Annotated in this window: 47 protein-coding genes and 2 pseudogenes (2 of these 49 cut by a window edge); 23 read left to right on the top strand and 26 right to left on the bottom strand. The window is 56.1% G+C overall.

Translation table 11 applies throughout. The features are described from left to right. Positions 1-490, top strand: the final stretch of a protein-coding gene (locus ABLV11_RS23845) for a PRD domain-containing protein (protein ID WP_032728793.1). Its footprint begins 1421 nt before the window's first position; only the last 490 of its 1911 coding nucleotides appear in the window; the start codon falls outside the window, past its left edge; the stop codon is at positions 488-490. Beyond that, positions 472-743 (top strand): annotated as a pseudogene (locus tag ABLV11_RS23840) (type II toxin-antitoxin system RelE/ParE family toxin); the annotation flags it as partial. The gene ABLV11_RS23845 and the pseudogene ABLV11_RS23840, both read left to right, overlap by 19 nt. A 10-nt stretch (positions 744-753) precedes the next feature. On the opposite strand, the gene nrdG reads toward ABLV11_RS23840, so the two are convergent. From nrdG to ABLV11_RS23825, 3 genes are all read right to left on the bottom strand, one after another. Next, the gene (gene nrdG, locus ABLV11_RS23835; RefSeq protein ID WP_163529536.1) at positions 754-1218 is read right to left on the bottom strand and encodes an anaerobic ribonucleoside-triphosphate reductase-activating protein; all 465 of its coding nucleotides are present in this window, start codon (positions 1216-1218) and stop codon (positions 754-756) included. Positions 1219-1548: 330 nt separating this feature from the next. Further along, the gene (gene nrdD, locus ABLV11_RS23830) at positions 1549-3687 is read right to left on the bottom strand and encodes an anaerobic ribonucleoside-triphosphate reductase (RefSeq protein WP_163529535.1); all 2139 of its coding nucleotides are present in this window, start codon (positions 3685-3687) and stop codon (positions 1549-1551) included. A gap of 370 nt (positions 3688-4057) precedes the next feature. After that, a complete protein-coding gene (locus ABLV11_RS23825) occupies positions 4058-4801 on the bottom strand; it encodes a MurR/RpiR family transcriptional regulator (protein ID WP_004108963.1) in 744 nt (247 codons plus the stop codon). A 258-nt stretch (positions 4802-5059) separates the two neighbouring features. Here ABLV11_RS23825 and ABLV11_RS23820 point away from each other — a divergent pair, with 258 nt between their 5' ends. From ABLV11_RS23820 to celB, 3 genes are all read left to right on the top strand, one after another. Continuing rightward, complete coding sequence (locus ABLV11_RS23820) at positions 5060-5368, top strand: PTS sugar transporter subunit IIB (RefSeq protein WP_016809334.1); 309 nt, start codon at positions 5060-5062, stop codon at positions 5366-5368. A 79-nt stretch (positions 5369-5447) separates the two neighbouring features. Next, positions 5448-6755 carry a 6-phospho-beta-glucosidase gene (locus tag ABLV11_RS23815; protein WP_348855894.1) on the top strand — a complete coding sequence of 436 codons (1308 nt, stop codon included), beginning with the start codon at positions 5448-5450 and terminating at the stop codon, positions 6753-6755. A 26-nt stretch (positions 6756-6781) separates the two neighbouring features. Beyond that, positions 6782-8137: a PTS cellobiose transporter subunit IIC gene (celB, locus tag ABLV11_RS23810; RefSeq protein WP_004108952.1), complete on the top strand. Its 1356-nt coding sequence runs from the start codon at positions 6782-6784 to the stop codon at positions 8135-8137. A gap of 105 nt (positions 8138-8242) precedes the next feature. Here celB and treC read toward each other — a convergent pair whose 3' ends face one another. From treC to treR, 3 genes are all read right to left on the bottom strand, one after another. Further along, positions 8243-9898 carry an alpha,alpha-phosphotrehalase gene (gene treC, locus ABLV11_RS23805; protein ID WP_224329675.1) on the bottom strand — a complete coding sequence of 552 codons (1656 nt, stop codon included), beginning with the start codon at positions 9896-9898 and terminating at the stop codon, positions 8243-8245. 54 nt (positions 9899-9952) lie between these two features. Continuing rightward, entirely contained in the window at positions 9953-11371 is a 1419-nt protein-coding gene (treB, locus tag ABLV11_RS23800; protein ID WP_004108948.1) for a PTS trehalose transporter subunit IIBC, read from the bottom strand. Between the two features lie 128 nt (positions 11372-11499). Continuing rightward, a complete protein-coding gene (treR, locus tag ABLV11_RS23795; protein WP_105889552.1) occupies positions 11500-12447 on the bottom strand; it encodes a trehalose operon repressor TreR in 948 nt (315 codons plus the stop codon). 379 nt (positions 12448-12826) lie between these two features. Here treR and mgtA point away from each other — a divergent pair, with 379 nt between their 5' ends. After that, a complete protein-coding gene (mgtA, locus tag ABLV11_RS23790; protein ID WP_134883226.1) occupies positions 12827-15535 on the top strand; it encodes a magnesium-translocating P-type ATPase in 2709 nt (902 codons plus the stop codon). 67 nt (positions 15536-15602) lie between these two features. On the opposite strand, the gene ridA is transcribed toward mgtA, so the two are convergent. From ridA to pyrL, 5 genes and pseudogenes are all read right to left on the bottom strand, one after another. Next, entirely contained in the window at positions 15603-15989 is a 387-nt protein-coding gene (ridA, locus tag ABLV11_RS23785; protein ID WP_126488256.1) for a 2-iminobutanoate/2-iminopropanoate deaminase, read from the bottom strand. 152 nt (positions 15990-16141) lie between these two features. Further along, entirely contained in the window at positions 16142-17596 is a 1455-nt protein-coding gene (gbpA, locus tag ABLV11_RS23780) for an N-acetylglucosamine-binding protein GbpA (RefSeq protein ID WP_126488258.1), read from the bottom strand. A 270-nt stretch (positions 17597-17866) separates the two neighbouring features. Next, positions 17867-18328: an aspartate carbamoyltransferase regulatory subunit gene (pyrI, locus tag ABLV11_RS23775; RefSeq protein WP_004098115.1), complete on the bottom strand. Its 462-nt coding sequence runs from the start codon at positions 18326-18328 to the stop codon at positions 17867-17869. Between the two features lie 12 nt (positions 18329-18340). Further along, entirely contained in the window at positions 18341-19276 is a 936-nt protein-coding gene (pyrB, locus tag ABLV11_RS23770) for an aspartate carbamoyltransferase (protein ID WP_126488260.1), read from the bottom strand. 50 nt (positions 19277-19326) lie between these two features. Further along, positions 19327-19417, bottom strand: a pseudogene (pyrL, locus tag ABLV11_RS23765) (pyr operon leader peptide). Between the two features lie 193 nt (positions 19418-19610). On the opposite strand from pyrL, the gene ABLV11_RS23760 reads away from it, so the two are divergent. From ABLV11_RS23760 to ABLV11_RS23735, 6 genes are all read left to right on the top strand, one after another. Then, entirely contained in the window at positions 19611-20063 is a 453-nt protein-coding gene (locus ABLV11_RS23760; protein ID WP_024273633.1) for a YhcH/YjgK/YiaL family protein, read from the top strand. Positions 20064-20307: 244 nt separating this feature from the next. Next, the gene (locus ABLV11_RS23755; RefSeq protein WP_004108909.1) at positions 20308-21282 is read left to right on the top strand and encodes an SIS domain-containing protein; all 975 of its coding nucleotides are present in this window, start codon (positions 20308-20310) and stop codon (positions 21280-21282) included. 11 nt (positions 21283-21293) lie between these two features. Then, on the top strand, positions 21294-22124 hold the full coding sequence (locus ABLV11_RS23750; protein ID WP_126489676.1) for a PfkB family carbohydrate kinase: 831 nt from the start codon (positions 21294-21296) through the stop codon (positions 22122-22124). 94 nt (positions 22125-22218) lie between these two features. After that, positions 22219-23784, top strand: coding sequence for an amidohydrolase family protein (locus ABLV11_RS23745; RefSeq protein ID WP_126488262.1), 1566 nt, complete (start codon positions 22219-22221; stop codon positions 23782-23784). Positions 23785-23840: 56 nt separating this feature from the next. Continuing rightward, positions 23841-25259, top strand: coding sequence for a YfcC family protein (locus ABLV11_RS23740; protein WP_126488263.1), 1419 nt, complete (start codon positions 23841-23843; stop codon positions 25257-25259). Positions 25260-25343: 84 nt separating this feature from the next. Then, positions 25344-26069 (top strand): GntR family transcriptional regulator, encoded by a 726-nt coding sequence (locus ABLV11_RS23735; RefSeq protein WP_001727696.1) that lies wholly within the window; start codon positions 25344-25346, stop codon positions 26067-26069. A gap of 2 nt (positions 26070-26071) precedes the next feature. Here ABLV11_RS23735 and argF read toward each other — a convergent pair whose 3' ends face one another. Continuing rightward, positions 26072-27076 carry an ornithine carbamoyltransferase gene (gene argF / locus ABLV11_RS23730; RefSeq protein WP_004108896.1) on the bottom strand — a complete coding sequence of 335 codons (1005 nt, stop codon included), beginning with the start codon at positions 27074-27076 and terminating at the stop codon, positions 26072-26074. Between the two features lie 164 nt (positions 27077-27240). On the opposite strand from argF, the gene rraB reads away from it, so the two are divergent. Both rraB and miaE read left to right on the top strand, forming a co-directional pair. Further along, the gene (gene rraB / locus ABLV11_RS23725) at positions 27241-27660 is read left to right on the top strand and encodes a ribonuclease E inhibitor RraB (protein ID WP_126488265.1); all 420 of its coding nucleotides are present in this window, start codon (positions 27241-27243) and stop codon (positions 27658-27660) included. Between the two features lie 52 nt (positions 27661-27712). After that, a complete protein-coding gene (gene miaE, locus ABLV11_RS23720) occupies positions 27713-28471 on the top strand; it encodes a tRNA isopentenyl-2-thiomethyl-A-37 hydroxylase MiaE (protein WP_126488267.1) in 759 nt (252 codons plus the stop codon). A 40-nt stretch (positions 28472-28511) separates the two neighbouring features. On the opposite strand, the gene ABLV11_RS23715 is transcribed toward miaE, so the two are convergent. The 5 genes from ABLV11_RS23715 to pepA form a co-directional block, all read right to left on the bottom strand. Beyond that, positions 28512-29534, bottom strand: a complete 1023-nt coding sequence (locus ABLV11_RS23715; RefSeq protein ID WP_126488269.1) for an alpha/beta hydrolase — start codon at positions 29532-29534, stop codon at positions 28512-28514. 152 nt (positions 29535-29686) lie between these two features. Then, on the bottom strand, positions 29687-30190 hold the full coding sequence (locus ABLV11_RS23710; RefSeq protein WP_070556564.1) for a GNAT family N-acetyltransferase: 504 nt from the start codon (positions 30188-30190) through the stop codon (positions 29687-29689). Between the two features lie 122 nt (positions 30191-30312). Then, positions 30313-33168 carry a valine--tRNA ligase gene (locus ABLV11_RS23705; protein WP_023320230.1) on the bottom strand — a complete coding sequence of 952 codons (2856 nt, stop codon included), beginning with the start codon at positions 33166-33168 and terminating at the stop codon, positions 30313-30315. Continuing rightward, the gene (holC, locus tag ABLV11_RS23700) at positions 33168-33611 is read right to left on the bottom strand and encodes a DNA polymerase III subunit chi (RefSeq protein ID WP_004098129.1); all 444 of its coding nucleotides are present in this window, start codon (positions 33609-33611) and stop codon (positions 33168-33170) included. The genes ABLV11_RS23705 and holC overlap by 1 nt, the downstream gene beginning before the upstream one ends. Positions 33612-33733: 122 nt before the next feature. Beyond that, on the bottom strand, positions 33734-35245 hold the full coding sequence (pepA, locus tag ABLV11_RS23695) for a leucyl aminopeptidase (protein ID WP_004108865.1): 1512 nt from the start codon (positions 35243-35245) through the stop codon (positions 33734-33736). Positions 35246-35512: 267 nt separating this feature from the next. On the opposite strand from pepA, the gene lptF reads away from it, so the two are divergent. Together lptF and lptG are read left to right on the top strand one after the other, a co-directional pair. Then, positions 35513-36610, top strand: coding sequence for an LPS export ABC transporter permease LptF (gene lptF, locus ABLV11_RS23690; RefSeq protein ID WP_123830102.1), 1098 nt, complete (start codon positions 35513-35515; stop codon positions 36608-36610). Then, positions 36610-37692: an LPS export ABC transporter permease LptG gene (gene lptG / locus ABLV11_RS23685; RefSeq protein WP_004108859.1), complete on the top strand. Its 1083-nt coding sequence runs from the start codon at positions 36610-36612 to the stop codon at positions 37690-37692. Before lptF ends, lptG begins: the two co-directional genes overlap by 1 nt. Positions 37693-37733: 41 nt before the next feature. Here the strand turns inward: lptG and ABLV11_RS23680 are convergent, their stop codons facing one another. Beyond that, complete coding sequence (locus tag ABLV11_RS23680) at positions 37734-39236, bottom strand: helicase HerA-like C-terminal domain-containing protein (protein WP_126488271.1); 1503 nt, start codon at positions 39234-39236, stop codon at positions 37734-37736. 86 nt (positions 39237-39322) lie between these two features. Beyond that, positions 39323-40144 (bottom strand): TIM barrel protein, encoded by an 822-nt coding sequence (locus tag ABLV11_RS23675; protein WP_004108853.1) that lies wholly within the window; start codon positions 40142-40144, stop codon positions 39323-39325. A gap of 360 nt (positions 40145-40504) precedes the next feature. Here ABLV11_RS23675 and ABLV11_RS23670 point away from each other — a divergent pair, with 360 nt between their 5' ends. Both ABLV11_RS23670 and iolB read left to right on the top strand, forming a co-directional pair. Then, on the top strand, positions 40505-42010 hold the full coding sequence (locus ABLV11_RS23670) for a CoA-acylating methylmalonate-semialdehyde dehydrogenase (RefSeq protein ID WP_004108850.1): 1506 nt from the start codon (positions 40505-40507) through the stop codon (positions 42008-42010). Positions 42011-42028: 18 nt separating this feature from the next. Continuing rightward, entirely contained in the window at positions 42029-42838 is an 810-nt protein-coding gene (gene iolB / locus ABLV11_RS23665) for a 5-deoxy-glucuronate isomerase (RefSeq protein ID WP_004108848.1), read from the top strand. Between the two features lie 196 nt (positions 42839-43034). Here iolB and ABLV11_RS23660 read toward each other — a convergent pair whose 3' ends face one another. Next, positions 43035-43892 carry a MurR/RpiR family transcriptional regulator gene (locus tag ABLV11_RS23660; RefSeq protein WP_004108846.1) on the bottom strand — a complete coding sequence of 286 codons (858 nt, stop codon included), beginning with the start codon at positions 43890-43892 and terminating at the stop codon, positions 43035-43037. 151 nt (positions 43893-44043) lie between these two features. Then, positions 44044-45957, bottom strand: coding sequence for a 5-dehydro-2-deoxygluconokinase (iolC, locus tag ABLV11_RS23655; RefSeq protein ID WP_049128372.1), 1914 nt, complete (start codon positions 45955-45957; stop codon positions 44044-44046). A 526-nt stretch (positions 45958-46483) separates the two neighbouring features. On the opposite strand from iolC, the gene iolD reads away from it, so the two are divergent. The 5 genes from iolD to ABLV11_RS23630 all read left to right on the top strand — a co-directional run bounded on the left by iolD (position 46484) and on the right by ABLV11_RS23630 (position 53004). Further along, positions 46484-48424 (top strand): 3D-(3,5/4)-trihydroxycyclohexane-1,2-dione acylhydrolase (decyclizing), encoded by a 1941-nt coding sequence (gene iolD / locus ABLV11_RS23650; protein ID WP_105889559.1) that lies wholly within the window; start codon positions 46484-46486, stop codon positions 48422-48424. A 48-nt stretch (positions 48425-48472) separates the two neighbouring features. Then, positions 48473-49486: a Gfo/Idh/MocA family oxidoreductase gene (locus tag ABLV11_RS23645; RefSeq protein ID WP_004108840.1), complete on the top strand. Its 1014-nt coding sequence runs from the start codon at positions 48473-48475 to the stop codon at positions 49484-49486. A 41-nt stretch (positions 49487-49527) separates the two neighbouring features. Next, on the top strand, positions 49528-50412 hold the full coding sequence (locus ABLV11_RS23640) for a sugar phosphate isomerase/epimerase (protein ID WP_004108839.1): 885 nt from the start codon (positions 49528-49530) through the stop codon (positions 50410-50412). A 24-nt stretch (positions 50413-50436) separates the two neighbouring features. After that, positions 50437-51336 carry a myo-inosose-2 dehydratase gene (iolE, locus tag ABLV11_RS23635; RefSeq protein WP_004108838.1) on the top strand — a complete coding sequence of 300 codons (900 nt, stop codon included), beginning with the start codon at positions 50437-50439 and terminating at the stop codon, positions 51334-51336. 168 nt (positions 51337-51504) lie between these two features. Continuing rightward, positions 51505-53004: a sugar porter family MFS transporter gene (locus tag ABLV11_RS23630; RefSeq protein WP_004108837.1), complete on the top strand. Its 1500-nt coding sequence runs from the start codon at positions 51505-51507 to the stop codon at positions 53002-53004. 172 nt (positions 53005-53176) lie between these two features. Here ABLV11_RS23630 and ABLV11_RS23625 read toward each other — a convergent pair whose 3' ends face one another. From ABLV11_RS23625 to ABLV11_RS23605, 5 genes are all read right to left on the bottom strand, one after another. Further along, the gene (locus ABLV11_RS23625) at positions 53177-54487 is read right to left on the bottom strand and encodes an ABC transporter substrate-binding protein (protein ID WP_004108836.1); all 1311 of its coding nucleotides are present in this window, start codon (positions 54485-54487) and stop codon (positions 53177-53179) included. Positions 54488-54686: 199 nt separating this feature from the next. Further along, on the bottom strand, positions 54687-55757 hold the full coding sequence (locus ABLV11_RS23620; RefSeq protein ID WP_126488273.1) for an ABC transporter ATP-binding protein: 1071 nt from the start codon (positions 55755-55757) through the stop codon (positions 54687-54689). A 5-nt stretch (positions 55758-55762) separates the two neighbouring features. After that, positions 55763-56587 (bottom strand): phosphodiesterase, encoded by an 825-nt coding sequence (locus tag ABLV11_RS23615; RefSeq protein ID WP_126488275.1) that lies wholly within the window; start codon positions 56585-56587, stop codon positions 55763-55765. Between the two features lie 10 nt (positions 56588-56597). Beyond that, positions 56598-57485, bottom strand: coding sequence for a carbohydrate ABC transporter permease (locus ABLV11_RS23610; protein ID WP_004108826.1), 888 nt, complete (start codon positions 57483-57485; stop codon positions 56598-56600). Further along, on the bottom strand, positions 57475-57671 hold the 3' portion of the coding sequence (locus tag ABLV11_RS23605; RefSeq protein ID WP_023320237.1) for a sugar ABC transporter permease. The gene runs 676 nt beyond the window's last position; the window shows 197 of its 873 coding nt (coding positions 677-873); its start codon lies beyond the right edge, outside the window; its stop codon occupies positions 57475-57477. The genes ABLV11_RS23610 and ABLV11_RS23605 overlap by 11 nt, the downstream gene beginning before the upstream one ends.

Raw genomic sequence — 57671 nt, 5'->3', positions numbered from 1 at the left:
GCTCGACCAAATCGGCAAGCTGGTGCTGGTGGACCGCACCCGTCCCTGGATGCTGAATAAGTATTTTGATGAGACCCACTTTCAGGTGATAGATACCCCGATGGATCAGCAGGCGCTGTTTGCTACGCTGTGCCAGCAGCTGCAGCAGGAGGGGTTTGTCGGGGCGGAGTTCCATGATTCGGTCGCGGAGCGTGAGGCTATCGTCAGTACCATGCTCGGCGACGGGATCGCGTTACCTCACGCCCTCGGGCTGCTGGCAAAAAAGACCGTGGTTTATACCGTAATTGCGCCGCACGGCATCGCCTGGGGCGATGAAACCGCGCATATCATCTTCCTGCTCGCCATCAGTAAAAGCGAGTATGAAGAGGCGATGGCGATCTACGATATTTTCGTCACCTTCCTGCGCGAGCGCGCAATGACCCGCCTTGCCGCCACCCGCAGCTTTGCTGAGTTTAAAGCGGTGGCCATGGAGTGCGTCAGCCGGTTTTGAGATGCGCTGCCAGAGAATGGTATAAGCTGGGTGAAACCGTAAAAGAGCAGTTCAAAAGTCAGCTGGCGGTCGTGCTGGAGAACCTTCATATTGAATCTTCGCGGCTGACCCGACTGCTATAAAATTCAGCTGAAATCAGCGGGATACCGACTGGTGTATCAGGTTCGGGATGAGGTGATGATTGATGGTTTATGTTATTGCGATGAGAAAACGAGAAAAACTAGCCGTCTATCGGAACGTCTATAAACGGCTGTCGCGAGAGGCTATCTCAGGTGATGCACCACCTGATTGCTGCTGCCGCGCCAGATTAGCGCCGGGTCTTTGAGATCCTGCACAAATTTGCCATCAACCAGCACGTTGATGAGATCCACCACCTGCATCTGCGCGTCGTTAAGTTCGCCCAGCTTGTAGCCGGTCCATACCCAGATATCTTTGCCGGGGCACTCGGCGCGAACGCGCTGCACCAGCTTAAGGATCTCCGGCACGTTCTGCGGGTGCAGCGGGTCGCCGCCGGAAAGCGTGATCCCCTGGCGCCTGATGCGCGTATCGTTGAGGTCAGCAATGATGCGGTCGGCGATCTCGGCGGTAAACGGCATGCCGGAGTTCAGCCGCCATGTGCTTTTGTTGTAGCAGCCGGGGCACTCGTGAACGCAGCCGGAAACGAACAGGGTGCAGCGGGTGCCCGGACCGTTAACAATATCTACCGGGTAGTACTGATGGTAATTCATTTTTCGCTTCTCAATTAACGCCATAGCCGTGTTGGCTGCGCTCGCTCACCCCATTCACGTACTTAATGTACGCTCCCGGGGATTCCCTCGTTTACCGCCTTGCTCTGACGCTAATTGCTTTGCGAAAACGGAGGGGCTGTGCATTTGTAAAGGGAACAGCTCCCGGCGTCGCTGCGCTCGGCCGGGCTACGAAAAGCCGCATACGCGGTTGTAGCCCGGATAAGGCGCTTTGCGCCGCGATCCGGGAACGGCTCCTTAGTGGCCAAACGGCTACGGGGCCCCTTCCCCTCTCCCCGTTGGGGAGAGGGGAAGGGGCTAAACCACCTGGAATTAACCGATCTGCCCGTTGCCCAGATGCTTCACGCGGCGCTTCACTTCTTCCTGCTTGCCGGCGTTGAACGGGCGGGCGTCCGGGCTTCCGAGATAACCGCATACCCGGCGGGTTACCGACACGCGAGAGGCATCGTGGTTGCCGCATTTCGGGCAGGTGAAGCCTTTGCTGGTACACTCGAACTCACCGGTAAAACTGCACTCGTAGCACTCATCGATAGGCGTATTGGTCCCGTAATAGGGCACGTGCTGATAGCTATAATCCCACACGTCTTCCAGCGCCCGCAGGTTGTGCTGAATATTCGGGTACTCGCCGTAGCAAATAAAGCCCCCGTTAGCCAGTGGCGGGTAAGGCGCTTCAAAATCGATTTTATCGTACGGGTTCACCTTCTTCTCCACATCGAGGTGGAAGCTGTTGGTGTAATACCCTTTGTCGGTGACGCCTTCGATCACGCCGAACTCAGCGGTGTCCAGACGGCAGAAGCGGTCGCAGAGATTTTCGCTCGGCGTGCTGTACAGGCTAAAGCCGTAGCCGGTCTCGTCTTTCCACTGGTCTACCGCTTCGCGCAGACGCTGAACGATGGCGACGCCTTTTTCACGCAGCGCTTCGCTATCGTACATAGGCTTATTGCCGAACAGCGCGTTGATGGTTTCATGGATACCGATATAGCCAAGAGAAATCGACGCGCGGCCGTTTTTGAAAATCTCCGAAACGTCGTCATCCGCTTTCAGGCGCACGCCGCAGGCCCCTTCCATATACAGAATCGGCGCAACGCGAGCCTTCACTCCTTCCAGACGGGCGATGCGGGTCATCAGCGCTTTACGCGCCAGCTGCAGACGCTCATCCAGAAGTTTCCAGAACACAGCTTCGTCGCCGCGGGCTTCCAGGGCGATGCGCGGCAGGTTGAGGCTGATAACGCCGAGGTTGTTGCGGCCATCGTGCACCTGTTCGCCGTCCTCGTTTTCCCACACGCCGAGGAAGCTGCGGCAGCCCATCGGGGTTTTGAACGAGCCGGTCACCTTCACGACCTGATCGTAGTTGAGGATATCCGGATACATGCGCTTGCTCGCGCACTCCAGCGCCAGCTGTTTAATGTCGTAGTTCGCGTCGCCAAACTTATGGTTCAGGCCGTCGCGAATGGCGAAGACCAGCTTGGGGAACACCGCCGTTTTGCGATTTTTACCGAGTCCCGCGATGCGATTGCGCAGAATGGACTGCTGAATCAGGCGCGATTCCCAGCTGGTACCGAGGCCGAAACCGAAGGTGACGAACGGCGTCTGACCGTTGGCGGTATGCAGGGTGTTCACTTCATATTCCAGCGACTGGAAGGCGTCGTAGCACTCTTTCTCGGTACGGGAACGGGCATAACCTTCGGCGTCGGGGATTTGCCACTCTTCGGCAATTTTACGGTGCTTATTGAAGCTTTCGGTAACAAACGGCGCCAGCACTTCATCGATGCGGTTGATGGTCGTGCCGCCATAAATATGGCTGGCGACCTGCGCGATAATCTGCGCCGTTACCGCGGTGGCGGTAGAGATGGACTTCGGCGGCTCAATCTCGGCGTTGCCCATTTTAAAACCCTGCGTCAGCATGCCTTTAAGATCGATCAGCATGCAGTTGAACATCGGGAAGAATGGCGAATAGTCGAGATCGTGATAGTGGATCAGGCCGCGCTCGTGCGCCATCACTACGTCATGCGGCAGCAGGTGCTGACGCGCATAGTGTTTAGCCACGATACCCGCCAGCAGATCGCGCTGGGTAGGAATGACTTTACTGTCTTTGTTGGCGTTCTCGTTGAGTAACGCCGAGTTGGTCTGCTCAACCAGGCCGCGAATTTCCTGGTTCAGACGACCGCGTTTTTCACGTTGGCTATCGCGGTCGTGGCGATATTCAATGTAGGCACGCGCCAGCTGCTTGTAAGGGCCGGACATCAGCTGATTCTCAACGGCGGTCTGGATCTCGTTGATATCAACCTGGGTACGGCCCTGCATTTGCTGGCTAACGACTTCTGCGACGGTGGCGCAATAGTCTGCGTCATCGACTCCCGCTGCTTTAGCTGCACGTAGAATTGCTTCATTAATGCGCTCTGACTTGAACGGCACTTTACAGCCATCGCGTTTCATCACATGCGGTGTCATGATCACTCCATACTTTTTATAGAACAGGTTATCCACAGAGGCGGAAGGTTAACCGAAGTCCCGGGGCGCTATAGCTGCCGCCGTTTCCCTCCGATCCCGGCCCTTTTTATCCACATCCCATCACCGCCCGGGTACGATGGGTTGTGGTGACATAATAGACTATTAATACAATATGTGGGGCCGGGGCGCATTTTAAGTTCTATATGTAGTGCTTTGCATCAAAGATGTTTGCAATTTTATTGATGCAGAACAAAGTAAAAAGAGGAGAGCAGGAATGATGGGCGCTTGCGCTTAATGTAAATTTATCCGCTTATAAAATAAGCAAAAATGGGGCCTGAACGCAGGAAATTCAGGCCCGATAGGGATAACGTCAGGCGAGCAGCGCGTCGTTAAGCAGGTCGACCAGCAGCAGCAGGGCGTAGCGGGCGGCTTGTGCATTCTCGGGCAGGGGCAGCAGCGCGGAGGCCATATTGCTTAATGAATGGTCGGCGGGAGTGAGGGCGAAAATTGTCGCTTCTTGTACCCGGGCCAGCAGGGTCGCGCCCTGCAAAATCGCATCGGCCTCGCCGGTTGCCAGCACCAGCAGAAGATGATCGTCACTAAGGGTACTGGCTATCATGCGCATCAGGGCGCTGTCCTGGCAGAGATTCATCACGATCCCGATGGAGAGCAACTGGTGCTGGAGCAGCGTGGCCAGCGCAATATCCTGTGCGCCAAGGGCGAAACAGTGTACGGCGCGGGCATTTTGCAGACGCGTGCGCAGCTTTTGCAGCGTAGATTCGGGGGTGCTTACCAGCTGTTGTTCCAGACTTGTGCTAATCAGGCTTAATTTGTCGCGCCACGCGGCGGGCAGCGCGGCGCTCTCTTCGTTTAGCCAACCGGTGCGCCGTTCGCAAGCCTGCGCCAGCTGCTTACGCAAATCACGAATATCCTCGCAGCCTACGGAGCGGGCAAAGCGGGTAATCGTGGCTGCGCTCACGCCAGCGCGCGCCGCCAGTTCATCAATCGAGGCGCTGGCGGTAAAACTTAAATTCTGCAGAATAAATGCCGCGACCTTCGATTCCTGAGCGCTTAAGCGAGTCATGCCTTCCTGTAACTGTCCTACGATATCCATGCTTTCAGCCTCTCTCTGCCACCGCCAGATTGAAAATATTTTTCAAATAATGATGGCTTTTTATACCACTTAATCACGCGTAATGCCTGGGATTATTGCTGATTCTGCTTTTTATGGGCAATTATAAGGGTGAAAAATAACGCCTCGATCACGTACATGAAAAAAAATTTCATATAGCCTTCTTCTGTACCCGCACCTCGCCCTATAGTCGATGGTGCCTGTTTAGCACTCGCTCAAGCAAAACCCATGGGAGGAATTATGCCACGTATTGTCCTGTGCTGCGCCGCCGGAATGTCCACCAGCATGCTGGTTAACAAAATGAAAGCCGAGGCGCAACAGCGCGCGCTGGCGCTGGAGATTTACGCTGTACCCGTCGCCGAGTTTGAGCGCGAGTTGCCCAATGCCGACGTGATTTTGCTGGGGCCGCAGGTGAAATATGAAGCGGCCCGGTTGACGGAGCTTGCTGCCCCGCACGGAAAAGCCGTGGCGGTGATCGACATGGCGGATTACGGCATGATGCGCGGGGCCGCCGTACTGGATAAAGCGCTCGCTCTGCTGAACCACTAACGCTTTCCCATCAACGCGTTCATTTCGCAAAGCCACTGCGGCCTTGCTCGGGGATCTGTACGCCAAAAATGAGGCCACTATGCAAGCATTGAAAATAGCTGTAATCGGCGGCGGCAGCAGCTATACGCCGGAACTTATCGAAGGCATCATCCTTCGCCATCAGCAGATTCCGGTCACGGAGCTGGCGCTGGTCGATGTTGACGCCGGGCGCGAGAAAGTGGCGATTATCGCCGCGCTGACCCAGCGTATGTTTAAGCGCCATGGCCTCGAACAGGTTAAGGTCAGCGTGCATTTCAGCCTGGATGAGGCCATTCGCGGCGCTAAATTTGTGCTGACTCAGCTGCGGGTTGGTCAGCTGGCGGCGCGGGCGGCGGATGAGCGTCTGGGGCTGAAGTATCAGCTGCTGGGCCAGGAAACTACCGGCGTCGGCGGATTTGCCAAAGCGCTGCGCACTATTCCGGTGATTTTACAGGTTGCCCGCAAGGTGGAAGCGCTGGCGCCCGATGCCTTTATCCTCAATTTTACCAATCCGGCCGGGATTGTGACGGAAGCGGTGAGTCGCTACAGCAGCGCCAAAATTATCGGCCTGTGCAACGTGCCCATCAATATGCAGCATATGATTGCCGGAATGCTGGACGCAAAAGAAGAGGAGGTTCGGCTGAGCTTCGCCGGGCTGAATCATATGGTCTGGGTACACAAGGTGATGCAGGGGCGGGAAGAGGTGACCAGCAAGGTCATCGACATGCTGTGTGACGGTCAATCGCTCTCGATGAACAATATTCAATCGCTGCCGTGGCCGGCGGAGTTTCTGCGGGCCCTGAAGGCGATCCCCTGTCCCTATCATCGCTATTACTGGCTGACGCCGGTGATGCTGGCGGAAGAGATTGAAGCGGCAAAAACCAAAGGCACCCGCGCAGAGCAGGTGATGAAGGTGGAACAGGAGCTATTTGATATCTATGCCCGGCCCGATCTGGATGAAAAGCCCGAACAGCTGAGCTTCCGCGGCGGTGCGTACTACTCCGAAGTGGCGGTGGAGCTGATTAACGCCATCTACAACAATCTTGGCAAGGAGATGGTCGTCAACACCCGCAACAACGGCGCGATTCACGGCTTCGATGATGATGCGGTGGTGGAAATTAACAGCATTATTGACGCGCAGGGCGCACGACCGCTGGCCTTTGGCGCGCTGCCGCCGATCATGAACGGACTGACGCAACAGGTGAAAGCCTTCGAGCGCTTGACGATTGAGGCCGCGGTCCACGGCTGCCGGGATAGCGCGCTGCTGGCGCTGGTGAGTAACCCGCTGGTCGGGAATGTGACCGATGCCCGGGCGCTGCTTGATGAGGTGTTAACCATCAACCGCCCCTGGTTAACGCAGTTTAACTAAACTTTTCCGCCTTCGGGGATACCATTATGTCTCGTACTTCATTTATTGAACGCTATGTCATGCCCGCCGCGCTGAAAATCGGCGGGCAGAAGCATGTCCTGTCGGTACGTGACGGCATTATCCTTAATATGCCGTTTATGCTGATCGGTTCGTTTTTCCTGATATTCGCTTATCTGCCGATCCCCGGTTATGGTGAGCTGATGGCCAGCGTGTTTGGCGATGCCTGGCGCGATAAGATGCTGTACCCGGTCAAAGCGACCTATGACATCATGGCGCTGCTCTCCGCCTTCGGCATTGCCTACCGGCTGGCGGAGAAATATCGCACCCTGGATCCGCTAAGCGCCGGGGCGATGTCGCTGGTGGCGTTTGTGATGACGATCCCCCAGGTGACGCTCTTTACGCCGGCAGACGGTTCAGCGGCGCAAATCGTCAAAGGCGTGCTGCCGGTGGGGATGATTGGCAGCCAGGGACTGTTTGTGGCGATTGTGATTTCGCTGCTCTCTACAGAGATTTATCGCCTGGTGGCCAGCCGTAATCTGGTGATCCGCATGCCGGACGGCGTACCGCCCGCGGTGGCGAAATCTTTTCTCGCCCTGATCCCCGGTTTCTGCGTGCTGGCCGTGGTGCTGGCGCTGCGCCTGATCGTTGAAGCTTCGCCGTTCGGCGATATCAATAGCATGATTACCACCCTTATCGGTATTCCCATGTCGCACGTCGGCGGTTCGCTGCCGGGGATGATTATCTCGGTGATCCTGATTGGTATCCTGTGGACCCTGGGGCTGCACGGCGACACCATTGTGCTGGTGTTTATTCGCCCGGTCTGGCTGTCGAATATGTCGGAAAACCTGGAAGCGTTTCAGAATGGACTGCCGATCCCGCATATCATTACCCAGCAGTTTTATGATCTGTGGATTGCGCCCGGCGGTACCGGTGCGCTGCTGGGGCTGGTGATTTTTATGCTGCTGCGCAGCCGTAGCCAGCAGATGAAACAGCTGGGAAAAATCGCCGCGCCGGGGGCGCTGTTTAATATCAGCGAGCCGATGGTATTCGGCATTCCGCTGGTGATGAACCCGTACTTCTTCTTGCCGTTTATTTTGACGCCGGTCCTGCTGGTGATTGTCTCGTATACCGCGATGGCCACCGGGCTGGTGATGAAGCCGGCGGGGATTGCGCTGCCGTTTACCACGCCTATTTTTATGAGCGGCTATCTGGCGACCGGAGGGCATATTTCCGGCGCGGTGCTGCAGGTGGTGAACCTGGCGATCTCGCTGGTGATCTATTATCCGTTCTTCCGGGTATGGGATCGCCTGAAGGCGAAAGAAGAGCAGGCGTCCGCGCAGCCGGAGGCCAGCGCGACGCTGTCGGCGGCTGACCGTATTTAAAGCGTATTCCCGGAGGCGGCGCTTGACGCGCCTGCCCGGGCTACCGGCCCGCAGACGGCTGTGAATCGGTAGCCCGGCTAAGCGTAGCGCAAGCCGGGGAGGGGGTTACGCCTGCAGCCACCATACCGCTTCAAACGGGCGCAGGGTCATATCGGCAGGGCGGTTCGCCACTTCCGCGTAGTTGCTCATGAGCGTCCGCCAGTCGCCGCTCATGGCTTCCGGCTGCCAGCGCTGGAACTCGCGGCTCAGGTTCGCCACGACGACCAGCGTTTGTCCCTGCCACTGACGGCGGTAGCACCACAGCGACGGATGTTCCGGCAGCAGGTCCTGGTAATCGCCCCAGGTCAGCACCGGCGTGCTCTTGCGCAGCGCAATCAGCTGCTGATAGGCATAAAACACGGATTCCGGGTCCGCCAGCGCTGCTTCGGCGTTAATCTCGCGATAGTTGTCGCACAGCGCAATCCACGGCTCGCCTGCGGTGAATCCGCCGTTTTCACCGCGGTTCCACTGCATGGGCGTGCGGCTGTTATCGCGCGATTTACTGGCCAGAATCGCCAACAGTTCATCCGCGTTCCGGCCCTGAGCCGCGCGTTCGATATACATGTTGTGGCTCTCAACGTCGCGATAATCGGTGATGCGCGTAAAGTGCGGATTAGTCATGCCAATCTCTTCGCCCTGATAAATATAGGGCGTGCCCTGCATGCCGTGCAGCACCATCGCCAGCATTTTCGCCGCCGGGACGCGGTATTCCCCTTCATCACCGAAACGGGAGACGATGCGCGGCTGATCGTGATTACACCAGAACAGCGCGTTCCAGGCGCGATTGTGCATTCCCTGCTGCCAGTGCCTGAACAGTGATTTCAACGCCACGAAATCCGGGCGCGCCAGCTCCCACTTTTTACCGCCAGGATAGTCTACCTTCAGGTGGTGGAAGTTAAAGGTCATCGATATTTCGCTGCCGTCGAGCGCCGCGTACTTCTGGCAATGCTCAAGGGTGGTAGAGGACATTTCGCCCACCGTCATCAGGTTGCGCGGGGTAAAGACATCGCGGCTCATCTCCTGCAAAAATTCGTGCGCTCGCGGACCGTCGGTATAAAAGCGGCGGCCGTCGCCCGCGGTATCGGACGGGAAGGTCTGGTCTTTGGAGATAACATTGATCACGTCGAGGCGCAGGCCATCGACGCCGCGATCGGCCCAGAATTCGCAGACTTTTTTCAGCTCCGCGCGCACCGCCGGATTTTCCCAGTTCAGATCCGCCTGCTCAACGGCGTACAGATGCAGATAGTACTGCTCGCTTTCGGCGTGCCACTGCCAGGCGTTGCCGCCAAACTTAGATTGCCAGTTGTTCGGCGGCGTGGTCGGTTCGCCGTCGCGCCAGATATAGAACTGACGATACGGGCTCTCTTTGTTGAGCGCTTCGCGGAACCAGGCGTGCTCGGTCGATGTGTGGTTCAGCACCATATCCAGCACGATACGAATTCCTCGCGCCTTCGCCTGGGCCACCAGCTCGTCGAAATCGTCGAGCGTGCCGTAGGCGGGATCGATAGCGGTATAGTTGGCCACATCGTAGCCGTTATCCACCTGCGGCGAGACGTAAAACGGCGTCAGCCAGATAGCGTCAACGCCGAGCTTTTGCAGATAGTCGAGGCGGGAGGTGACGCCGCGCAAATCGCCGGTGCCGGTCCCGGTGGTGTCCTGGAAACTCTTTGGATAGATTTGATAAATAACGCCGTTTTGCCACCAGAGGGGAAGGGTATTCATATTGCGTTCCTGCTACAAAAAAGGGGGGCGACAGCGCGCCCCGGAAATAAGACGTCAGACAATCTGTAAGGTGCCCTGGCGAAATTTGCGCTGGTAAACGACCGTCGTCAGGACAATCGGCACAATCACGGCAATGGCCATCGCCAGTGCGTAAACCTGCCAGTAGGTGGGTTGAATAGAGAGAATGCCCGGCAGGCCACCGACGCCGATGCCGTTGGCCATCACACCGTTCAGTCCGCACAGCAGCCCGGCAAGACCGGAGCCGACCATCGCGCAAAGCATCGGGAAGCGGTATTTCAGATTGATACCGTACATAGCGGGTTCCGTCACGCCGAGATAGGCGGAAATGGCGGCCGGAACGGAGATTTCGCGTTCGTTCTGTTTACGGCTGGCGATGATTATCCCCACCACTGCCGACGCCTGAGCGATGTTGGACAACGCAATCAGCGGCCATACCGGCGTACCGCCCATGCTTTGAATCATCTGCATATCGATGGCGAGCGTGGTCTGATGGACTCCGGTGATCACCAGCGGGGCGTACAGGAAGCCGAACAGCGCGGCGCCAATCGGCGCAAAGCTGCCGGTTAAAAGATGACGCACGGCCCAGGCCACGCCGTCGCCAATCATGCGGCCAACCGGTCCGATAAAGGCGTGCGCGAGGAAGACCGCCAGGATCAGCGAACAGACCGGCACGATCACCAGGTAAAGATAGTCAGGCACGATGCGTTTCAGCCGCGTTTCAATAAAGCCGAGCGCCAGCCCCGCCATCAAGGCCGGAATCACCTGCGCCTGGTAGCCGACTTTCTCAATCGTAAACAGGCCGAAGTTCCATACCTCCGGCACCTGCTGACCCAGCAGGTAGGCGTTCATCAGCTGCGGAGAAACTAACGTAACGCCCAGCACGATGCCGAGGATCGGCGTGCCGCCTATTTTCTTTACCGCAGACCAGCAGATACCCACCGGCAGGTAGAAGAAGATCGCCTCGCCAATCAGCCACAGGAAGTCATAAAGGGTTTTCAGCGACGGATGCATCTGCGCCAGCGTCTGGCCGTTGCTCATTGGCAGATCGCCGATCACGTTGCGGAAGCCTAAGATCAGGCCGCCGCTGATCAGCGCAGGTAGCAGCGGGAAGAAGATCTCCGCGAAATGTGAAATGAGCTGTTCATGCCACTTCATATTCTGGCGTGCGGCTTTTTTGGCCTGCTCTTTATCCGCGCTGGCCTGGCCGGTGGTCGCCAGTAGCGCTTTATAGTAGTCGCCAACCTCGGTACCGATCACCACCTGGAACTGACCGGCGTTGGTAAAGCAGCCCTTCACCATGCGTAGTTGTTCAATTTCTTTCGGTTTGGCAATGGCTGGATTATTCAGCACAAAGCGCAGACGGGTAATACAGTGGCTGACGGTGGCGATATTATCGCGTCCGCCCACCAGTTCGATAAGTTTATCGATGTCCTGCTGATTTACTTTACTCATGATGAGGCCTCATGACCGAGGGGAGAGGTTGCATTTAACTTGCAGCGGATCCTACTCGCTCCGTTTGAATTGCAAAATGGGAACGTTCCCGAAACGCAGCGAAGATCACATAAATCGTTAAGACTGGCTTAATTCAGTACGGCGGGAATGACGATTTGACGAGGCTCCCGACTGCCGGCGATCTGCTCGATCAGCTGCTTAGCCGCCTGGCGTCCGGACTCGGCGTAGCCGGGATCGACGGTCAGGATCTCCGGGTGGAGAAATTTCATCAGCGGCGTGCTGCCGACGCTGGCAAGCTGGAGATGATCGATACCCTGTTGCTGGAGATATTTGCTGGCCCCCAGCGCGAGGGTGTCGGTGGCGCAGACCAGCGCGCTGGTTTCAGCCGACAGCAGGCAGACGACGTTTTCGTAGCCCTGCTTCATGCCCAGGCCCGGCAGCGCGGCAAGGGGCGAGAGGTGCTTTTGACGGCAGAAATCGAGGTAGGCCTGGTGGCGGCGCTGCCCGGTGGTGACGTCGCTGTGCGGAACGCCGAGGAAGCTAATGTGGCGATGCCCGCGATCGTACAGGCGCTGCATCAGCATCCTGATCGACCCTTCATCGTCATAGCACACGGAGGCGATGCCCGGCGCGTCGCGGGCCAGCAGCACCAGCGTCTCCCGCCACGGGGTGAGCATCTCTTCATGGATGCCGGTAAAACCAAACAGCACCACGCCGTCGATATTGCGCCGGGCGAGCATGCCGAGATGCTCCTCTACCAGCGCCGGGGAGAACTGGCTTTCCATCATAATCGGATCGTAGCCCTGCTCGTAAAAGGCGGGCAGCATGGTCTGGACGGCAAGGTTTTCCGACAATGAATCCAGACGCGTGACGATAATCGCCACCACTTTGTCGCTTTGGCCGCGCATCGCCCTGGCAGAACGAGAGGGTGAAAAACCGTGCTGCTGCATCACCGCTTCGACTCGCTCGCGAGTGCGTTCGCTAACGCCGCTTTCGTTATTAAGCACGCGCGATACCGTCGATTTCCCGACGCCGCTTAAGCGCGCGATATCTTTGATGGTCAGCCGGTTTTGCATGCAGGGTTCTCGTTGTAGTCCGCTTAAAGTGAGCCTAATGCTACTCAACGAAACCACAATGAGCAAAGTCTGGTTTACGTCTGGTTTAGTTGCCGGGGGGTATCATCGCCATAATAGCCACAAATAGATTATCGGTGACGTTATAATTCGCGCCGTTTGTATTCATTTACCGGAGATTTTATGGACCCCGATCCCACTCCTCATCCTCGATGGAGCTACCACTTTTTCCGGTAAATCTGCTTAGCGCTGCTTTACCGGAAGCGTAAAGCAGCGATGTCTTTGATGTCCCTGCCATAAAAATAATATGCCTGACAGGTAAGGTTGACTTGCGCCTGTCGTTAGCGCTGCGTTCGCTCGTGCGAGCGCGGAGGGACCGTTTATGTTGAAAAATTTTACCCGCCAGCTGTTCGCCCAGCTTGGCCGCCATTTACCGCATCGTTTAGTCCAGCGCGATCCGCTTCCTGATGCCCGCAATATGGCGAGCGCGCCGATCCCCGATTCTCTTGGCAAGCAGTGCCTGAACGTCGCGGCAATGGATGAGAACGAAATCTGGCGCGCTTTCGCCAGCCATCCGGAAGGGCTCAATGCAGGCGAAGTGGCGCAGAAAATCGCCCGGTATGGCGAAAACCAGATCCCGGCGCAGAAGCCGTCACCCTGGTGGGTGCATCTGTGGAGCTGCTATCGCAACCCCTTCAACCTGCTGTTGACCGTCCTGGGTATCGTCTCCTACTCGACGGAAGATCTGTTTGCCGCGGCGGTCATCGCCCTGATGGTGGGGATCTCCACGCTGCTGAACTTTATCCAGGAAGCCCGCTCGACCAAAGCGGCGGACGCCCTGAAGGCGATGGTCAGCAATACCGCGACGGTACTGCGGGTGGTGAATGAGCAGGGTGAAAGCCGCTGGTGCGAGCTGCCCATCGACCAGCTGGTGCCGGGGGATATCGTTAAGCTATCGGCGGGAGACATGATCCCCGCAGATCTGCGCGTTCTTCAGGCGCGCGATCTGTTTGTCGCCCAGGCGTCGTTGACCGGTGAATCGCTGCCGGTTGAAAAAGTCGCCCGTACCCGCGACCCGCTGCAGACGAACCCGCTGGAGTGCGACACTCTGTGCTTTATGGGCACCAACGTGGTGAGCGGTTCGGCGCAGGCGATTGTTTTCGCCACCGGCGGCGGTACCTGGTTTGGTCAACTGGCTGGCCGCGTCAGCGAGCAGGAAAGCGAGCCGAACGCCTTTCAGAAAGGGATCAGCCGGGTCAGCATGCTGCTGATCCGCTTTATGCTGGTGATGACGCCGGTTGTGCTGCTGATTAACGGCTATACCAAAGGCGACTGGTGGGAGGCGGCGCTGTTCGCGCTCTCCGTCGCGGTGGGCCTGACCCCGGAGATGCTGCCGATGATCGTCACCTCGACCCTGGCGCGCGGGGCGGTGAAGCTGTCAAAACAGAAAGTGATCGTCAAGCACCTCGACGCGATACAGAACTTTGGCGCGATGGACATTCTGTGCACCGATAAAACCGGTACCCTGACGCAGGATAAAATCGTGCTGGAGAACCACACCGATGTCTCCGGCAAGGTGAGCGAACGCGTGCTGCATACGGCCTGGCTGAACAGCCACTATCAGACCGGACTGAAGAATCTGCTCGATACCGCAGTGCTGGAAGGCGTTGAACAGGAGTCGGCGCGCGGGCTGGCGGAACGCTGGCAGAAAGTGGATGAGATCCCGTTCGATTTTGAGCGTCGCCGCATGTCGGTGGTGGTGCAGGAGCAGAGCAACGTTCATCAACTGATCTGCAAAGGGGCGCTGCAGGAGATCCTCAACGTCTCGACCCAGGTGCGCTATAACGGCGACATCGTACCGCTGGACGACACCATGCTGCGGCGCATCCGTCGGGTGACCGACAGCCTCAATCGTCAGGGATTGCGCGTGGTGGCGGTGGCGACGAAGTATCTGCCCGCCCGCGAAGGCGACTACCAGCGCGCGGATGAATCCGACCTGATCCTTGAAGGCTATATCGCTTTCCTGGACCCGCCGAAAGAGACCACAGCCCCGGCGCTGAAAGCGCTGAAGGCCAGCGGTATTACGGTCAAAATCCTGACCGGAGACAGCGAGCTGGTGGCGGCCAAAGTCTGCCACGAAGTAGGTCTGGATGCGGGTGAAGTGGTCATCGGCAGCCAGGTTGAAGCGCTGAGCGATGATGAACTGGCCGAGCTGGCAAAACGTACCACCCTGTTTGCGCGCCTGGCGCCGTTGCACAAAGAGCGTATCGTGACTCTGCTGAAACGCGAAGGACACGTGGTGGGATTTATGGGCGACGGCATTAACGACGCCCCGGCGCTGCGCGCGGCGGATATCGGTATTTCCGTCGACGGCGCCGTGGACATTGCTCGTGAAGCGGCGGATATCATCCTGCTGGAGAAGAGCCTGATGGTGCTGGAAGAGGGAGTTATTGAAGGCCGCCGGACCTTCGCTAATATGCTCAAATACATCAAAATGACCGCCAGCTCCAACTTCGGCAACGTGTTCAGCGTGCTGGTGGCCAGCGCCTTCCTGCCGTTCCTGCCGATGCTGCCGCTGCATCTGCTGATCCAGAATCTGCTGTACGATGTCTCCCAGGTCGCCATTCCGTTTGATAACGTTGACGATGAGCAGATCCGTAAACCGCAGCGCTGGAACCCGGCGGATCTCGGGCGCTTTATGGTCTTCTTTGGGCCGATCAGTTCGATATTCGATATTCTGACGTTCTGCCTGATGTGGTGGGTGTTCCACGCCAATACGCCGGAACATCAGACCCTGTTCCAGTCCGGCTGGTTTGTGGTGGGCCTGCTGTCACAGACGCTGATCGTGCATATGATCCGCACGCGGCGGATCCCCTTTATCCAGAGCCGCGCGGCCTGGCCGCTGATCGTGATGACGCTGCTGGTCATGGTGGTTGGGGTAGCGCTGCCGTTCTCACCGCTGGCGGGGTATCTACAGCTTCAGGCGCTGCCGTTAAGCTACTTCCCATGGCTGATTGCTATCCTGGCGGGCTATATGACCCTGACCCAAATGGTTAAGGGCTTTTACAGCCGTCGCTACGGCTGGCAGTGAGCGAGGCGCTTTACGAGCAGAAACAACAAAGGCAGCCACGGGCTGCCTTTGTTCATACTGTCTACGATTAGCGACGAATAGCGATCGCTTCAATCTCAATCTTCACGTCTTTCGGCAGACGCGCCACTTCCACGCAGGAGCGCGCCGGGAAGGTGGCGTTGTGCTCGGTGAAGAAGGCTTCATACGCAGCGTTAACGGTTGCGAAATCGTTGAGGTCTTTCACGAAAACGGTGGTTTTAACGATATCGTCCACTTTCAGGCCCGCGGCTTCGACGATAGCTTTCACGTTCTCCAGCGACTGACGCGCCTGAGCTGCAACCTCTTCCAGCACGCTGCCGGTTTTCGGGTCTACCGGGATCTGCCCGGAAGTGATGATCATGTTACCCAGATCAACGCCCTGAACGTACGGGCCGATGGCTGCTGGCGCATTTTCCGTCGCGATAGTTTTAGACATGAGTTCTCCTGAAATATTTAAATGTAATCAGACTGGCGTGGGCCATTATAAAGAGTGCTGGCTGCTTTATCATTAAGCAGGCCGCATTTTGCGAAGGAGAAAAGCGGATAACGCAGGGCGCTATCCGCATAAGGCGTGAGCCGCCGGGAGAATTATTGGGCGACTTCGGTCCAGGCCATCGCCCAGTCAGAGCCAACCCCCGGCTCGTACTGGCTGGCGTGTTGGCTCCACTGCACGCAGTAGCCGCTGTAGGGGAACGGACGACATTGGTACACTTTGCCATTTTTAGGCTGCATGACCTTCGTTCCCGCCGTATAGCTTTTCAGGTTATCCGGGAAGGTATAATCGTAGTTTCCCGCAGGCGCTGGCGTTGGTTCGCTCTTCTCTTCCAGCATCAGGTTGATCACACCCTGGCTGATGATGGCGCCCTGCGCATTACTGGCTGAGTAGCGCAGCATATGATGGCCTGCCTGAACGTTGGTCAGTGGAATCGATAACGCCAGAGAGCGATTATCTATCGTTTGCTGGAGACTCCCTTTCTCTGCACCCGCATGATCGCTGACGACGGCGGTGAGATGCATTTCGCCTTTGGCCGCGGCGTTGAAAGTCACCGTTGCTTTGCCGTTTTCGATGTGGGTTACGGCGACGTTGCTGAGGCTCAGGGATTCTTTCGCGGTATCGTCCGCTTGCGATTCGCTATAACTCAGCGTGACGCTTTGCAACGCGCTGCCTTGCGGCGCATACACCTGGTTAACGCCATAGATGGGATTAATGTTGCCACTGCCGTCTTTTACTCCGGCACGCAGGCTATCATGGTGTGCGGTATTAATGACTTCCGCCAAATCGTAAGACCATTGGCTGGATTTCCCTTGCGCTTCGCTGGCAATAGTCAATTCCGTTTGCAGCGAATGAACCTCTCCGCTGGCATTAAAGAAATGGGCAATGACTTTATCACCAGCATGAAGATCTTTTCCGCTCAGCTGACCGGTAAGCTGCGTTGTCCAGAGGGAACTGTTCTCAGCGTCATCGCCGGTACCGCCAAAATCGACGTCAATGGCCTGATAAAAACTATTTGCCGTATCGGCGATTTCCCAGACTGCATAAATAACCTGATAACCGGTACGCTCTGGCACATTACATGAGTGGGTGACCTCAATAGCCGGCGTCATGCCGTTACCGTCAATTTGACAGAAGGGCTTACTTTCAAAATCGCTGCGCGTCAGCGGCTTATTTTGGTCCCAGTTCTGTTTGGTTATGTAATAACGCCAGTTGGTAGTTTTATGGGGGGCAGAATGGTGCCAGATGAAGTTATTTTCCCCGCTCTTTATTGCGCTTTTAGCCCAGCGAGTCGGGCTCTGGCTATCAAGCTGCGAGAAGTTGGCTTTACCCGCGCTGGCCAGCTGACCGTCCGGCGGCATTGCGCCTTCAGGAAAACCGCTCGCTTGCTCAACGCTTTGCGGCTCCCACTGTACTGAACCGCAGTCGCTGTTTTTGCCTGTATTACATTGATAGGCCCGACTGGGCGGAAACGCCACGTAGCCATGAGCCAACGCCGAGGAGGTAAATAATAATGCGGCGGTATATATCGATAATTTCTTCAGTTGCATAATTCATCCAGTGAACAATGATTAATTATTGGAAAGCGTTTATGCAGTGTATAAAGCGAAAAATACCGGAGCAATATCGATGATATTTAATGATGAATATAAATAATGACTCATTTTAGCAATGAGGTGAGACGATCGTAAATGATAATAAACTGAGATAGAGTGATGCCTTTTCAAACGAACATTGAAATGGCAGCCGCGCGTTTAATGTATATGATGCTTTCAGGAACAGGCCCCTTTTCGGGGCTGCTCCTGATGACGCTAATAAATTTAGTTTGCCAGCACGACATGATGTGAAAATTCTTTTTCACAGTATTTGCACTTCAGCGCGATATCGTTTTCACGTTTCTTCACCGCAAAGCTGGAGGACACCGGCTCGGCGTGGCTGATGCAGTTGCTGTTCGGGCATACCAGCACGTTATTGATACGGTCCGGCAGATTCGGTCGGGATTTACCAACGACTTCATACTCATCAATGCGGTTCACCGTGGCCTGAGGCGCATACAGGGATAGCTGGTTGACCTGCTCATCGGTCAGGAAGGTGTTCTCAATTTTGATTAAATCCTTACGGCCCATTTCGCCTGACGGCAGGTTCAGGCCGATGGTGATGCGCTGATCCGTTTCGGTTAGTTTGAACAGCGTCAGCAGCTTAAAACCGACCTGCGCCGGGATATGGTCGATAACGGTGCCACGTTTGATGGCTTCTACCTGTAATTTATTGTCGTGTGTCATCTTTATTTCCCCTTACAGTGCCAGATCGCTATTCAGTACCAGCGCCAGTAACGCCTGGCGCGCGAAGATGCCGTTGCCCGCCTGCTGGAAGTACCAGGCGTACGGCGTTTTATCAACATCGGTGGTAATTTCGTCAATGCGCGGCAGCGGATGCAGCACCTTCATATTCTCACGGGCGCCTTCCAGGTCGGCGGCGCGCAGAACAAACTGCGCCTTGACGTTGGCATATTCTGACGGGTCGAGACGCTCTTTCTGTACGCGAGTCATATACAGAATGTCCACCTCTTCCATCACCTCTTCAATCGCGTTATGCAGGCTCCAGGCAATGCCTTTTTCGTCGAGCATATCGAGAATGTACTGCGGCATGGCCAGCGCGTCCGGCGCGATAAAGTAGAAGCGATTGCCGTTAAATTTCGCCAGCGCCTGCGTCAGGGAGTGGACGGTACGGCCATACTTCAGGTCGCCGACCATCGCCACGTTAAGATTTTCCAGACGGCCCTGCGTCTCCTGAATGGTGAAGAGATCGAGCAGGGTCTGCGTCGGATGCTGGTTAGCGCCATCGCCGGCGTTGAGTACCGGAATACCGCCGGAGAACTCGGTCGCCAGGCGCGCCGCGCCTTCCTGCGGGTGGCGCATCACGATAGCATCGACGTAGGTGCTGATGACCGAGATGGTGTCGGCCAGGGTTTCGCCTTTTTTGCCCAGCGAGGTGTTGCTGCTGTCTGAGAAACCGACCACGCTGGCGCCCAGGCGGTGCATGGCGGTTTCAAAAGACAGGCGTGTGCGGGTCGACGCTTCAAAAAAGCAGCTGGCAATCACTTTATGCTTGAGCAGCTCCGGCTGTGGATTTGCTTTCAGTTTTGCAGCGGTCGCCAGTACCAGTTCAAGGTCTTCGCGGCTGAGATCGTTTATGGAAATGATATGTTTTTGGAATAGCGGGTTAGCCATGTTTATCTCCTGACGCCTGGGCAAAAAAAAAGCCCCTTAAAAAAGGGGCTTTACGAATACGGATGCAACGGAAAGGAAAAACGGCAGGCCAGCGTCTGTTTTCAGACGCGGTAAGACGCGATGTCGTACACACTGAACCATAATTCCTCCCGGCAAAACGGGTGGCATTATACGCAGCTCATTTTTCGGATCAAGCGATTAATCCACAAACAGGTAAACGTTTGCCTGGGTAATCATGCGTTAACGCAAAAAACCCGTAAAAAGTGGTGGTATGGCAGTCAGAAGGGGGGTATAAAACCTGAAAATGAAAAGCTGTTTTACATTTGAGGTTACTATGATCGTTGGAAATATTCACCATCTGCAAAGCGGGTTGCCGGAGCCTCTGCGCAAAGCTATTGAATACGTGAAAGCCCATGTCACCGACGCGACGCCGCTGGGTAAACATGATATTGACGGTAACAATCTGTTTTATCTCATTTCTGAAGATACTACCGAGCCGATGGCCGACCGCCGCGCCGAGTATCACGCCCGCTACCTGGACATCCAGATTGTATTGAAAGGTCAGGAGGGCATGACCTTTAGCGTTCTCCCTGCCGGCGAGCCGGATACCGACTGGCTGGCGGATAAAGACATCGCTTTCCTGGCTGAAGGGGCGCAGGAAAAAACCGTGATTCTCAGCGAAGGCGACTTTGTCGTGTTCTATCCCGGCGAAGTGCATAAGCCGCTATGCGCGGTTGGCGCACCGGCGAAGGTGCGCAAAGCGGTTGTGAAGATGCTGATGGTTTAGTTGACGAGCGTATTTTTACCCAAGGCTAGCAATTGTCGTCTTGTGACCATTGTTAGCCTTTGTTTTTTCTAGCTATTCCCAATTTTTTACTTCTTATTCCCTCTCATTTGATGCTTCAGCCAAATGCTCATACCGCGCGCATTGTGCAAATTTTGATGGCGATCTCATTAATACGTTATATAACGTATTAATGTTGTTTCCGTTAATTTGAACAATCAATAGTGAGATGTGGAGTTATTAATATATGAATACTAAAGAAATAATTAATGCCGTTGCGAAAGAGATAGAAGATAAAGGCGGAATCCGCCAGGTGTTCCTTGTGGCCTGCGGTGGGTCATTAGTGGATATGTATCCGGCTAAATACTTTCTTGATAGCGAGGCGACAACGCTTCATGTCGGCATGTATACCGCCAATGAGTTTGTCTACGCGACGCCAAAAACGTTGGGGGTGAATTCGCTGGTTATCGTCTGTTCGCACGGGGGCAACACGCCAGAATCCGTCGCTGCGGCTAAGCTTGCACAGCAGCATCAAGCGCATACTATTACGCTGACTCACAACGCTCAGGCACAGCTGATCGAATACGCCAGCCACAACATTCTCTATGCCTGGGGTAACGATACTAATGTGGTCGATAATCCGATGGCGATTATCCTCAATCTGTGCGTTGATACGCTGCAGCAGGTTGAAGGTTTCGATAATTACGCTGACTTCCAACAGGGAATGGCCCAAATTAATGGCGTCATTGCTCATGGCCGTCAGCAGGTTGCGGATCGCTGCCAGCGTTTTGCCCAAAAATATCAGGATGAAAAACTCTTCTATATCCTCTCCAGCGGAGCTTCTTACGGCCATGCTTATGGTTTTGCTATCTGCTCACTAATGGAAATGCAATGGCTACATGCCGCACCTATTCACTCCGGTGAGTACTTCCACGGGCCTTTCGAAGTTACGGATAAAGAGACGCCGTTTATTTTATTAATGAACGAAGGCCGTACGCGGGCGATGGATGAGCGAGCTTTGGTCTTCCTCACCAAGTATGCAGAGAAAGTGGAAGTCGTTGATGCTAAAGAACTGGGGATCGGGGTTCTCCCTCCGTCAGTCGTGGAGTTTTTCAACCCGGTGCTGTTTTACAGCATCATGTGTGAATATCGTTCTGCGCTTGCCGACATTCGTCAGCATCCATTGGATACCCGCCGCTATATGGGGCTGGTGGAATACTAAGGGGAATTATGATGAATGTGATTGGAATTGGCGATAACGTCGTCGATAAATACGCCCATACTCAGACCATGTATCCCGGTGGAAATGCGTTGAACTTTGCCGCTTATGCGGCCATGTTGGGACACAATGCGGCCTATCTGGGGATTTTTGGTAATGATGCCGCTGCGGAGCACGTTATGCAGGTGCTGGATAAAGTTGGCGTCAAGTGGCCCCACTGTCTGCAGGTGGCCGGGGAGAACGGCTGTGCGCAGCTGAAAATCGAAGAGGGAGAACGGATATTTCTTGGTTCGAACGCCGGGGGGATTCGTAAGACAACTTCGATGGATTTTATTTTTCAGCATGAGCAATACCTGCGTGAGTTTGATCTGATCCATAGCGGTTGTTATAGCTACATGGAGACGCAATTACCTCAGTTACGCAAGCTCAACATTCCTGTCTCTTTCGATTTTTCAGATGACTTTGTACTGGAGCAGGCGCTGCCGCTGTGCCGTTACGTCGACTTCTCATTCTTCTCATGCGCTGACTACAGCCTGGCGCAAACGCGTGAAATTGTGCAACAGGCGCAGGCCAGCGGGAGTCGCATTGTCTGCGCGACGCGTGGGGATGAAGGCGCGATTTTATTTGACGGGCAGGATTGGTATCAGCAGGCGCCCGATTACGTCACTCCAGTCGATACAATGGGCGCAGGTGATGCTTTTATTACCGCTTTCGTTTGCCATTTTCTGGCCCAACCTACGGGTAACAAGCGCGAAGCGATTACCAATAGCCTGCAAAAAGCAGCAGCTTTCTCGGCACAAATTTGCCTGAAAGAAGGGGCGTTTGGCTACGGGACTCACTACTAACCTATAACGCCCTCTCTCATTTTTCCGTACTGATTTCCGTCCGCTTGCCGGGCGGAAACGGGGATTCGTGCGCTTTTTCCGTGAGGAAAGAATTATGCATAGTGAAGCTGCTGATTTGATTTTACGTTCTGATGCAATTTTTACTGCTGCCAGAAATGAGCTATTTAGCGGATATGTCGTCATTAAAAATGGCGCTATCGCGGCGATAATAGCGAATGGGGAAGATATTCAACCCTGGAGAGGTGAAAGTACTCGCTTTATCGAACTTGGCGATCGCCTGATTTGTCCGGGATTTTGCGATAATCACACGTTTTTTACCGGTTATATGAGCATGCGGCGTGGCGTCGATCTCCATGCCGCCCGCGACAGTAATCATGCTCTTGAACTACTACAGGCTGCAGAAAATCTTCTCCCTGAGGGGAAAAGCCTCTATGGCTGGGGCTGGTCTGTTGCCCGTTGGGGAGCGGTGCCTGATGCCAGGTTACTGGATGACGCTTTCCCGCAGAGGCCGGTTGTCGCCATTAACGATGACAAAAGCTATTGCTGGATGAACCGTGCCGCCGTGGAGCTTTATGGCTTTACCGCTGAAGAGTGCAGCGCGGAGGCGAGAATCGCATTATTGGATGAGATGCTGGCTGATACCGCACAGTTAAAAAAAGAAATGCGGGCATTTATGACCCGACTTGCCGGACAGGGAATCACGGCGATAAAAGACGTTTGTTTCAACGATGCGCCGCGGTTGATGAATGCCTGGGATGAACTGGAAAAAGAGGATGCGCTGTCGCTGAGGGTGAGCATTGTTTCTCAGCCCGTATCTGCGCCTGTCGATCTTGCTTTCGGTGAACAGGCCCGACGCCGCTTTCATTCGCCATGGCTGCGGTTTCATGGTTTTAAATTTATGGTCGATGGCGTTATTGCCGATCATACCGGCGATATGATTTACCCCTATGCCGATCGTCCCGGCACGAACAATGAAAGGCCCGTTGACTATGATGCCCTGCGCCAGCAGGTTTTGCTGGCTGATGCTCGTGGATTCAACTGCTGTATGAATGCGGAGGGCGATGCCGCAATTCGCCGCTGTATAGATATTTTTGCCGAATGCCGTCAGCGTCACCCGCAGAGTGTGATCAGACATTCTCTGAGCGATCTGGAATGCCCGCATCCAAACGATATTCCCAGAATGGCTGAGCTCGGCCTCTTTGCCGAAGTTTATGCACAAATTCTGCTCCTTAACCCCTGCGAAGCCGAAGCCTATATGCGCGAACGCTATGGCGAAGAGCGCGAAGCGCAATTCTACGATTATGCCGCACTATTCGGGGCTGGCGTAACGGTCACTATTGGTACCGATCTGCCCCTGTTTATTCCTTCTGTTCCTGACGCGATGTATGCCGCCTGCTGTCGCCAGTTCCCTGATGGTTCACCCGTGAATGGCTGGTACCGCGAACGCGGAATGACACGACAGCAGCTCTTAACGGCCTGGACGTTGAATAGTGCTCGACATCACGGCATGGAAGATATGACCGGTAGCCTTGAGCCGGGGAAACGTGCGGATATCGCGGTTTTTGACCGTAATTTGTTGAGCTGCCCGAATGATGAGTTACGGACTTCCACCGTTGTACTGACCCTGGTGGATGGCCGTATTACCCATGACCTTCTGTGACTCTAAAAATGCCGAATGACGGCGAACATAATATAAACATCTTACCGAGGCGGATTATGCGTATTGCAAAAATAAAGTGGGCGATGCCACACTGCTACGCTCTGATTTTCTTCATTATTATATTAGTAGCGCTGCTGACATGGTGTATTCCCAGCGGCAGTTTTGATTATCACTTAGTGACTTTACCCGGCGGTGAAACGAAAACATTAGTGATCCCGGGGTCTTATCATCTGCTGGAAAAAGTCAGCAGCGAGGGCGATTTACGTCAGGGTATTGCCGCCGTACTGGCCGCGCCGATGGAGGGAATTATCAAGGCCGCCGACGTAGTGGCATTTGTACTCATTGTTGGTGGTGCTTTTGGCGTTATTTTACGTACTGGCGCTATTGAGCGGGGGCTGGTGGCGCTGGCTGAACGTCTGGCTGGTAAAGGGATTCTGGTTATCCCTATCGCAATGACCTTGTTTAGCCTGGGGGGCGCAACTTTTGGTATGAGCGAGGAGGTGATCCCGCTTTATGCGATCTTTATATCCCTCATGTTCGCGCTGGGTTATGACTCAATGACCGCGATCCTGATTCTTTTTCTGGGAACCCAGATTGGCTATGTTGGCGCAATGACCAATCCGTTCTCTGTACTCATTGCCCAGGGCGTAGCGGGTATTCAGGGAAATCCGCAGCTTTGGCTGCGTGCCATCGCATGGCTGGTCTTCACATTGCTGGCGATGACTTACACCATGTGGTACGCACATCGTGTTAAACGCACTCCACAAAAGTCGCCGGTATATGAGAATGATTGCCGCAACCGTGAGCAGTTTTTGTCGATACAGGATACGTCGGTCCATTTTTCCATCGCCGATCGAGTGATTATCATCGCTTTTGTGCTGGCGCTGGCCATCATCTCATGGGGGTTAATCACGCGTGGCTGGTACATGGTTGAGATCGGCTCCGTGTTCCTGGCTCTGGGGCTGTTCTCTGGGATCGTCGGGCGCATGGGTATTAGCGGGATGGCCGACAGCTTTGTCGAAGGGTGTAAAGAGTTTGTTTACGCCGCCGTAGTGATAGGACTCGCGCGCGGTATTTTGGTGGTGGCGGAGAACGGACGAATTATCGACACGTTGCTCTTTGGCTTGTCGGAAATGCTGGAAGGGTTGCCGCAGTACGCATTCACCACTCTGATGCTATTAGGGCATAACGTCATCACCTTTTTTGTCCCCTCCTCTTCGGGCGAGGCTGCACTCACTATGCCAGTACTGGCGCCATTAGGCGATTTAGTGGGTATCAATAAAGAGGCGATGGTAATGGCTTATCAATTTGGCAATGGCCTGACCAACCTGGTCTCTCCTACCGGTGGTGTATTGCTGGCCGGGCTGTCTATTGCGCGCATTGGATTTGGTCAGTGGTTAAAGGCGATTGCGCCGCTGTTTCCGGTGCTGTGGATAGTCAGCGCCGTGTTTGCTGCGATTTCGGCCTGGGTCTAAGGGATATGCGCGCCGTCGTAGTTTGATGGGCGCGCTTCGATTATAATCCTGCTTCGCATCAATGGCCGTGCTGGTACCTCTTTTATGTCGAATTTTGGACTGCAACAGAATACTTCCGTACCGTTATACAGGCAGCTTAAAGATAAAATCCTCAGCGATATCTCGTCCGGGAAACTCGCTGAAGGAGAGAAAATCCCCACCGAGATTGAGCTCAGCGAACTTTACAATATCAGCCGCATTACGGTGCGCAACGCAGTGAAAGAGCTGGTAGCCGAAGGCTATTTGGTGAAAAAGCAGGGGAAGGGGACTTTTGTCTGTCTGCCTAAAATTGAGCGTAAAGTTGTGCACCTGCTTAGCTTTACTGCCGCATGCGATGCTAACCATCTACCAACCCACAGCGTAGTGACTCGTCGTGAGATTCTGCCGGACTATCGTAATGCGCGTCAGCTTCTTGAGCTTGAGAGGGATGATTCCGTGCTTTATATCCAACGCCTCAGGATCGCTGGCGATGCGCCGTTAATGTTAGAGAATAATTACTACTCTCTGAAACGATTAGGATTTTTACAGCAGGAAGATCTCAGCGGGTCGCTTTATCAGCTATTGCGTGATAAATACGCGATCGTGCCTACCTATGCGGGTGAAACGACGGTAGAGATGGTGCGCGCGCATTCTGACAACGCACCGCTGCTGCAGCAACCGCCCGGCGAACCGTTATTCCTGATGAAAACGCTGATTCTGGATAGCCAGCATCAGCCTATTCACTATGGAGAACAGTATATTGTCGCCGAGCGTTACACGTTTAGTTTTTGATTTCAGTGGGAAAGCGTCGCAACCATCACCGCTTTGATGGTATGCATGCGGTTTTCCGCCTGATCGAAAACGATGCTCGCCGCGGATTCAAATACCTCGTCGGTCACTTCCATTCCGCCGTGCAGGCCGTACTCCGCCGCCATCTGTTTGCCGAGCGTGGTCTGGTCGTCGTGGAACGCGGGCAGACAGTGGAGAAATTTCACCTGCGGATTGCCGGTCAGCGCCATCATCTCGCGGTTCACCTGATACCCGCGCAGCAGCGCGATACGCTCCGCCCACTTCTCTTTGGCTTCGCCCATCGATACCCAGACGTCGGTATAGATAAAGTCCGCGCCCTTCACGCCCGCAGCGATATCTTCAGTTAGCGTAATATTGCCGCCGTTTTTCTGCGCCAGCGTGCGGCACTGCGCAACCAGCTTCTCTTCCGGCCAGCAGGCCGTTGGCGCGACCAGACGCAGATCCAGCCCGGTCAACGCAGCGGCTTCAAGCATGGAGTTACCCATGTTATTCCGCGCGTCGCCGGCGTAGACCAGAGTCATCTCGTTAAAGGCTTTGCCCGGCAGGTGTTCCTGCATAGTCAGTAAATCCGCCAGCAGCTGGGTGGGGTGAAATTCGTTGGTCAGGCCGTTCCACACCGGAACGCCGGCATACTCGGCAAGGGTTTCCACCACTTCCTGGCCATGGCCGCGATATTGAATACCGTCATACATGCGCCCCAGTACGCGAGCGGTGTCTTTAATCGACTCTTTGTGGCCAATCTGGCTGCCGCTTGGTCCGAGATAGGTGACGCGAGCGCCCTGGTCAAATGCGGCAACTTCGAAAGAGCATCGGGTGCGGGTAGAGTCTTTTTCGAAGATGAGCGCGATGTTTTTACCGGCGAGATGCTGAATTTCGATATTGTTTTTCTTATCAGCTTTAAGCCTGGCGGCCAGCTCAAGCAGAGCGGTGATTTCGGCGGGGGTAAAATCGAGCAACTTTAAAAAATGCTTCTGATAAAACGCGGACATGGTTCCCTCACGTGGCTCAAGCCATTTGTTGAATTAAAATTCACTTTATATGTATGAATATTCATTTGCAACCCCGCATCATAAATCTTTCTCTCAGAAGGTGGAGGCAATCACGGCGGTATGTGACAATAGAAGTATCTGCGACACATTATGAGGAACGAGCCATGGCTAACCCGGAATTACTGGAAGAACAGCGTGAAGAAACGCGTCTGATTATTGAAGAACTGCTCGAAGACGGCAGCGATCCTGACGCGCTGTACACCATTGAACACCATCTTTCTGCCGATGATTTCGAAACGCTGGAAAAAGTGGCGGTCGAGGCCTTCAAGCTGGGTTATGAAGTGACTGAGCCAGAAGAGCTGGAAGTTGAAGAGGGTGATACCGTGATTTGCTGCGATATCCTCAGCGAATCCGCGCTGAATGCCGAGCTGATCGATGCCCAGGTTGAGCAGCTGATGACCCTGGCGGAAAAATACGACGTCGAGTACGACGGCTGGGGTACCTACTACGAAGATCCTAACGGGGAAGAAGGCGATGACGACGAAGGTCTCGTTGATGAAGACGACGACGGCGTCCGCCACTAAGTAGCAGAGGTATACGGCGGCACGGTATGCCGCCGTATAGCAAGGAACTTCAATGGATTACCCGCAAATACTCGCTCCGATTTTAAGCTTTCTGCATTGCCCAACACCTCAGGCGTGGATTGATGAAGCCCGTAAACCGGAAAACCTCCCGCTGCTGTTGACCGACCATATGGTGTGCGAACTGAAAGCGGCGCAAAACGCCATGCTGCTGGTGCGTCGATACGTCGCGGATAAAGCAGGCGCGGATGAACTGCTGGCCTGCCTGAAGCCGTACGAGGACTTTACCTACCGCTGGGGGCCGGAACCGGATTTCGTCGCGCTGCATAAGCAGATAAATAAAAGCGCTATGCCGCAGACCGACGATCCCTGGGGACGTCAGCTACTCGACAGCATGATCCTGCTAATCAAAGAAGAGCTGCATCACTTCTGGCAGGTGAGGGAAATTATGCTTTCCCGCGATATCCCATACGTCAAAATCACCGCCAGCAACTATGCTCGCGGGCTGCGACGGGAAGTGCGTTCGCATGAACCGGTCATGTTGATCGATAAACTCATCTGCGGAGCCTATATTGAAGCCCGCTCCTGCGAGCGTTTTGCCGCGCTGGCGCCATGGCTGGATGACGATCTGCAAAAGTTTTATCTGTCGCTGCTGCGCTCTGAAGCGCGCCACTATCAGGACTATCTGGATTTGGCGCAGAGGATTGCCGGGGACGATATCAGTGAACGCATACGCCAGCTTGGCGAGGCGGAAGCGGCGCTCATTAACGCGCCCGAGGCGGAGTTTCGCTTTCACAGCGGCGTGCCCGCCTGAGCGTCAGGCCGCAGCTTCACCGCAGCGGCCTGACGATCCATTACAGATTGGCGTTTTTATCTTTTTCTGCTGTCGCGGCGGCTTTGGGCGCGCCGAGGGTGGTTTTAAACCAGTTCACTACCCGTTCAATAACCGGCTTCTGATACCAGCTGTCGTCGCCGTGCTCCGCGCCTTCCAGCAGCACGTAATGGGCCGGGTTACCCTCTTTCTTCAGCGCGCGATAGAGCTGTTGACTTTGTACCGGTGAAACCAGAGTGTCGGCGCTGCCGTGCATAATTAAAAATGGCGGCTTTTTACCGCGGATATGGCCCATCGGGCTGGCAGCCAGCGCTTTTTGCGGGTCACTGGCAATCGTCGCTCCCGGCCAGTCACGAAAGGCGCTACCGTGGACCAGCAGCGCTTCAGTGACTGCAGGTGACTGGTGCACTTTTTGAATCGCCTGCGGAAAACCTTCGCCGATATTCAACAGATTCGAAATTCCGTACAGCGTGGCGGCGGCCTGCACGTCCGATGACTGCGCCAGGTTATTGCCACGATCGAACGTTTTGTCGCCATTGGTAAGCGCCAGCATCTGCGCCATATAGCCGCCTGCGGAATCCCCTAGCACGCCAATACGCGACGGATCTATATCGTATTCCGCTGCATGTTCGCGCAGATAGCGAACGGCGGCTTTACCATCGATAATCGGGGCCGGGAAGGTATCGGGAACCGTACGGTATTCCGCCGCCGCGACGACGAATCCCGCCGACGCCAGCGCCATACGCATCTCGATAAACTTATTCCAGGCCGCGCTGGTGAAACCGCCGCCGGGGAAATAGACGATTGCCGGTTTCAGATCGCCGTTACGCGGCACCAGCAAAGACATATGCAGTTGACGAACGGCGACGGTGCTTTTTACCTGGCTATATACGATATCGTTGAGCGCATCGATACGGCCCCGGGTTTTTTCCACGCGGATGATCTGAGCGCCTTCGGTATTGCCAGCGAGTTCGCCGGCGTTAACGCTGGAAGCCATGCCGGCAAGTATCATGCTGCCGGTGAGGAGGAGGGAGAGTTTTTTCATTGTGTTCTATCCTGAGCAAGGCCTGCCGCGGCGGCAGGCTAAAAGATCCAATGCTCGAAGAGTGTATTAGCGAACACGTGCGGTGAATAACGCTCTTTTTGCATGAAAACCATGCGTTTTTTCGATTAATCCGCATCGCCTTTTCGCTGGCGCTACAGCACTTTCAGCATCCTGACTTCGCAGTCAACGTGGCCGGTGCAGCCCAGCGGCTCAGCAATATGCTCGAAGCCAAGGTGTTCATATAAACCGATCGCTTCTTTAAGGAAAGCGGTGGTTTCCAGATAACAGCGTTTGAATCCCTGCTGGCGGGCGTGATCCAGGGCCATCAGCGCCAGCTTTTTCGCCAGCCCCTGGCCGCGCGCGGAGGTCATAAAATACATTTTCTGGAGTTCGCAGATATCGGGCTCGCTACAGGTCAGAGGCGCAACCCCGCCGCCGCCAACAACCTGACCGTTTTGCTCAACTACCCAATAGGCGGCGCCCGGCTGGCTATATAGCTGGAAAAGCTCGTCCAGATTAGGATCGGCTACGGTATAGCCTTTATCGGCGGTCAGGCCATATTCAGCGGAAACCTGGCGGATAACAGCGGCTATCGCCGGATTATCATTAGCCGTGATGCGGCGCAGGGTTAGCGGTAGGGTTGCGCTCGTATTCATGTGAAGACTCATTGCAAAATAATGACGGATAATGTTGTTAATAACACTGCTGGAGGGGAGAGTGCAAGCGAGGATCTTTCACAGAAAACGCCCCTTATCCGAATGGATAAGGGGCGAGTGAATTACAGCGCGGCGATAACCGCCTGCTGCTCAATCAGCTTCGCTTTCGCTTCCGCATAACCTTCCAGCTTCTCACGCTCTTTGGCGATCACCGCTTCCGGCGCGCGGGCCACAAAGCCTTCGTTGGAAAGTTTGCTTTCGATACGGCTAATCTCGCCTTCGATTTTGCTCACTTCTTTCGCCAGGCGCGCCAGCTCATCTTCTTTATTGATGAGGCCAGCCATCGGGATCAGCAGCTCGGCGCCGTCGATAATTTTGGTCACGGAAACCGGACCTTTATCATCGGCCGGCAGCACGGTGATGCTTTCCAGACGCGCCAGGTTCAACAGGAAGCTGCGGTTATCGTTCACGCGACGAATCGCGGCGTCGCTGCAGCCGCGCAGCAGCAGCTCAAGCGGCTTACCAGGGGCGATGTTCATTTCCGCACGGATGTTACGCACGGCGACGATCGCCTGCTTCAGCCATTCGGTATCGGCCAGCGCCGCTTCGTCAACCTGAGACGCATCGTACTGCGGGAACGGCTGCAGCATGATGGTATCGGCAGTGATACCGCAAATGACCTTCACGCGCTGCCAGATGGTCTCGGTGATGAACGGAATAATCGGGTGCGCCAGGCGCAGCAGACCTTCCAGAACGGTCACCAGCGTGTGACGGGTGCCGCGCAGCTCAGACTCGGAACCGCCGTTCATTACCGGCTTGGTCAGCTCCAGATACCAGTCGCAGAACTGATTCCAGGTAAACTCGTACAGAATGCCTGCGGCGATATCGAAGCGGAAGCCGTCCAGCGCTTCGCGGTAGGCTTTGATGGTCTGGTTGAATTCCGCAAGGATCCAGCGGTCCGCCAGCGACAGGGTCATTTCGCCGCCGTTAAAGCCGCAATCCTGATCTTCGGTATTCATCAGCACAAAGCGGCTGGCGTTCCACAGCTTATTACAGAAGTTACGGTAACCTTCCAGACGCTTCATATCCCAGTTAATGTCGCGGCCGGTAGAGGCCAGCGCCGCCAGGGTAAAGCGCAGGGCGTCGGTACCGTGCGGCTCAATGCCGTTCGGGAACTGTTTTTCGGTGCGTTTGGCGATTTTCTCCGCCAGCTGCGGCTGCATCATGTTGCCGGTACGTTTCTCCAGCAGCTCCGGCAGGGAGATGCCATCAACCATATCCAGCGGGTCGATAACGTTGCCCTTCGATTTGGACATCTTCTGGCCTTCGTCATCGCGGATCAAACCGGTCATATAGACGGTTTTAAACGGCACCTGCGGCTTGCCGTTTTCATCTTTGATGAAGTGCATGGTCATCATGATCATGCGGGCAATCCAGAAGAAGATGATGTCGAAGCCGGAAACCATCACGCTGGTCGGATGGAACTGGCGCAGGGCATCAGTGTTTTCTGGCCAGCCGAGAGTGGAGAACGTCCACAGCGCGGAGGAGAACCAGGTATCCAGCACGTCTTCGTCCTGGCGCAGCGCCACGTCGGCGCCGAGGTTATTTTCCTGGCGTACTTCTTCTTCGGTGCGGCCAACGTAAACGTTGCCGTCGTTGTCGTACCATGCCGGGATGCGGTGACCCCACCACAGCTGACGGGAGATACACCAGTCCTGAATATCGCGCATCCAGGAGAAGTACATGTTTTCGTACTGCTTCGGCACGAACTGAATGTCGCCGTTCTCGACCGCTTCAACCGCCGGTTTAGCCAGCACGTCGGCACGTACGTACCACTGATCGGTGAGCATCGGTTCGATAACGACGCCGCCGCGGTCGCCGTATGGTACGGTCAGATCGTGCGGTTTAATCTCGTCCAGCAGGCCCAGCGCGTCGATGGCGGCAACCACCGCTTTACGCGCGGCAAAGCGCTCCAGCTTCTGGAACTCCGCCGGGATGGCGTTTGAGTAGACGTCGGACTCGTTGCCTTTGGTGTCGTAAACTTCCGCGGTTTCGCGGATATCGCCATCAAAGGTCAGGATGTTGATCATCGGCAGCGCATGACGCTTGCCCACTTCATAGTCGTTAAAGTCGTGCGCCGGGGTGATCTTCACGCAGCCGGTGCCCTTTTCCATATCGGCGTGTTCATCGCCAACAATCGGAATACGGCGGTCAACCAGCGGCAGAATGACGAATTTGCCGATAAGGTCTTTATAGCGCGGATCTTCCGGGTTAACGGCCACGCCGGTATCGCCCAGCACGGTTTCCGGACGGGTGGTAGCGACGACCAGATAATCTTTACCGTCAGCGGTTTTCGCACCGTCGGCCAGCGGATAGCGGATATGCCACATCGAGCCTTTAGACTCGCGGTTTTCCACTTCCAGATCGGAGATGGCGGTACGCAGTTTCGGGTCCCAGTTGACCAGACGCTTGCCGCGATAGATCAGATCTTCTTTGTACAGGCGGACAAAGACTTCTTTTACGGCGTTGGACAGGCCTTCGTCCATGGTGAAGCGCTCGCGCTCCCAGTCCACGGAGTTGCCCAGGCGGCGCATCTGACGGGTAATGGTGCCGCCGGATTCCGCTTTCCACTGCCAGATTTTATCGATAAAGGCGTCGCGACCGTAGTCGTGGCGGGTTTTACCTTCTTCGGCGGCAATCTTACGCTCAACCACCATCTGGGTAGCGATACCCGCGTGGTCGGTACCGGCCTGCCACAGGGTATTTTTACCCTGCATGCGCTGGTAGCGAATCATGGTATCCATGATGGTTTGCTGGAAGGCATGACCCATATGCAAACTGCCGGTGACGTTCGGCGGCGGGATCATGATGCAGAAACTTTCCTGGCTTTCGTCGCCATTGGGTTTGAAATAGCCCTGCTTTTCCCAGTGCTCGTAAAGCGGCTGTTCGATATCTTGGGGGTTGTATGTCTTTTCCATTATTTCCAGGTTGCCGTGTTCAGGTTGAAACCAGCCATGCGGTACGCTTTATAGCGTTCGCGCGCCAGTTGTTTCAAAGAGTCTTCATAAGGGACGAAGTCTATCACTTCTGTGAAAGCGGTGGCAAAATCTGCAAAGTTTAGCCGCAGGCTAATCAGAATATCCCGCGGGCTGCTGTTGCGTTTTTGCGGCCAGGCGATCTCCACCGGCGCGCCGCCGCGCGGACCTTCCCCCGCCAGATTATGCGGAACGAAACTTTCTGCGGGGCGTGCCCAGAGCGCTTCGTCCAGACGAATGGCCTGCTGCTCATCTTCGCAGGCGATGAGCACGCGTTTACCGCTGCGCCAACGTTCTGCGGCAATGTCACACACCAGCTGTTCAACGGCGCTCAGGCCATCCTGTTGCGTATCATTGTCCAGAAGATAGAACGTTGCGTTTTTCATATATGGGGCTTCTTGTGGTGACTTTAAATGCTTAAGCCGGGCGGCGCTACGCTGACCCGGCCTATAAACGGTATCTTTCCAGAGGCCCGGCAAGCGTAACGCCGCCGGGCATCAGACGGCAATTACTCTTCGCCGGTAAATCCGGCGCGATTGAGCAGGAACTGCGACAGCATCGCCACCGGACGACCGGTCGCGCCTTTGGCCTTCCCGGAACGCCAGGCGGTGCCGGCAATATCCAGATGCGCCCAGTTGTATTTACGGGTAAAGCGCGCCAGGAAGCAGCCTGCGGTAATCGCTCCGCCAGGACGGCCGCCGATATTGGCCATATCCGCAAAATTAGACTCCAGCTGTTCCTGGAACTCGTCGGCAAGCGGCAGACGCCATGCGCGATCGCCCGCCAGTTCGGACGCGCCGATCAGCTCGTGGGCCAGCGGATTGTGATTCGACATCAGGCCGGTGATGTGGTGGCCGAGCGCGATCACGCAGGCGCCGGTCAGGGTGGCCACGTCGATAACCGTTTCCGGCTCGAAACGCTCAACGTAAGTCAGCACATCGCACAGCACCAGGCGACCTTCGGCATCGGTGTTCAGCACTTCCACCGTTTGCCCGGACATCGTGGTCAACACGTCGCCAGGACGATAGGCGCGGCCGCCAGGCATGTTTTCACATCCGGCCAGCACGCCGACAACGTTCAACGGCAACTGAAGTTCCGCCACCATGCGCATCACGCCGTACACCGCCGCCGCGCCGCACATATCGTATTTCATCTCGTCCATGCCTTCTGAAGGCTTGATGGAGATACCGCCGGAGTCAAAGGTCAGGCCTTTACCCACCAGCACGATAGGCCGCGCGTCTTCTGCCGGGTTACCTTTGTATTCGATAACCGACATCAGCGATTCGTTCTGCGAGCCGTTGCCGACCGCCAGATAAGAGTTCATTCCCAGCTCTTTCATCTGCTGCTCGCCGATAACGCGGGTAATGACGTTCTTACTATAGGTATCGGCCAGCTGGCGCGCCTGGGAGGCCAGATACGCGGCGTTACAGATGTTGGGCGGCATGTTGCCCAGATCTTTCGCCGCTTTGATGCCGGCGGCGATCGCCAGACCGTGCTGGATAGCGCGTTCGCCGCTGGTCAGCTCGCGACGGGTGGGAACGTTAAAGACCATTTTACGCAGCGGGCGACGCGGCTCGCTTTTGTTGGTTTTTAACTGATCGAAGCTGTACAGCGTCTCTTTGGCGGTCTCGACGGCCTGACGCACTTTCCAGTAGTTATTGCGGCCTTTGACGTGCAGTTCGGTCAGGAAGCAGACGGCCTCCATTGAACCAGTATCATTCAGCGTATTGATGGTTTTCTGAATAACCTGCTTATACTGACGCTCGTCCAGCTCGCGTTCTTTACCGCAGCCAATAAGCAGAATGCGCTCCGACAGAATGTTCGGCACATGGTGCAGCAATAAAGTCTGGCCAGGTTTGCCTTCCAGCTCGCCGCGACGCAGCAGGGCGCTGATATAACCGTCGCTAATTTTATCAAGCTGTTCGGCGATGGGGGAGAGACGACGTGGTTCAAAGACGCCGACCACGATACAGGCGCTCCGCTGCTTCTCCGGGCTACCGCTTTTTACACTGAACTCCATGCACTACGCTCCTGAATCTTAAAGACAACGACGGTGGCTACGGATAGAATTGAAAGCTTTCGTAACTCATGTCCGCTGTTGTGGTGACTTCGTGTTAATCTTAACGTTATTACGGCCTTGGTTCGTCAGAAAAGATCCTGATACGCAGAACCAGCGAGTCATTTAATCTTAGCGATGTTTTCGACGACTAAAGAGAATAAATGACGTTTAAGCCATGAAACAAGCAATTTTCCTGCAATAAAACGGGTTTTTACGGGCGTATTTATAGTGATAATCATAAGATATCTGGTTCGTGAGACGCTGAAAAGCCAGTTGGCGATCCTATTCATCCTGCTACTCATTTTCTTCTGTCAGAAACTGGTCAGGATCCTCGGCGCCGCTGTTGATGGCGATATCCCGACAAATCTGGTGCTCTCGCTGTTAGGGCTGGGCGTACCTGAAATGGCGCAGCTTATTCTGCCCCTGAGTTTATTTCTCGGGCTGCTGATGACGCTGGGCAAACTGTATACCGAAAGCGAAATCACGGTGATGCACGCCTGCGGCCTGAGTAAGGCCGTGCTGGTGAAAGCCGCCATGATCCTTGCGCTCTTTACGGGCATTATCGCGGCGGTCAACGTGATGTGGGCCGGGCCCTGGTCGTCCCGTCATCAGGATGAAGTGCTGGCGGAAGCGAAAGCAAACCCCGGCATGGCCGCGCTGGCCCAGGGCCAGTTCCAGCAGGCCAGCGACGGCAGCGCAGTGCTGTTTATTGAGAACGTCAACGGCAACCGTTTCAGCGACGTCTTCCTTGCCCAACTGCGGCCGCGAGGCAACGCGCGCCCTTCGGTGGTGGTAGCGGATACCGGCGAGCTCTCGCTGCGTAAAGACGGTTCGCAGGTGGTGACCATGAATCAGGGCACCCGCTTTGAAGGCACCGCGATGCTGCGCGACTTCCGCATTACCGACTTTAAAAACTATCAGGCGATTGTTGGCCATCAGGCGGTGGCCTCCGATCCGAACGATACCGAGCAGATGGATATGCGCACCCTGTGGCGTACCGATACCGATCGCGCCCGGGCGGAGCTGCACTGGCGCTTCACGCTGGTGGCAACGGTATTCATCATGGCGCTAATGGTGGTGCCGCTCAGCGTGGTGAACCCGCGCCAGGGTCGCGTGCTGTCGATGCTGCCGGCGATGCTGCTCTATCTGGTGTTCTTCCTGCTGCAAACGTCGATTAAATCGAGCGGCGGTAAAGGCAAAATGGATCCGATGATCTGGATGTGGGCGGTAAACCTGCTCTATTTCGCGTTGGCCGTGCTGTTGAACTTGTGGGATACGGTGTCGATGCGCCGCTTCCGTGCCCGTTTTAACAAAGGAGCGGCGTGATGCAGGCGTTTGGCGTACTTGACCGTTATATCGGTAAGACGATTTTCAATACCATCATGATGACCCTGTTCATGCTGGTTTCCCTGTCGGGCATCATCAAGTTTGTCGACCAGCTGAAAAAGGCCGGGCAGGGCAACTATGATGCGTTAGGGGCCGGAATCTACACAATTCTCAGTGTGCCGAAAGATATCCAGATCTTCTTCCCGATGGCGGCGCTGCTCGGCGCGCTGCTGGGGTTGGGCATGCTGGCGCAGCGTAGCGAGCTGGTGGTGATGCAGGCTTCCGGCTTTACCCGCCTCCAGGTGGCGCTGTCGGTGATGAAAACCGCGATTCCGCTGGTGCTGCTGACCATGGCGATGGGCGAGTGGGTAGCCCCGCAGGGCGAGCAGATGGCGCGCAACTATCGTGCTCAGCAGATGTACGGCGGTTCGCTGCTTTCCACTCAGCAGGGCCTGTGGGCGAAAGACGGCCATAACTTTGTTTATATCGAGCGGGTAAAAGGTAACGATGAGCTGGGCGGAGTGAGCATCTACGCGTTTAACGACCAGCGCCGTCTGCAGTCCGTTCGCTACGCCGCTTCGGCAAAATTCGATACCGAAAATAAGCTCTGGCGACTGTCGCAGGTGGATGAATCCGACCTGACCGATCCGAAACAGGTCACGGGGACGCAGACCGTCAGCGGGACCTGGAAGACCAACCTGACGCCGGATAAGCTTGGCGTGGTGGCGCTGGATCCGGATGCGTTGTCAATCAGCGGCCTGCACAACTATGTTACCTATCTGAAGTCCAGCGGTCAGGATCCGGGCCGCTATCAGCTCAATATGTGGAGCAAAATCTTCCAGCCGCTGTCGGTGGCGGTGATGATGCTGATGGCGCTGTCGTTTATCTTTGGCCCGCTGCGTAGCGTGCCGATGGGCGTCAGAGTCGTGACCGGGATCAGCTTCGGCTTTATCTTCTACGTGCTGGACCAGATTTTCGGCCCGCTCACCCTGGTCTACGGCATCCCGCCGATAATCGGCGCGCTGTTGCCGAGCGCCAGCTTCTTCTTGCTGAGCCTCTGGCTGATGATGCGTAAATCCTGACGTAACGCGCCCCCTTCCTGAATCAGAAAGGGGGCGTTTTTTTAGCGTTTCCGTCCGCCAAGTAAGCTTCCCAGCATTCCCCTGACTATCTGCCTGGTGACCTGACGCACCGCGCTCTTCGTTGCCGTTTGCACAATGCCGTCGCGTTTGCCGCCGCGCGGCCCGGTAGTGCCGAACAGGATATCTTTGAGCCCGCCGAGCAGGCCGTCGTCATCGCCGTTTGGCTGGCCTTTTGCGGGCGGGGATTGCTGCTGCTCAGTTGTGGTCTGCACGCCCTGCTGCAGCATTTCAAACGCCGATTCACGGTCGATCTCTTCTTCATATTTTCCGTACAGCGGCGAGTGGTTAAGCAGTCCGTTACGTTCGTCATCGGTGACCGGGCCCATGCGCGAGCAGGGCGCGATAACCATCGCCCGCTCTACTATCGAGGGGCTGCCTTTCTCATCAAGAAAGGAGATCAGCGCCTCGCCGGTGCCCAGCTCCTGGATCGCCTGCTCGGTGCTGAACGCCGGATTCGCGCGCATAGTTTGCGCGGCGGTTTTTACCGCTTTTTGGTCTTTCGGCGTGAAAGCGCGCAGGGCGTGCTGCACCCGATTGCCCAGTTGACCCAGCACCGCATCGGGAATGTCCGCCGGGTTTTGTGAAACAAAATAGACTCCGACGGCTTTAGAACGTATCAGGCGGATGACCTGCTCGATTTTATCCAGCAGCACCTGGGGCGCATCGTTAAACAGCAGATGCGCCTCATCGAAGAAAAAGACCAGCTTTGGCTTTTCCTGGTCACCGGCCTCCGGCAGACGTTCGTAAAGCTCGGAAAGCATCCACAGCAGGCTGGCGGCGTACAGCTTCGGCATCTGATAGAGCTTTTCCGCGCTCAGGATATTAATTACCCCTTTACCCTGCGCATCAACGCGCATCCAGTCCTGGATATCGAGCATGGGTTCGCCGAAAAAGTGTTCTGCACCCTGCTGCTCCAGGGTCAGCAATCCGCGCTGAATCGCCCCGACGGAGGCGCTGCTGATGTTGCCGTACTGGTTCTGAAAAGCTTTGGCGTTGTCGCCAATGTGTTGGGTAATCGCGCGCAGGTCTTTAAAGTCGAGCAGCAGCAGCCCGCGGTCGTCGGCGATCCGGAAGATGATATTCAATACCCCGGACTGAACCTCATTGAGGTTGAGCAGGCGAGCCAGCAGCAGCGGCCCGAGATCGGAAACCGTGGCGCGAACCGGGTGGCCTTTCTCGCCAAAGATATCCCATAGCACTACCGGATTAGCATGCGGCTGCCAGTCCGTTGCGCCGATTTTTTCCAGCCGCGCCTGCAGTTTTTCCGAACTTTGGCCCGCCTCAGCGATACCGGTGAGGTCGCCTTTCACATCGGCCATAAATACCGGAACGCCGATTTCCGAGAAAGATTCCGCCAGCTTTTGCAGCGTGACGGTTTTACCGGTCCCCGTGGCGCCGGTAATTAAGCCGTGGCGGTTCGCCATAGCGGGCAATAAATGCAGCTGTTTTTCCAGCGTGCGTGCAATCAGCAGCGGTGAGCTCATGAGCGATTTCTCCATTTATCCTGCTGCGAGTATAGGCAACCTGATAGCAAAAGTGGGGAGATCGCGCACGCCTTCGCTTATTCCCTTCAGGCGCAGTGGCGCTGAATTAACGCGATACTGTGCTCGATTTCGCGGCGGATATCGTCTTCGCTCCAGTTTGCCAGCTCCGGTGAGAAGGGCTCGAACGCATATACGCCCTGATAGCCGCGGGCCTCCAGGTTTTTGACCTGCTCGCAGCTTTGCAGCTGGTCTTTTTCGGTCAGCATGATGCGTTCGTTGTCGGTCAGGGTTTCGCGCGGGCGGGTATCTTCTACGCCGGAAAGATGCACCAGGCCGATTTCGCCGATATCCACCTGGCTAAACTCCTGCTCCGCCTGCGGATAAAGATGATGGTGAAAGGTATCGATCAGCAGCTTAAACGGCACCCGTGCGTCGTGAATCAGCGTTTGCGCCTGCGCCGAGGAGCGCAGCGAGCTTTGCGGGAAGCCGAGCGGCTCGACGAGTCCCTCAATGCCATAGAAGGCGAATAGCGGCGCCAGGTCGCGCAGGGCGTTAAGGGTTTCGCTCGCCGGAACCTCGGTACCATCGTTCAGCGGGCACAGCACCAGCGATTTCGCGCCGACGGCTTTGGCCTCTTTTAGCAGGGACTCCGTCAGGCTGCGAACCTCTGCGGTGCGGCAGTTGAAAGGATAAACCGCGTTGATAGTGAGGATCTCAATATGGTAGCGGTCAGCCAGTTCACGAACCTGCTGGTGGCTCAGGTCGTCGGTCACTTTTCCGCTGGGGAGGTCGTTACGTAGCTCGACTTTGTTTAGCCCGAGGCTGTTCACCAGCCGGAAGAAGGCCTCAATGCTGAGGGAAGGGGCAATCTTGCGGTTGATACAGAAACGCTGTGCTGCAATAGCCATTTTGACTCTCCTGAAATAGATAGTTCGGCTTCGTTCGATTACCCCATAGTCAAAACATTTATTCCAAAATTAGCAATGCATGAAATGGCGATTTTTTGAGCCGACTCGCAAAATATTTTTCTTGGCTTCTTGCATTGCGGCGGGTTCCGGAAGGCGCTACGCCTGTTCTCTTTTTATGGGGGCTTTGCCTGTAAGGCAGCGTTTCCTTACAAGAAAATGCGACCATCATCACCAAAATACAATTTCATTAATGATGAATATTGAAATATTAATTTCATTTTATTACGGTACAACACAGCAGATCCAGTAATGGGCCGTACTGCGTTGGCCCCCGATACCCCATACATATGAGGCGAGAGCATGACTATCACAGGAAACTTTATTGGCGGGAAGACCGTTACCAGCGGCAGCAACAATACAATGCCGGTTTTCGACCCCGCGACGGGCAAAGTGGTCCGCGAAGTCACGTTATCGACCGCGCAGGAAGTCTCCGATGCGATTCAGGTGGCGCATGATGCTTTTGATGGCTGGTCGCGTACCACGCCGCTGCGCCGGGCCCGCGTGCTGTTTAATTTTAAAATGTTACTTGAACAGCACGCTGAAGAGCTGGCGGGGATTATCGTCAGCGAACACGGTAAAGTCTTTTCCGATGCGATGGGCGAGCTGACGCGCGGCATGGAAGTCGTTGAGTTTGCCTGCGGGATTCCGCACCTGATCAAAGGCGAGTTCTCATCGGATGTCGGCACCGGCGTCGATAGCTATTCTCTGATGCAGCCGCTGGGCGTAGTGGCGGGCATTACGCCGTTCAACTTCCCGGCGATGGTTCCGATGTGGATGTTCCCGCTGGCGTTGGCCTGCGGCAACAGCTTTGTCCTTAAGCCGCCAGCGCTGGCCCCTGGCGCTGCGGTGCGCCTGGCGGAGTTGCTGAAAGAAGCGGGGCTGCCGGACGGCGTCTTTAACGTGGTGCACTGCAGCAATGAAGATGCTGAGCAGCTGTACAAGGATCCGCGTATTGCGGCGGTAAGCTTTGTGGGATCTTCCGGCGTGGCGGAGCATATTTATAAAACCGCCAGCGCTTATGGTAAGCGCGTTCAGGCATTTGGCGCGGCGAAAAACCACGCGATTGTGATGCCGGATGCCGATCTTGATGCCACCGTGAATGCGATAATGGGCGGCGCGTTCGGCTCTGCGGGCGAGCGCTGCATGGCGCTGCCGGTGGTCGTCGCTGTGGGCGATGAAACGGCAGATAAACTCATTGCGCGCCTCAAGCCGCTGGTGGAGTCCCTGAAGGTCGGCCCGGGCTGTATGCGCGGAAAAGAAGAGAACGAAATGGGTCCGGTCGTCTCAGAGGCGCATCAGAAAAAAGTGCTGGGATATATTGATAAAGGCGTCAGCGAAGGGGCGACGCTGGTGGTTGACGGGCGCAAGCTGCGAGTTGCCGGTTTCGAAGAGGGTTACTACGTTGGCGGAACGCTGTTCGACAACGTGACGCCGGAAATGACTATCTGGCGCGAAGAGATTTTTGGCCCGGTACTGGGTATTGTCCGCGTGGCGGACTACCACAGCGCGCTGGAGCTGGTAAACAGCCATGAGTTCGGCAACGGCAGCGCCGTCTTTACCAGCAACGGCCACACCGCGCGTGAGTTTGTACATGATGTCCAGGCCGGAATGGTTGGGGTCAACGTGCCGGTACCCGTTCCAATGGCCTTCCATAGCTTTGGCGGCTGGAAACGCTCCGTATTTGGCGCACTGAACGTGCATGGGCCGGATGGCGTGCGTTTCTATACACGTATGAAAACCGCCACCGTCCGCTGGCCGCAGGGTCAGCAAACCGTATCTGAATTCAGCATGCCGACGTTAGGCTAATCGGCGAAGGAGAATGCCATGTCTTTACTGGCTAAAGCAAAAAAAGAAGGGCAGATTCAGCACATCACCCCGCAGAGCGCGGGGTGGAAGTACATTGGTTTTGATGTCTGGATGTTAAAGAAAGGGCAAACCGTTACCCTGGAAAGCGGCGATCGCGAGCTGTGCCTGGTGCTGGTCGCCGGGCTGGCTTCGGTAAAAACCTCGCAGGCCGATTTTCCTAATCTGGGCCAGCGTATGTCGCCGTTTGAGCGGACCCCGCCCTGGTCAGTTTACGTGCCGCCGCAGGATAAAGTCGAAGTGACGGCAGATTCTGACCTTGAGCTGGCGGTATGCAGCGCCCCGGGTAAAGGAACTTTACCGGCTCGAGTTATCTCCCCGCAGGACGTGGGCGTAGAGCATCGCGGTAAAGGGCGTAACCAGCGGCTGGTGCACAATATTCTGCCGGATAGCGCGCAGGCGGACTGCCTGCTGGTGGTAGAGGTTTACACTGACGAAGGAGCGACCAGCTCATGGCCGTCGCACAAGCACGACACGGCGCTGCCGGGTCAGGAAACTCAGCTGGAAGAGACCTACTACCACCGTTTCGATCCGCCGCAGGGTTTTGCCTTCCAGCGCGTCTATACCGATGACCGTAGCCTTGATGCCTGTATGGCTCCCTACAACCACGATGTGGTCATGGTACCGCGCGGCTACCATCCGGTAGCGGCGATTGCCGGGTATGACAGCTACTACCTGAACGTGATGGCCGGTCCGGATCGCAAATGGATGTTTACCTGGGAAGAGGATCACGCGTGGATCAACAGCCCTGATTATCCCCGCCACGATTAACAACAGTTGAAGACAAAAAGGCCGGTTAGCCATGCTAGCCAGCCTTTTTGATCCTGTAGCCCGAATAAGATCGTCGTCGCAATTCTGCCACATCCCCGGCTCGCGCTGCGCTCAGCCGGGCTACGGGTTTACCATCGTCTGCGGACAAGTCGCCCGGATAAGACGTTTACGTCGCCATCCGGGAATAATGAAAAATTTAAGCCAGCTGCTTCGTTTCTGCATCCTTGCTGCTGTTCAGCGCCAGCGAGACCGCCAGCGTCTGAGCCAGACACAGGGACGCCACCTGCGAGCGGAAACCATCAACCTGCGCCTCGCGCACGACAAAGCAGACGTCGCTGAAGGCCGCCAGCGGGCTGACCTGGCTGTCGGTAATCGCTATCTGACGTGCTTTACGCTGCGCGCCGAGCTCCACCAGTTCAACCACTTCCCGCGCATACGGAGAGAAGCTCACCGCCACGACGACATCTTTCGGCCCGACCAGGCTGAGCTGTTCGGTAAACATGCCGCCCAGACCGTCAATCAGGAACGCTTTACGGTCCAGATGGCGCAGGGCGTAGGTCAGATAGGAGGCGACGCTAAAAGAGCGGCGCAGGCCGATAACGTAGATATTTTCCGCTTCCGCCAACAGCGCGACCGCACGCTGCAGATCCTCGCCGGAGGTCTGCATCGCCAGCTGCTGCAGCGCCTGAGTATTAACCATAGTGAACATATTCAGGATTTCGGTCGGCGTTTCCGGCGGGGTTGCGTCATCCGTGGTGGTCTGGCGGAACAGACGCGCGCGCTCGGTATAGTTAGCAGTCTCTTCCATCAGGTGCTGCTTGAACATCTGCTTCATTTCGTTGAAACCGCTAAAACCAAAGGCGTTAGCGAAGCGGATCAGCGTGGAAGGGGGGACGTCAGCTTGTTGCGCGATAGAGGCCACGGTATCGAAAGCCACGCTATTGCTGTTATCGAGAATATAGCGGGCTACCTGTTTCAGGCGTTTGCTTAACGTATCGTAGCGACGCCTGATTTCATCCTGCAAGATGGTAAGTTGGGTCGGATTATTGGCCATAGATTGCGCTCTGAGAAAATGAAAGGAATATAATTTCCAGTGTATCAAATGAAGCGAATTTTTCATTTACTACGATGAAATACGCGATTCATTTCACGAAGATCCAGAAAAAAGCCCGCATCTTGGGGAAAGGATGCGGGCCTGGTTAGTATCAGCCGCGGGCTTCTCGCCAGTAGCCGATGAGCGTGAGGTAGTTGCGTTTCACTTCGTTAATCAGCGCCTCGTCGCTGAGCTCTCCCTGCATCCAGCGCCGTGAAGGCTGGCCAAAAATGGTGCGTCCTACCGCAAAACCTTTGATCATCGGATGCTTCGCCGCTTCGGCAAAACCGGCGCGCAGACGGTCCGAAGGGGCGTCCAGGCCGAGGATTAAGATCCCGCGGCACCAGCTATCTTCGCGCGCGATCAGTTTGCCAATCCTTTCCCATTCCGCGCTCGACAGCGGCGGCAGCTTCCACCAGTCCGGCTGGATGCCCAGCTGATAGAAGTGCTCCAGCATGTCGTGGTAGTGGCGTTCATCTTTATCCGGGCCGTTTTCCGGCAGAATAATTTCCAGCAGCAGCTCATGCCCGGACTTGTTGCACGCCTGCCAGACCTCCAGCAGCAGCGCATCCTGTTCGGCGCGCAGCTCGGCCGGGTCGGCCGGGTGGTAGAAGACCAGGCATTTCACGACGTGCTCCAGCGGCCAGTCGATGAGCTGGGAACCGATGTTGCCATGTTCCAGGCGCAGCGGGCGCGAGCTTGGCATTTCAATCGGCCGGCCAATCCACCAGCCCTTGCCGGTGATGGCATTGAGCGAGCGCTGGCCGTAGGTGCCATCGGCGAGAATGCCGCTGCGGCCGTCAAGACCGGCTTCGTCTGCGGCGGCTTCCGCGGCCGCCAGCAGCAGCAGCTTCAGCTGCGGAATACAGGATTCATCACGCCCGGTTTCCAGCGCCAGGTCTGCCAGCTGCTTACGGTGGTCAAAGGCGAAAATGCACAGCTCCGGCCACGCCTGGCGGCGGCTGGTGACGCGATGGAGATGGTTGAGGCGAGCGTCGATATCCGGACGCGGGACAGATTCTGCTCGCGACAGATAGTCGTCAAGTTCGGCTTTGGTTGGCATCGCGGGCGCGCAGCCGTGACGTGAAACCACCAGCGCGCCGCAGGCGTTAGCGTAGCGACAGGCCTGCTCCCAGCCTTCGTCGTTAAGCCAGCCGCGCAGCAGGCCGGACATAAAGGCATCGCCAGCGCCGAGGACGTTAAGCACGTCTACGCGCACGCCCTGCTGCAGCGGCACGCTATCCCAGCTGTCGGGAATGTCGCCTTCCAGCACCACGCAGCCCATCGGACCGCGTTTGCAAACCAGCGTCGCTTTCGTAGCGTTACGCACGTTTTTCAGCGCGATCAGAGTATCGGTACTGCCGCCGGCAATATGAAACTCCTCTTCAGTCCCCACCACTAAATCGAACAGATGCAGGACTTCCTGCAGCTGGCTGGTCACCTGACCGGACTCAATGAAACGCGTTTCGCCGTCGCCTAAAGAGGTTAACCCCCAAAGCACCGGACGATAGTCGATATCCAGCGCCGTACGCAGGCCGTGACGGCGGGCGTACTCCAGCGCCTTCAGCACCGCTTCACGCGTGTTGGCGTGCGAAAGGTGGGTACCGGTTACCGCCAGCGCCCGGGAGGAGGCGATGTACTCTTCCTTAATGTCTTCTGGCGAAAGGGCCATATCGGCGCAGTTATCGCGGTAAAAAATGAGCGGAAATGTCTCCTGATCTTTAATCCCCAGCATCACTAACGCCGTCAGGCGCTGCTTATCGGTGATCAGATATTCGGTATCGACGCCGGCGCGGCTGAGCGTTTCGCGTAAAAAACGACCATTGTGCTCATCGCCCACGCGGGCAAGCATCGCCGATTTTAATCCCTGTATAGCGGTGCCGAAGGCGACGTTGCCGGAAGAGCCACCCAGGTACTTAGAAAAACTGGCAACATCTTCCAGCCTCGCGCCAATCTGCTGGGCATAGAGATCGACTGCCACCCGGCCAATACAGATGACGTCGAGTCGCTTTACTGCTGCATTCATAGCTAGGGTTTCCTTTTGCATTTCTGCTGTACGGAAGAGTCGGGATGCCGACAGCGTCTCCGAAAACAGCCTGAGGGTTATTGGTTATCCCTAGTTTGAGAAATAAATATTTCATTTGCAAACTAGATCGAAATTAAAAAACCAAAAATGTGAGGGATATACCACTCTGCCGCGCCGAGCCCCATTCTGCCTCAGATCCTGCGCGCCGAGGGAAAGCTGAACTACCGGCCATTTACTATCACTCTTTACCTATGATTTTTAAGGGGATATTAAGAGCAGTACCGCGTAAATTGCGTGTTATCCCGGATACAGGATGTGAATGAAACGGGTGAAATGCATAGAGAGTTTGATCCCTCTCGCAAAATGAAATATTTCTTCTGTATTTCTATTTAATGAAAAAAATGTTTGCCTATAATCCAGAAGTATTCCAGTGGCGTTAACGATTTTCCTGGCCCATCGCTTGTCACGCTGGGCGGGGTAAAACGCTGACCTACACGCAAATACTGAACAATAAGGATTGGGCAACATGGGCAAACTGAGACTGACAATGGCGCAGGCGCTGGTGAAGTTCCTGGATAACCAGTACCTGGAAGTCGATGGCGAAGAGCATAAGTTCGTTAAAGGCATCTTTGCTATCTTTGGCCACGGCAACGTGCTGGGAATGGGCCAGGCTCTTGAACAAGATAGCGGTGAAATGCGGGTCTATCAGGGGCGTAACGAGCAAGGGATGGCGCATGTCGCCACCGGTTTTGCCAGACAGTCCCTGCGTCGTCAGATTATTGCCTGCACCTCCTCCATTGGCCCCGGCGCGGCAAACATGATTACCGCTGCCGCCACCGCGACCGCCAACCGCATCCCTCTGCTGCTGCTGCCGGGAGATGTGTTTGCGACCCGCCAGCCTGACCCGGTATTACAGCAAATTGAGCAGAGTCACGATCTCAGCATTACCACTAATGACGCGTTTCGCGCGGTGAGTAAATACTGGGATCGCATCACCCGTCCGGAACAGCTGATGAGCGCCTGCATCAACGCCATGCGCGTGTTGACCGACCCGGCGGAAACCGGTGCGGTCACGCTCTGTCTGCCGCAGGATGTCCAGGGCGAAGCCTGGGATTATCCGGAGTCCTTCTTTACCCGTCGGGTACACCGCCTTGACCGCCGTCCGGCCAGCGCCGCACAGCTGGCGGATGCCGTGGCGGCGATTAAAGCCAGCCGTAAGCCGCTGATCGTCTGCGGCGGCGGGGTGAAATACTCCGGCGCCGGCGAAGCGTTGACCCATTTTGCCGAACGCTACGGCGTACCGTTTGCCGAAACCCAGGCGGGTAAAGGCAGCGTTGTCTCTTCGCATCCGTATAACGTGGGCGGCGTCGGCGAAACCGGCTGCCTGGCAGCGAACCTGCTGGCGAAAGAGGCGGACTTAGTCATCGGTCTCGGCACGCGTTTCAGCGATTTCACCACCTCGTCAAAATGGATTTTCCAGCATCCGGGCGTGCGCTTCCTCAATATTAACGTCAGCAACTTCGATGCCTGGAAGCTGGATGGGATTCCGATGCTGGCGGATGCCCGCGAAGCCCTCACCGCCCTCGATGACGCCCTGTCCGGCGAATCCTGGCAAGCAGGCTGGGGCGAGCAGATTGAAAGCGTGCAGAGCCGCCAGCTGAAAGAGACCCAGCGCGTTTACCAGGCGGTATGGCAGGAAACCGCTTTCGTCCCGGAAATCGACGACCATCTGGATCGGGAATCGGTGTATCGCGAATTTCGCCAGATAACCGACTCCACCCTGACGCAAAGCAGCGTCCTTGGCGTACTCAACGAAACGCTGCCGGCGGATGCGGTGATTGTAGCGGCGGCGGGGAGCCTGCCGGGAGACCTGCAGCGCGTCTGGCGCAACCGGGCCACCAACACCTATCACGTTGAATACGGCTACTCCTGCATGGGATATGAAGTCAGCGCTGCGCTGGGCGTGAAGTTAGCCCAACCGCAAAGCGAGGTCTATTCGCTGGTCGGCGATGGCTCATTCATGATGCTGCACTCCGAGCTGGTGACCTCCCTGCAGGAGCGCGCGAAGATCAACATCGTGCTGCTCGACAACATGGCCAACGGCTGTATCAACAACCTGCAGATGGAACACGGTATGGACAGCTTCGGCACCGAGTTCCGCTTCCGCTGCGCCGAATCGGGCCAGCTGCAGGGCGGCCTGGTACCGGTAGATTTCGCCACCGTCGCTGCCGGCTACGGCTGCAAAACCTGGCGCGTCACGACGCTAGAAGAACTACGCCACGCGCTGGACGCCGCGCGCCGCGAAACCGTCAGCACCCTGATAGACATTAAAGTGCTGCCGAAAACCATGGTGCACAAATATGGCAGCTGGTGGAACGTCGGCGTCGCGCAGTCTGCGCTCTCCGAGCGGATCCGTAAGGTTGCGCAAATGATCAATGAAAAACGCGCTCAGGCGCGGGATTACTAAAACAGAACACAAACCCTGAACCCTACAAATCTCGGGAGAAAACCAACTATGTCACTCAAATTAGGTGTCATCGGTGCCGGCGCTATCGGTAAAGAACATATCCGTCGTTGCACTCAGGTACTGCAGGGAGCCACGGTAGTGGCGGTTTCGGATATCAACGAAGAGAACGCGCGCGCCGCGGTTGCGCTGCCGGGCGTGCATGCCGAAGTGTACGCCGACGGTCATGACGTGATTAAGGCCAGCGATGTGGACGCCATTCTGGTCACCTCATGGGACCCCACCCACGAAGAGTACACGCTGGCCGCCATCGCCGCCGGGAAGCCGGTGTTCTGCGAGAAGCCGCTGGCGATGAGCGCGGAAGGCTGCCGCCGCATCGTTGATGCGGAAATGAAAGCCGGTCGCCGCCTGGTGCAGGTCGGATTTATGCGTCCTTATGACGAAGGCTATCTGGCGCTGAAAAAAGTGATCGATGACGGCGATATCGGCGCGCCGCTGATGCTGCGCTGCGCGCACCGCAACCAGTCGGTAGGTGAGGATTACATCACCAACATGGCGATCACCAACACTCTGATTCACGAACTGGATGTACTGCGCTGGCTGCTGAATGACGACTATGTTTCCGTGCAGGTGCGCTTTCCTCGCTCCACTTCCCACACCCATGCGCGCCTGAAAGACCCGCAGATCGTGTCGTTTGAAACAAAAAAAGGCACGCTGATCGACGTGGAAGTCTTTGTGAACTGTCAGTACGGCTATGACATCCAGTGTGAAGTGGTGGGGGAAACCGGTATTGCCCGCCTGCCTGAGCCGTCGGCTGTGCAGATGCGCAAAGCCGCTAACCTGTCGACCGCTATCCTGACCGACTGGAAGGATCGCTTTATCAAAGCGTATGACGTTGAGCTGCAGGCCTTTATCAATGATGTTCAGGCCGGTCAGCTGCACGGCCCATCGGCATGGGATGGCTACGCGGCATCCGTTGCAGCCGACGCCTGTATCAAAGCCCAGGGCACCAGCGAGCCGGTTGAGGTGACGCTGCCTGAGTGCCCTGATTTCTACAAACGCTAATCCCGCTTTGCTGACGGAACTTCTTTGCACAGGTAACGACGATGAAAATTGCTTTTGACGTTGATGTCATTAAAGACCTCGGGGTAACCCGAATGGTCCATCAGGTGGCGGAGTGGGGCTACAAGTACATTGAGCAATCGCCGCACCCGCAGATCAACCCGTTCTACAAGCACCCGCGAGCCAGCCGGGAAATTATGGCTGAGTACAAGCAGGCGCTGCGCGATACCGGCTTAGAGCTCTCTTCGTTTATCTGCGTCTACCGCTGGTCCGGTCCGGATGAGCTGCGCCGTCAGGCAGCAGTAAAAAACTGGAAACGGCTGATCGAAATCGCGGTTGAAATGGGTGTACAGGTGATCAACACCGAGTTCTCCGGCGATCCTAACCAGCCGGAGATTTGCGATGAGATGTTCTATCGCTCCATGGAAGAGCTGCTGCCGATTTTTGAGCGCGAAGGCATCCGCGTTGAAATTCAGGCGCATCCGTGGGACTTCTGCGAAGAGAACAACGAAACCGTCGATATCGTGAAGTCGTTCCGCAGCGATAACGTTAAGTACGTTTACAGCGTCCCGCACACCTTCTTCTATGACAAAGGCGTGGGTGACGTTGAGAAGATGCTGCGCTACGCGGGAAGCGATCTCTCCCATGTACTGATCGCGGATACCCGCAACCATACAAAACACTGCCGCTATATCGTTAACCCACCGGGCGTAGATGCCGTCGTTCACCAGCACGTGGGCGTCGGGGAAGGGGATGTTGATTTCGACGCGCTGTTCCGCACCCTGCGCGATATGAAATTTGCCGAGCAGACCTTCAAGGTCGGCGGTGAGCCTATCGTGGCCACCTCGCTATTCGGCTACCCGGAAAAAATGAAATACCAGGCAGTGGAAACCCGTGAACTCATCGAACGTGAATTGCTGCGCCGGTAGGCGCAGCGGCAGGAGCCCCCTACTATGAACAAAGATAACGTAAAACTGGCTATCGCCCCGATTGGCTGGACTAACGACGATATGCCGGAGCTGGGCAGCGAGAATACTTTTCAGCAAATCGTCAGCGAAATGGCGCTGGCGGGTTTTACCGGCAGCGAAGTCGGCAGCAAATATCCACGCGATCCGGCGGTTCTCAAGCCGATGCTGGATATCCGCGGCATTCAGATTTGCAACGCCTGGTTCAGCACCTTTTTTGCTAACGGCCAGCGGGAAAAAACCATTGATGAATTCGTTAACCACATGAATTTCCTGCATGCTATGGGCGCGAAAGTGATCGGCTGCTCGGAGCAGAGCGGCAGTATTCAGGGGCTGGAAAAGCCTATCCTGGAGAATGAGAAACCGTGCTTTAGCGAAGAAGAGTGGCAGCGGGTGGCGGAAGGCTATAACACCCTCGGTCGCCTGGCGGCGGAAAAGGGCATGCAGGTCTGTCTGCACCACCATATGGGTACCGGTATTCAGACGACGGCAGAGATCGACAAGTTTATGTCGCTGGTGGATGACAAGGTCTTCCTGCTCTACGACACCGGACACGCCTGGTATTCCGAAGGCGGCGAAGAGCCGATGCTGGCGATTCTGAAAAAATATCTGCCGCGCATTAACCATGTTCACCTGAAAGACGTACGTCCGCCGGTGATCGAGCAGGTGCGCCGCGAAGGACTCTCCTTCCTGGACGGCGTGAAGAAGGGGACCTTCACCGTGCCGGGCGACGGCGTCATTGATTTCCGTCCAGTGTTTAAACTGCTGGACGAGCATGGCTATAAAGGCTGGATGGTGGTTGAGGCCGAGCAGGATCCGGCGCTGGCCAACCCATTCGAATACGCCGTAAAAGCGCGTAAATACATCCGCGAGACGGCAGGAATCTAATCGTTGTTTCATTTTCAGGCCATACGCTGTATGGCCTGCTTTTTTTGCCCCATCACTCAGCAGTAGCTCAAGACGTAGAACGAAAACAACACGTCGGTGAGGCCTCGGCCTCTGCATTCAGACTAGAGCAAATCTTCCCTCAAACAAGGCGGGTTACTGGAGTCTATTATGTCTAAGGAACAATATCTTACACTCAATAAAGCGTCGGGACCGAATAGCAATACCCCGACAACGCCCTTTGTAAAAGTTGTCGCCCTGATCGCGACGCTTGGCGGTTTACTTTTTGGCTATGATACCGGGGTGATTTCCGGTGCCTTACTCTTTATGGGCACCGAGCTTCATCTCACTCCCTTTACCACCGGTCTGGTCACCAGCTCGTTGCTGTTCGGCGCCGCCTTTGGCGCACTGCTATCTGGCAATCTGGCGAATGCGGCGGGCAGAAAGAAAATTATTCTGTGGCTGGCGGTGCTTTTTGCCATCGGCGCGATAGGTACCTCTATGGCGCCGGACGTTAACTGGATGATTTTCTTTCGTCTTATTCTCGGCGTCGCGGTCGGCGGGGCGGCGGCTACCGTTCCGGTCTATATTGCCGAGATAGCTCCCGCGAATAAGCGCGGACAGCTGGTTACTTTGCAGGAACTGATGATCGTATCCGGTCAACTGCTGGCCTATATTTCTAATGCCACGTTCCATGAAGTCTGGGGCGGGGAAAGCACCTGGCGCTGGATGCTGGCGGTGGCGACGCTACCCGCCGTGCTGCTCTGGTTTGGCATGATGTTTATGCCGGATTCACCGCGCTGGTACGCGATGAAAGGGCGCCTGGCGGAAGCTCGTCGCGTGCTTGAGCGCACCCGGCATAAAGATGATGTTGAGTGGGAGCTGCTGGAAATCACCGAAACGCTGGATGAGCAGCGCAATCTCGGTAAGCCCCGGTTCAGCGAGATTATGACCCCGTGGTTGTTCAAGCTGTTTATGATCGGTATTGGTATAGCGGTTATTCAGCAGCTTACCGGTGTAAATACCATTATGTACTATGCCCCCACGGTACTGACCTCGGTTGGTATGACTGATAATGCCGCGCTGTTTGCCACTATCGCCAACGGCGTAGTCTCAGTATTGATGACATTCGTTGGCATCTGGATGCTTGGCAAAATTGGCCGTCGCCCAATGACCATGATTGGTCAGTTCGGCTGCACCGCCTGCCTGGTCTTTATCGGTGCGGTCAGCTATCTGTTGCCGGAGACGGTTAACGGCCAGCCTGATGCGCTGCGTGCCTATATGGTTCTGGCAGGGATGTTACTGTTTCTGAGCTTTCAGCAAGGGGCGCTGTCACCGGTGACCTGGCTGCTTATGTCGGAAATTTTCCCAACCCGCCTGCGCGGTATTTTTATGGGAGGGGCGGTATTTTCAATGTGGATTGCCAACTTCCTGATCTCCCTGTTCTTCCCGATACTGCTGGCGTGGTTAGGGCTTTCAGGCACCTTTTTTATCTTCGCCGGTATTGGCGTATTTGGCGCGATATTCGTCATTAAATGCGTACCGGAAACCCGGCACCGTAGTCTTGAACAAATCGAGCACTATCTGCGGGATAAGCTGGACACCAGTGAAGAAGGGCAGGCCGCCAGGGCCCGGCGAATAGTGGCTGAATCGCAGGCGAATAAAGTGTAACGCTGAGCGGTATCTGCGATGCTGGAGCGGTACTCAGCGGTCTGTACGGACCGGGCTAATGAGCCGTATCGAACGATCCCCTCCCCCTTGAAACAGGGGGAGGGGGTACACTGCTTCCGTACGGTATGACAGAAGATACCTCAACTATCGACGGGGATAGCGAGGGAAAGGGCTACTTCACTTCCGCCAGCGCGGTCTTATCGACGTAGGGCTTCATCAACGCATCGGCTTCCTTCTGCGCCGCCTGCACCGCGGCTTCCGGGGTAACATTGGCATCATTGACCACCGCGGCCAGCTGGTTTTCCATCGCCTTACGCACGGCAACGGTCTCCCAGGTGGAGTACCATGGATGGGCATACTTCAGCTGTTCGAGGGCGATAGCCGCGCGCGGATCCTGCTGCAGATACGCCTTCATTTCCGGCGTATCGTAGGCGGCCTTACGCGGGGAGAAGTAGCCGGTAAAGCGACTCCAGGCGCCGTTGACCTGCGGGCTCACCAGATACGTCAGGAACTGATACGCCGCTTTTTTCTGCGCGTCGTTGATGCCCTTGAAGCTGACCAGGCTGGCGCCGCCGATCGGTACCGCCCGCTGCTCTTTAGCCGGCAGCATCGCCACGCCCAGCTCAAAATCTTTGCTGTTCTCGCGCATAAAGCCCAGCGCGCCGGTGCTCAGCATCGCCATTCCGACTTTGCCGGAGAAGAAGCTGGCGCCGATCTGTTTCGAATTCAACACCCCGGAAGGCATCACTTTGTCTTTATAGACCAGGTTCTGCCAGAAGCGCAGGGCGCCGATGGTGGTTGGCGTGTTGTAATAGACTTCGCCCGGATAGTCCTCGTTAAAGTATTTCCCGCCGTTGGCGCGCACCAGCGCCGAGAAGATCCAGCCGCCGTAATCATCGTTGGTCGACGGCAGCATGATCCCCCACTGGCCTTTGCTTTCGTCGGTCAGCTTTCTGGCGTCCGCCAGCAGCTCGGCCCAGGTTTGCGGCGGCTGTTTGATCCCGGCCCGATCGAACATCGTTTTGTTGTAGTAAAGGATCGGCGTCGAGTTATGGAACGGGATCGCATAGGTGGTGCCCATCACCTGGGCGTTTTTATGCATGGCGGGCCAGAACGCCTTCACCAGAAAATCCCCCGCTTTTTGATCGCCATACTGGAACAGTTCGTCCATCGGCAGGATCTCATCTTTCAGCGCCAGATCGGTGGTGAAGTTGGCGGACATAATCACCAGCGCGGGCGGCTGCCCGGCTTTCTGCGCTGATTCGGCTTTGATCTTGGTGGTGTCGTAGTTGCCGGTAAAGATCCCGCGCACTTCGACATCCTGCTGCGACTCGTTGAATTGCTTAATGACGCGGGTCATCTCCATGGTCAGCTTGCCGTCCACCGGCGCCGGAAACATGAAGTCGATCTTCTCTTTCGCCAGCGCCGCGCCGCTCAGGGCAAGGCTGAGCCCAACCGCGAGAGCGGTGAGAGGTTTAAACATTGTTTGTCTCCATCAGTAAGCACCTGTCCACAGGCTATTTTATTTGCCAGTTTGGCCCTGGGCAGTGCTCAGACAAAACTCGTAGAGTTTTGAACACCCTTCAGGGTGGCCCGAAGGGGGAGCGTAGCGAATCATCCTCACGTACTACACGTACGCTCCGGTTCTTCCGCGCTGTCCGTGTCCAAACTGACTGCAACAATTACGCCTGATGTACCGGCGCTAAATTATGCTGGGTCTCAGCATGAAAAAGATGCACATCGGCAGGTGAAAAGCCGAGGATCAGCGAATCGCCTTTCTCCGGTACCGCGCCGCGATGGCGACGGCTAAAGCGTAAGGTGCCGATGGGGGTGCTGACGTGGAGCAAATAATCGGCTCCCATCAGTTCTCGTTGCAGCACGGTGGCGGGGAGGCGCAGATGGCTCTCCTCCACGCGGTCGCTGATATGTTCCGGGCGAATGCCTAACCACACTCGGGATTCTTCACGGTAGCGCGGCGGCAGCGGATAGCGCAGCTCACCCAGTAATACCTCACCATCAGCGCAGGGCAGTGAGAGCAGATTCATCGCCGGAGATCCGATAAACCCGGCGACAAACAGGTTGGCCGGGTTGGCGTACAGATACTCCGGTCGCCCGACCTGCTGTACGTGGCCGCCGTTCATCACCACGATGCGGTCGGCCATCGACATCGCTTCCGTCTGGTCATGGGTGACGTAGACGGTGCTGGTTCTGAGTTGCTGGTGGAGGTCCATAATGCTGTCGCGCACTTCGCTACGCAGGCGGGCGTCGAGGTTGGAGAGCGGCTCATCCATCAGGAACAGGCGCGGATTGCGCACAATCGCCCGCGCCATCGCCACCCGCTGCCGCTGGCCGCCGGAGAGCTTCGCCGGTTTGCGATCGAGCAGGGTATCCAGCTGCAGCATCTGCGCGACTTTATCCACCCGGGGCTGCCAGCTGGCCTTCTCCTCTTTGCGCACCTTCATGCCGAAGGTGATATTGTCGCGCACCGACAGGTGCGGAAACAGCGCATAGTTCTGGAAGATCATCGCGAAATTACGCTCTCTGGGCGACATGTCGGTGATGTTCTCATCGTGCAGCCAGATCTCCCCCTCGCTGACCGGCTCCAGCCCGGCGAGCAGGCGCAGCAGGGTGCTTTTACCGCAGCCGGACGGGCCCACCAGCACCACGAATTCCCCTTCGCGAATATCCAGCGACAGGGCGCTGAGGGCCGATTTACCGTCAAACTGTTTACTGATGTTTTGCAGACTAAGCATGGCGTTTAGCAATCTTCCGTTGGGCAGCTGATATTTTCGTCGTACATCCAGGGGCCGGCGTAGTGGGTCAGAGGATGCTGATAGCTCACCCACTGCTCGTCGACCTGGCGATGCATCAGGCACGACGCCGGAGAGAGGTCGTAGTACGGTCGGGTATCTTCATAAAAGTAGGGTACCTGGTGGACGGTTCCCGGGATGGTGGAGATGATGGCCTGGCGATACTGGGTCATGGTCAGGCTGTGGTTATGGCCGCAGAAAATGCGCGTCAGCGACGGGAAACGCTCAACCAGCGCCAGCAGACGATGGCCGTTTTCGCAGGCGATAGGATCCATCTGCGCATTGCCCAGCGGCAGCGGCGGATGATGCATAAACACCGTCGCCGGTTTATCGCCGCCATCAAACAGCTGGGCTTCCAGCCATTTGATGGTTTCCTCGGTCAGCCAGCCTTTCGACGTACCCGCCCGGCTGGAGTCGATAAACAGCAGACGAGTGGCAAAATCGTCTACCGCGTAGTGCATGTTTTGCGCGTCGTGGCCGAGCTGTGGGCACAGCGGATGCAGGTATTCCAGAAACAGCGCTTTATCGTCGTGGTTGCCGGGAATGAGATATAGCGGATAGTTCAGGCTGCCGAGGATCTGACGGGCGACCTCATACTCTTCCGGGCGGCCGCAGTTGACGATATCGCCGCTCACCACCACCGCGTCCGGACGCTCCTGCAGGGCGTTCAACTGGGAGACGACGTCGGCATTGGCGGCGTTGACGTCAATAAAGCCGTACAGCTTCTGGCCGCGGCTGCGGAAATGGGTATCGGAAATTTGCGCTAACAGCATGAAGAGCTCCTTATTTGATCCCGGAGAAGCCGAAGCTTCGCAGGAACTGTTTCTGGAAGAGGATAAACGCCAGCATCAGCGGCAGGCAGACCATCAGCGTGCCGGCGCCGATGATGCCCCACTGACCGCCGGATTCGGCGCCCATGGCGAACGAGACCAGCCCCACGGTCAGCACCTGTTTGTCCGGGTCGTTCAGCATCATCAGCGGCCACAGATACTCGTTCCAGTGGTAGGTAATGCTGACGGTGGCGAAGGCCAGCACCGACGGCCAGGACATCGGCAGCAGCACGCGGAACAGCACCTGCCACCAGCGACAGCCCTCCATCAGCGCCGCCTCTTCCAGCTCTTTGGGTATGGCCAGAAACGCCTGACGCATCAGGAACACGCCGAACGCCGAGGTGAAGTAGGGCATCATCACCCCGGTGAGGGTGTTGAGCAGGCCGAAGGTTTTCAGGGTCAGCATGTTCGGCACCATCATCACCACCGGCATGATCATCAGCTGGACGAGGAACATCAGGAACAGCGTCTTCTTGCCGCGAAACTCGTGGCAGGCGAAGACGTAGCCGGCGGTGGTGATGGTCAACAGCTGCACGAAGAAGGTGCCGAAGGTGAAGATAAGGGTGTTGGCGTAGAGGCTCAGCCAGTCGGCGCTGGCCCAGGCATCGCGGAAGTTATCCAGCGTCAGCGGCATACGGGGCAGCAGCGAGGCCATATCCTCGCCGAAGGTCGTGGCGCTGAACGAGGTCGCCAGCATCCATAAAAACGGGCTCATCCACAGCAGCGCCAGGCAGCACATTAATACCGTGAGCGTAAAGGGCTGCGAGCGGCGCAGGCGCAGCCAGAGCGGGCGCGATGCGCTGTGCGATCGCAGCGCCAGCGGCGAGATTTCAGCGCTCATAGTGCGCTCCTTTCTCCAGCAGTTTGAGGTTAATCAGCGAGAAGGCAAACAGCCCGGCCAGCGTCAGGAAGGTGGCGGCGGAAGCTTTACCTAAATCATGGGTGTCCCAGGCGAGGTTCTGGATGTAGTAGAGCAGCACTGTCGTGGCGTTATCCGGCCCGCCGCGGGTCATCACTGCCACGTGGT

Source organism: Klebsiella sp. GW_Kp181 (assembly GCF_040062315.1).
Classification (GTDB): domain Bacteria; phylum Pseudomonadota; class Gammaproteobacteria; order Enterobacterales; family Enterobacteriaceae; genus Klebsiella; species Klebsiella oxytoca.
The sequence above is the reverse complement of the archived record's forward strand: the minus strand, read 5'-3'. Positions and strand labels throughout refer to the sequence as shown.

What these genes read in the sequence shown, in the direction of transcription:
- ABLV11_RS23760 (WP_024273633.1), top strand. Translation starts at nt 19,611, where the DNA reads ATGATCGTTGGAAATATTCACCATCTGCAAAGCGGGTTGCCGGAGCCT.
- celB (WP_004108952.1), top strand. Translation starts at nt 6,782, where the DNA reads ATGTCTCGTACTTCATTTATTGAACGCTATGTCATGCCCGCCGCGCTG.
- pepA (WP_004108865.1), bottom strand. Translation starts at nt 35,245, where the DNA reads ATGGAGTTCAGTGTAAAAAGCGGTAGCCCGGAGAAGCAGCGGAGCGCC.
- mgtA (WP_134883226.1), top strand. Translation starts at nt 12,827, where the DNA reads ATGTTGAAAAATTTTACCCGCCAGCTGTTCGCCCAGCTTGGCCGCCAT.
- iolD (WP_105889559.1), top strand. Translation starts at nt 46,484, where the DNA reads ATGGGCAAACTGAGACTGACAATGGCGCAGGCGCTGGTGAAGTTCCTG.
- ABLV11_RS23815 (WP_348855894.1), top strand. Translation starts at nt 5,448, where the DNA reads ATGCAAGCATTGAAAATAGCTGTAATCGGCGGCGGCAGCAGCTATACG.
- ABLV11_RS23820 (WP_016809334.1), top strand. Translation starts at nt 5,060, where the DNA reads ATGCCACGTATTGTCCTGTGCTGCGCCGCCGGAATGTCCACCAGCATG.
- ABLV11_RS23670 (WP_004108850.1), top strand. Translation starts at nt 40,505, where the DNA reads ATGACTATCACAGGAAACTTTATTGGCGGGAAGACCGTTACCAGCGGC.
- ABLV11_RS23710 (WP_070556564.1), bottom strand. Translation starts at nt 30,190, where the DNA reads ATGAATACGAGCGCAACCCTACCGCTAACCCTGCGCCGCATCACGGCT.
- ABLV11_RS23825 (WP_004108963.1), bottom strand. Translation starts at nt 4,801, where the DNA reads ATGGATATCGTAGGACAGTTACAGGAAGGCATGACTCGCTTAAGCGCT.
- ABLV11_RS23610 (WP_004108826.1), bottom strand. Translation starts at nt 57,485, where the DNA reads ATGAGCGCTGAAATCTCGCCGCTGGCGCTGCGATCGCACAGCGCATCG.
- lptG (WP_004108859.1), top strand. Translation starts at nt 36,610, where the DNA reads ATGCAGGCGTTTGGCGTACTTGACCGTTATATCGGTAAGACGATTTTC.
- nrdD (WP_163529535.1), bottom strand. Translation starts at nt 3,687, where the DNA reads ATGACACCGCATGTGATGAAACGCGATGGCTGTAAAGTGCCGTTCAAG.
- treR (WP_105889552.1), bottom strand. Translation starts at nt 12,447, where the DNA reads ATGCAAAACCGGCTGACCATCAAAGATATCGCGCGCTTAAGCGGCGTC.
- treB (WP_004108948.1), bottom strand. Translation starts at nt 11,371, where the DNA reads ATGAGTAAAGTAAATCAGCAGGACATCGATAAACTTATCGAACTGGTG.
- ABLV11_RS23755 (WP_004108909.1), top strand. Translation starts at nt 20,308, where the DNA reads ATGAATACTAAAGAAATAATTAATGCCGTTGCGAAAGAGATAGAAGAT.
- ABLV11_RS23705 (WP_023320230.1), bottom strand. Translation starts at nt 33,168, where the DNA reads ATGGAAAAGACATACAACCCCCAAGATATCGAACAGCCGCTTTACGAG.
- ABLV11_RS23640 (WP_004108839.1), top strand. Translation starts at nt 49,528, where the DNA reads ATGAAAATTGCTTTTGACGTTGATGTCATTAAAGACCTCGGGGTAACC.
- ABLV11_RS23735 (WP_001727696.1), top strand. Translation starts at nt 25,344, where the DNA reads ATGTCGAATTTTGGACTGCAACAGAATACTTCCGTACCGTTATACAGG.
- ABLV11_RS23740 (WP_126488263.1), top strand. Translation starts at nt 23,841, where the DNA reads ATGCGTATTGCAAAAATAAAGTGGGCGATGCCACACTGCTACGCTCTG.
- nrdG (WP_163529536.1), bottom strand. Translation starts at nt 1,218, where the DNA reads ATGAATTACCATCAGTACTACCCGGTAGATATTGTTAACGGTCCGGGC.
- gbpA (WP_126488258.1), bottom strand. Translation starts at nt 17,596, where the DNA reads ATGCAACTGAAGAAATTATCGATATATACCGCCGCATTATTATTTACC.
- ABLV11_RS23680 (WP_126488271.1), bottom strand. Translation starts at nt 39,236, where the DNA reads ATGAGCTCACCGCTGCTGATTGCACGCACGCTGGAAAAACAGCTGCAT.
- iolC (WP_049128372.1), bottom strand. Translation starts at nt 45,957, where the DNA reads ATGAATGCAGCAGTAAAGCGACTCGACGTCATCTGTATTGGCCGGGTG.
- ABLV11_RS23745 (WP_126488262.1), top strand. Translation starts at nt 22,219, where the DNA reads ATGCATAGTGAAGCTGCTGATTTGATTTTACGTTCTGATGCAATTTTT.
- ABLV11_RS23625 (WP_004108836.1), bottom strand. Translation starts at nt 54,487, where the DNA reads ATGTTTAAACCTCTCACCGCTCTCGCGGTTGGGCTCAGCCTTGCCCTG.
- treC (WP_224329675.1), bottom strand. Translation starts at nt 9,898, where the DNA reads ATGAATACCCTTCCCCTCTGGTGGCAAAACGGCGTTATTTATCAAATC.
- ABLV11_RS23750 (WP_126489676.1), top strand. Translation starts at nt 21,294, where the DNA reads ATGAATGTGATTGGAATTGGCGATAACGTCGTCGATAAATACGCCCAT.
- pyrB (WP_126488260.1), bottom strand. Translation starts at nt 19,276, where the DNA reads ATGGCTAACCCGCTATTCCAAAAACATATCATTTCCATAAACGATCTC.
- rraB (WP_126488265.1), top strand. Translation starts at nt 27,241, where the DNA reads ATGGCTAACCCGGAATTACTGGAAGAACAGCGTGAAGAAACGCGTCTG.
- argF (WP_004108896.1), bottom strand. Translation starts at nt 27,076, where the DNA reads ATGTCCGCGTTTTATCAGAAGCATTTTTTAAAGTTGCTCGATTTTACC.
- ABLV11_RS23620 (WP_126488273.1), bottom strand. Translation starts at nt 55,757, where the DNA reads ATGCTTAGTCTGCAAAACATCAGTAAACAGTTTGACGGTAAATCGGCC.
- pyrI (WP_004098115.1), bottom strand. Translation starts at nt 18,328, where the DNA reads ATGACACACGACAATAAATTACAGGTAGAAGCCATCAAACGTGGCACC.
- ABLV11_RS23630 (WP_004108837.1), top strand. Translation starts at nt 51,505, where the DNA reads ATGTCTAAGGAACAATATCTTACACTCAATAAAGCGTCGGGACCGAAT.
- ABLV11_RS23615 (WP_126488275.1), bottom strand. Translation starts at nt 56,587, where the DNA reads ATGCTGTTAGCGCAAATTTCCGATACCCATTTCCGCAGCCGCGGCCAG.
- ridA (WP_126488256.1), bottom strand. Translation starts at nt 15,989, where the DNA reads ATGTCTAAAACTATCGCGACGGAAAATGCGCCAGCAGCCATCGGCCCG.
- ABLV11_RS23715 (WP_126488269.1), bottom strand. Translation starts at nt 29,534, where the DNA reads ATGAAAAAACTCTCCCTCCTCCTCACCGGCAGCATGATACTTGCCGGC.
- miaE (WP_126488267.1), top strand. Translation starts at nt 27,713, where the DNA reads ATGGATTACCCGCAAATACTCGCTCCGATTTTAAGCTTTCTGCATTGC.
- ABLV11_RS23645 (WP_004108840.1), top strand. Translation starts at nt 48,473, where the DNA reads ATGTCACTCAAATTAGGTGTCATCGGTGCCGGCGCTATCGGTAAAGAA.
- iolE (WP_004108838.1), top strand. Translation starts at nt 50,437, where the DNA reads ATGAACAAAGATAACGTAAAACTGGCTATCGCCCCGATTGGCTGGACT.
- ABLV11_RS23675 (WP_004108853.1), bottom strand. Translation starts at nt 40,144, where the DNA reads ATGGCTATTGCAGCACAGCGTTTCTGTATCAACCGCAAGATTGCCCCT.
- holC (WP_004098129.1), bottom strand. Translation starts at nt 33,611, where the DNA reads ATGAAAAACGCAACGTTCTATCTTCTGGACAATGATACGCAACAGGAT.
- ABLV11_RS23660 (WP_004108846.1), bottom strand. Translation starts at nt 43,892, where the DNA reads ATGGCCAATAATCCGACCCAACTTACCATCTTGCAGGATGAAATCAGG.
- iolB (WP_004108848.1), top strand. Translation starts at nt 42,029, where the DNA reads ATGTCTTTACTGGCTAAAGCAAAAAAAGAAGGGCAGATTCAGCACATC.